Origin of the sequence: Chroococcidiopsis sp. [FACHB-1243] (assembly GCF_014696895.1) — a bacterium.
Taxonomy (GTDB): domain Bacteria; phylum Cyanobacteriota; class Cyanobacteriia; order Cyanobacteriales; family Chroococcidiopsidaceae; genus Chroococcidiopsis.
In genome coordinates, this window is sequence record NZ_JACJQX010000045.1 from 1 (window position 1) to 50,325 (window position 50,325).

The 50,325-nt window shown below is 46.2% G+C and carries 46 protein-coding genes and 8 pseudogenes; 18 read left to right on the forward strand and 36 right to left on the reverse strand.

All coding sequences use genetic code 11. The features are described from left to right. Positions 1-702: hypothetical protein (locus tag H6G17_RS26215; protein ID WP_192161514.1), on the forward strand; the 702-nt coding region annotated here is incomplete at its 5' end. 250 nt (positions 703-952) lie between these two features. On the opposite strand, the gene H6G17_RS26220 is transcribed toward H6G17_RS26215, so the two are convergent. After that, positions 953-1,456: an isoprenylcysteine carboxylmethyltransferase family protein gene (locus tag H6G17_RS26220; protein ID WP_192161515.1), complete on the reverse strand. Its 504-nt coding sequence runs from the start codon at positions 1,454-1,456 to the stop codon at positions 953-955. A 105-nt stretch (positions 1,457-1,561) separates the two neighbouring features. Beyond that, the gene (locus H6G17_RS26225; protein WP_192161516.1) at positions 1,562-2,140 is read right to left on the reverse strand and encodes a Uma2 family endonuclease; all 579 of its coding nucleotides are present in this window, start codon (positions 2,138-2,140) and stop codon (positions 1,562-1,564) included. Between the two features lie 440 nt (positions 2,141-2,580). Between H6G17_RS26225 and H6G17_RS26230 the strand changes: the two genes are divergently transcribed. From H6G17_RS26230 to H6G17_RS26245, 4 genes are all read left to right on the forward strand, one after another. Then, positions 2,581-2,757, forward strand: a complete 177-nt coding sequence (locus H6G17_RS26230) for a hypothetical protein (RefSeq protein ID WP_192161517.1) — start codon at positions 2,581-2,583, stop codon at positions 2,755-2,757. Between the two features lie 90 nt (positions 2,758-2,847). Next, positions 2,848-3,474: a siphovirus Gp157 family protein gene (locus H6G17_RS26235; protein ID WP_192161518.1), complete on the forward strand. Its 627-nt coding sequence runs from the start codon at positions 2,848-2,850 to the stop codon at positions 3,472-3,474. Positions 3,475-3,674: 200 nt separating this feature from the next. Continuing rightward, a complete protein-coding gene (locus tag H6G17_RS26240) occupies positions 3,675-5,345 on the forward strand; it encodes an ATP-binding protein (RefSeq protein ID WP_192161519.1) in 1,671 nt (556 codons plus the stop codon). 95 nt (positions 5,346-5,440) lie between these two features. Continuing rightward, the gene (locus H6G17_RS26245) at positions 5,441-5,992 is read left to right on the forward strand and encodes a DUF192 domain-containing protein (protein ID WP_192161520.1); all 552 of its coding nucleotides are present in this window, start codon (positions 5,441-5,443) and stop codon (positions 5,990-5,992) included. A 2-nt stretch (positions 5,993-5,994) separates the two neighbouring features. Here the strand turns inward: H6G17_RS26245 and H6G17_RS34275 are convergent, their stop codons facing one another. From H6G17_RS34275 to H6G17_RS26250, 3 genes and pseudogenes are all read right to left on the reverse strand, one after another. Continuing rightward, entirely contained in the window at positions 5,995-6,123 is a 129-nt protein-coding gene (locus tag H6G17_RS34275) for a hypothetical protein (protein ID WP_277876087.1), read from the reverse strand. A 249-nt stretch (positions 6,124-6,372) separates the two neighbouring features. After that, positions 6,373-6,617: pseudogene (locus H6G17_RS34825) on the reverse strand (DUF6653 family protein); the annotation flags it as partial. A gap of 55 nt (positions 6,618-6,672) precedes the next feature. Beyond that, the gene (locus H6G17_RS26250; protein ID WP_192161521.1) at positions 6,673-6,831 is read right to left on the reverse strand and encodes a hypothetical protein; all 159 of its coding nucleotides are present in this window, start codon (positions 6,829-6,831) and stop codon (positions 6,673-6,675) included. 258 nt (positions 6,832-7,089) lie between these two features. Here H6G17_RS26250 and H6G17_RS26255 point away from each other — a divergent pair, with 258 nt between their 5' ends. Next, complete coding sequence (locus H6G17_RS26255) at positions 7,090-7,608, forward strand: pyridoxamine 5'-phosphate oxidase family protein (RefSeq protein ID WP_192161522.1); 519 nt, start codon at positions 7,090-7,092, stop codon at positions 7,606-7,608. 17 nt (positions 7,609-7,625) lie between these two features. After that, positions 7,626-7,772: a hypothetical protein gene (locus H6G17_RS26260; RefSeq protein WP_192161523.1), complete on the forward strand. Its 147-nt coding sequence runs from the start codon at positions 7,626-7,628 to the stop codon at positions 7,770-7,772. Positions 7,773-7,873: 101 nt separating this feature from the next. Here the strand turns inward: H6G17_RS26260 and H6G17_RS26265 are convergent, their stop codons facing one another. From H6G17_RS26265 to H6G17_RS26280, 4 genes are all read right to left on the reverse strand, one after another. Continuing rightward, positions 7,874-8,713, reverse strand: a complete 840-nt coding sequence (locus tag H6G17_RS26265; protein ID WP_242038605.1) for a methyltransferase domain-containing protein — start codon at positions 8,711-8,713, stop codon at positions 7,874-7,876. Positions 8,714-8,838: 125 nt separating this feature from the next. Beyond that, a complete protein-coding gene (locus H6G17_RS26270) occupies positions 8,839-9,903 on the reverse strand; it encodes an NmrA/HSCARG family protein (protein WP_199317010.1) in 1,065 nt (354 codons plus the stop codon). Then, positions 9,900-10,052, reverse strand: a complete 153-nt coding sequence (locus tag H6G17_RS26275; protein WP_192161524.1) for a hypothetical protein — start codon at positions 10,050-10,052, stop codon at positions 9,900-9,902. Before H6G17_RS26275 ends, H6G17_RS26270 begins: the two co-directional genes overlap by 4 nt. Before the next feature lie 60 nt (positions 10,053-10,112). After that, a complete protein-coding gene (locus H6G17_RS26280) occupies positions 10,113-10,493 on the reverse strand; it encodes a hypothetical protein (protein WP_192161525.1) in 381 nt (126 codons plus the stop codon). On the opposite strand from H6G17_RS26280, the pseudogene H6G17_RS34830 reads away from it, so the two are divergent. Further along, positions 10,400-10,627, forward strand: a pseudogene (locus tag H6G17_RS34830) (alpha/beta hydrolase); the annotation flags it as partial. The gene H6G17_RS26280 and the pseudogene H6G17_RS34830 sit on opposite strands and share 94 nt — an antisense overlap. A gap of 385 nt (positions 10,628-11,012) precedes the next feature. Here H6G17_RS34830 and H6G17_RS32855 read toward each other — a convergent pair. After that, on the reverse strand, positions 11,013-11,159 hold the full coding sequence (locus tag H6G17_RS32855) for a hypothetical protein (RefSeq protein WP_199317011.1): 147 nt from the start codon (positions 11,157-11,159) through the stop codon (positions 11,013-11,015). Between the two features lie 69 nt (positions 11,160-11,228). Next, complete coding sequence (locus H6G17_RS26295; protein WP_192161526.1) at positions 11,229-11,603, reverse strand: four-helix bundle copper-binding protein; 375 nt, start codon at positions 11,601-11,603, stop codon at positions 11,229-11,231. Between the two features lie 401 nt (positions 11,604-12,004). Between H6G17_RS26295 and H6G17_RS26300 the strand changes: the two genes are divergently transcribed. Together H6G17_RS26300 and H6G17_RS34280 are read left to right on the forward strand one after the other, a co-directional pair. Further along, a complete protein-coding gene (locus H6G17_RS26300) occupies positions 12,005-12,310 on the forward strand; it encodes a 2Fe-2S iron-sulfur cluster-binding protein (protein WP_192161527.1) in 306 nt (101 codons plus the stop codon). Positions 12,311-12,343: 33 nt separating this feature from the next. Further along, positions 12,344-12,478, forward strand: coding sequence for a hypothetical protein (locus H6G17_RS34280; RefSeq protein WP_277876088.1), 135 nt, complete (start codon positions 12,344-12,346; stop codon positions 12,476-12,478). 42 nt (positions 12,479-12,520) lie between these two features. Here the strand turns inward: H6G17_RS34280 and H6G17_RS26305 are convergent, their stop codons facing one another. The 4 genes from H6G17_RS26305 to H6G17_RS26320 all read right to left on the reverse strand — a co-directional run bounded on the left by H6G17_RS26305 (position 12,521) and on the right by H6G17_RS26320 (position 19,882). Continuing rightward, complete coding sequence (locus tag H6G17_RS26305; RefSeq protein ID WP_192161528.1) at positions 12,521-12,679, reverse strand: hypothetical protein; 159 nt, start codon at positions 12,677-12,679, stop codon at positions 12,521-12,523. A gap of 122 nt (positions 12,680-12,801) precedes the next feature. Next, the gene (locus H6G17_RS26310; RefSeq protein ID WP_192161529.1) at positions 12,802-16,425 is read right to left on the reverse strand and encodes a PAS domain S-box protein; all 3,624 of its coding nucleotides are present in this window, start codon (positions 16,423-16,425) and stop codon (positions 12,802-12,804) included. Beyond that, complete coding sequence (locus H6G17_RS26315) at positions 16,422-19,520, reverse strand: ATP-binding protein (RefSeq protein ID WP_199317012.1); 3,099 nt, start codon at positions 19,518-19,520, stop codon at positions 16,422-16,424. Before H6G17_RS26315 ends, H6G17_RS26310 begins: the two co-directional genes overlap by 4 nt. A gap of 107 nt (positions 19,521-19,627) precedes the next feature. Continuing rightward, on the reverse strand, positions 19,628-19,882 hold the full coding sequence (locus H6G17_RS26320; protein ID WP_192161530.1) for a helix-turn-helix transcriptional regulator: 255 nt from the start codon (positions 19,880-19,882) through the stop codon (positions 19,628-19,630). Positions 19,883-20,164: 282 nt separating this feature from the next. Here H6G17_RS26320 and H6G17_RS26325 point away from each other — a divergent pair, with 282 nt between their 5' ends. Beyond that, the gene (locus tag H6G17_RS26325; protein WP_192161531.1) at positions 20,165-21,187 is read left to right on the forward strand and encodes a hypothetical protein; all 1,023 of its coding nucleotides are present in this window, start codon (positions 20,165-20,167) and stop codon (positions 21,185-21,187) included. Between the two features lie 125 nt (positions 21,188-21,312). Here the strand turns inward: H6G17_RS26325 and H6G17_RS26330 are convergent, their stop codons facing one another. Continuing rightward, complete coding sequence (locus tag H6G17_RS26330) at positions 21,313-23,025, reverse strand: HAD-IIB family hydrolase (protein ID WP_192161532.1); 1,713 nt, start codon at positions 23,023-23,025, stop codon at positions 21,313-21,315. Positions 23,026-23,413: 388 nt separating this feature from the next. On the opposite strand from H6G17_RS26330, the gene H6G17_RS26335 reads away from it, so the two are divergent. Further along, positions 23,414-23,929 (forward strand): BON domain-containing protein, encoded by a 516-nt coding sequence (locus H6G17_RS26335; protein WP_192161533.1) that lies wholly within the window; start codon positions 23,414-23,416, stop codon positions 23,927-23,929. Positions 23,930-23,944: 15 nt separating this feature from the next. Further along, positions 23,945-24,058, forward strand: a pseudogene (locus tag H6G17_RS34835) (NADH-quinone oxidoreductase subunit B); the annotation flags it as partial. 145 nt (positions 24,059-24,203) lie between these two features. Here the strand turns inward: H6G17_RS34835 and H6G17_RS26340 are convergent. Continuing rightward, positions 24,204-24,446: pseudogene (locus H6G17_RS26340) on the reverse strand (DUF1830 domain-containing protein); the annotation flags it as partial. An 85-nt stretch (positions 24,447-24,531) separates the two neighbouring features. Beyond that, a complete protein-coding gene (locus tag H6G17_RS26345; RefSeq protein WP_192161535.1) occupies positions 24,532-24,900 on the reverse strand; it encodes a hypothetical protein in 369 nt (122 codons plus the stop codon). A gap of 62 nt (positions 24,901-24,962) precedes the next feature. Between H6G17_RS26345 and H6G17_RS26350 the strand changes: the two are divergent. Together H6G17_RS26350 and H6G17_RS33610 are read left to right on the forward strand one after the other, a co-directional pair. Next, positions 24,963-25,870: pseudogene (locus H6G17_RS26350) on the forward strand (IS630 family transposase). After that, a pseudogene (locus tag H6G17_RS33610) lies at positions 25,851-26,659 on the forward strand (IS481 family transposase); the annotation flags it as partial. The pseudogenes H6G17_RS26350 and H6G17_RS33610, both read left to right, overlap by 20 nt. 217 nt (positions 26,660-26,876) lie before the next feature. On the opposite strand, the gene H6G17_RS33185 reads toward H6G17_RS33610, so the two are convergent. The 6 genes and pseudogenes from H6G17_RS33185 to H6G17_RS33615 form a co-directional block, all read right to left on the reverse strand. Then, positions 26,877-27,038, reverse strand: coding sequence for a hypothetical protein (locus H6G17_RS33185; protein ID WP_206757176.1), 162 nt, complete (start codon positions 27,036-27,038; stop codon positions 26,877-26,879). 1 nt (position 27,039) lies between these two features. Beyond that, a complete protein-coding gene (locus H6G17_RS26365) occupies positions 27,040-27,312 on the reverse strand; it encodes a hypothetical protein (protein WP_192161537.1) in 273 nt (90 codons plus the stop codon). 33 nt (positions 27,313-27,345) lie between these two features. Then, positions 27,346-27,630 (reverse strand): hypothetical protein, encoded by a 285-nt coding sequence (locus H6G17_RS26370; RefSeq protein WP_192161538.1) that lies wholly within the window; start codon positions 27,628-27,630, stop codon positions 27,346-27,348. Positions 27,631-28,060: 430 nt separating this feature from the next. After that, positions 28,061-28,282 carry a hypothetical protein gene (locus H6G17_RS26375; protein ID WP_192161539.1) on the reverse strand — a complete coding sequence of 74 codons (222 nt, stop codon included), beginning with the start codon at positions 28,280-28,282 and terminating at the stop codon, positions 28,061-28,063. Positions 28,283-28,434: 152 nt separating this feature from the next. After that, positions 28,435-30,213 carry a mechanosensitive ion channel gene (locus H6G17_RS26380; RefSeq protein ID WP_192161540.1) on the reverse strand — a complete coding sequence of 593 codons (1,779 nt, stop codon included), beginning with the start codon at positions 30,211-30,213 and terminating at the stop codon, positions 28,435-28,437. Between the two features lie 305 nt (positions 30,214-30,518). Continuing rightward, a pseudogene (locus tag H6G17_RS33615) lies at positions 30,519-31,001 on the reverse strand (ATP-binding protein). 57 nt (positions 31,002-31,058) lie between these two features. Between H6G17_RS33615 and H6G17_RS34840 the strand changes: the two are divergent. Then, a pseudogene (locus H6G17_RS34840) lies at positions 31,059-31,723 on the forward strand (response regulator); the annotation flags it as partial. A gap of 31 nt (positions 31,724-31,754) precedes the next feature. Here H6G17_RS34840 and glgP read toward each other — a convergent pair. The 4 genes from glgP to H6G17_RS26410 form a co-directional block, all read right to left on the reverse strand. Next, on the reverse strand, positions 31,755-33,938 hold the full coding sequence (gene glgP, locus H6G17_RS26395) for an alpha-glucan family phosphorylase (protein WP_192161541.1): 2,184 nt from the start codon (positions 33,936-33,938) through the stop codon (positions 31,755-31,757). Positions 33,939-34,573: 635 nt separating this feature from the next. Next, positions 34,574-34,726, reverse strand: a complete 153-nt coding sequence (locus tag H6G17_RS34845) for a CsbD family protein (protein WP_192161556.1) — start codon at positions 34,724-34,726, stop codon at positions 34,574-34,576. A gap of 241 nt (positions 34,727-34,967) precedes the next feature. Further along, a complete protein-coding gene (locus H6G17_RS26405) occupies positions 34,968-35,363 on the reverse strand; it encodes a CAAD domain-containing protein (RefSeq protein WP_192161542.1) in 396 nt (131 codons plus the stop codon). A 317-nt stretch (positions 35,364-35,680) separates the two neighbouring features. Beyond that, positions 35,681-36,160 (reverse strand): hypothetical protein, encoded by a 480-nt coding sequence (locus H6G17_RS26410; RefSeq protein ID WP_192161543.1) that lies wholly within the window; start codon positions 36,158-36,160, stop codon positions 35,681-35,683. A 225-nt stretch (positions 36,161-36,385) separates the two neighbouring features. Here H6G17_RS26410 and H6G17_RS26415 point away from each other — a divergent pair, with 225 nt between their 5' ends. Further along, a complete protein-coding gene (locus H6G17_RS26415; protein ID WP_192161544.1) occupies positions 36,386-36,523 on the forward strand; it encodes a hypothetical protein in 138 nt (45 codons plus the stop codon). 181 nt (positions 36,524-36,704) lie between these two features. Here the strand turns inward: H6G17_RS26415 and H6G17_RS26420 are convergent, their stop codons facing one another. The 6 genes from H6G17_RS26420 to H6G17_RS26445 form a co-directional block, all read right to left on the reverse strand. Beyond that, positions 36,705-37,667, reverse strand: coding sequence for an apolipoprotein A1/A4/E family protein (locus tag H6G17_RS26420; RefSeq protein WP_192161545.1), 963 nt, complete (start codon positions 37,665-37,667; stop codon positions 36,705-36,707). A 71-nt stretch (positions 37,668-37,738) separates the two neighbouring features. Beyond that, positions 37,739-38,632, reverse strand: a complete 894-nt coding sequence (locus H6G17_RS26425) for a DUF2382 domain-containing protein (protein WP_192161546.1) — start codon at positions 38,630-38,632, stop codon at positions 37,739-37,741. A 577-nt stretch (positions 38,633-39,209) separates the two neighbouring features. Beyond that, a complete protein-coding gene (locus tag H6G17_RS26430; protein WP_192161547.1) occupies positions 39,210-39,413 on the reverse strand; it encodes a hypothetical protein in 204 nt (67 codons plus the stop codon). A 214-nt stretch (positions 39,414-39,627) separates the two neighbouring features. After that, positions 39,628-40,341, reverse strand: coding sequence for a response regulator transcription factor RpaB (rpaB, locus tag H6G17_RS26435; protein WP_192161557.1), 714 nt, complete (start codon positions 40,339-40,341; stop codon positions 39,628-39,630). A 156-nt stretch (positions 40,342-40,497) separates the two neighbouring features. Further along, a complete protein-coding gene (locus H6G17_RS26440) occupies positions 40,498-41,400 on the reverse strand; it encodes a hypothetical protein (RefSeq protein ID WP_192161548.1) in 903 nt (300 codons plus the stop codon). Positions 41,401-41,573: 173 nt separating this feature from the next. Further along, positions 41,574-41,852 carry a hypothetical protein gene (locus tag H6G17_RS26445; protein ID WP_192161549.1) on the reverse strand — a complete coding sequence of 93 codons (279 nt, stop codon included), beginning with the start codon at positions 41,850-41,852 and terminating at the stop codon, positions 41,574-41,576. Between the two features lie 650 nt (positions 41,853-42,502). Here H6G17_RS26445 and H6G17_RS26450 point away from each other — a divergent pair. Continuing rightward, positions 42,503-44,857 carry a response regulator gene (locus H6G17_RS26450; RefSeq protein WP_192161550.1) on the forward strand — a complete coding sequence of 785 codons (2,355 nt, stop codon included), beginning with the start codon at positions 42,503-42,505 and terminating at the stop codon, positions 44,855-44,857. A gap of 32 nt (positions 44,858-44,889) precedes the next feature. Here the strand turns inward: H6G17_RS26450 and H6G17_RS26455 are convergent, their stop codons facing one another. Both H6G17_RS26455 and H6G17_RS26460 read right to left on the reverse strand, forming a co-directional pair. After that, a complete protein-coding gene (locus H6G17_RS26455; protein ID WP_192161551.1) occupies positions 44,890-45,918 on the reverse strand; it encodes a chemotaxis protein CheB in 1,029 nt (342 codons plus the stop codon). Between the two features lie 10 nt (positions 45,919-45,928). After that, positions 45,929-50,134, reverse strand: coding sequence for a chemotaxis protein CheB (locus H6G17_RS26460; protein WP_192161552.1), 4,206 nt, complete (start codon positions 50,132-50,134; stop codon positions 45,929-45,931). Positions 50,135-50,325 lie beyond the last annotated feature (191 nt).

The window sequence follows — 50,325 nt, forward strand, 5'->3', positions numbered from 1 at the left end:
CTTAAACAGTTGCGCGATCTCCGTCTGTACCGAAGTACGCACAAGACATTTGAAGAATACGCCAAGGATAGATTTGGATATAATCGCGCTCATGCCTATCGCTTGATTAACGCTGCCGCAGTTTTGGAGAATTTATCTCCCCTTGACCGACAAGAAGAAATGTCTCCAAATTGGAGACAAAAAATGCCTGTCTCGGAAAGTCAGTGCCGAGAATTAGCTAAACTGCCCGCACAACGACAACCGAAAGCATGGGAGCAAGTCCTATCTATCTGTGGAGACAAGGCACCTACAGCTCAAATTGTCAAAACTGTAGTCGAGCGGATGAAAGAAAAACAATTATTTCCAGCCAGGGATTTTTGTGCGGTGGGAGATGTATTTACCTTGACTCGGCTCCAAAGTCGCGAGCGCAAATACAATGGCTATCCTTGTGTTGCACTGGTGCTAAAAGACTTTACCATCGAAGTTGATGTTTATGATGGAACTCTCATAGTGAAACCAGAAAACCTCAAACCCATCGATGACCCTGATGTTTGTCGCCAGCTTCCTACTATTCTCCAGCGGATTAAGCGAGTGCGGGATACAGACTTGCTCGATCGGGGTGCTTACTATGTTTTAGACGGCTTGGGACGGCAGACCTATTTGACTGACTTTGAGGAAAAGTTATTAAGCTTGTTGGAGCAAGAACATGGGATCGATTCTTAAGGGTAGCCATTTTTAGTATGTGTGTACTAATTCAGTTTCAATTGTAATGAAACGTAACAGTCATTAGATCCAGTTTCCAAGTCCTCTCAGTTGCCATACTGCTAATGACCGAAGCTGAGTTGAGGAAAACTAAAAACACAACGATTGACTCGTTAGTAGACTGTTAAAAATAAAAATGCGATCGCGTACAAGTACAGCAGCGATGAGATGTGCGCTCCTGCGCGTCAGCTCCATGTCCTTGTTCGGCTGCCTACAGCCAGCGACGAACAGAAGCCTTATAGGGCAAGTAGTCCGACGGGAAACGGCTCTCCAGGTAGTGTTCCTCTCGCGGGATGACCACGAACGACATCAGCGCCACCGCTGGTATGAGGGTAACTAGTAGCCAGAGACTGTTGACCCAGAATGCGACACCGAGCTGGAGCAGTGAGAAAGACAGATAGATGGGATTGCGGCTGTATCGATAGGGACCCGTGTGTACGATCGTGGTGGTGGGACGATTGCCCGGAACGGGCGTGCCAGCGGTCCGAAACGTGCTCACAGCCCAGAGGAACAGCACGACAGCGACCAGCACTGTAGTGCCCCCGAGTGGTCCGTTCACGGCAAGAGACACTAGCGGCACTGACCAGACGAAATGCAGCAACAGACCAAGGGCGATCGCGCCCAGGTAGACAAAAGGCGGTCGCACGATCCCAGAGTTAGCGACTTCCGGCATCATGCTTGTCTCCACCTTATCGCTGCGATCGTCGCTTGCCATATGAAGCTCCTCCAAGTCCAAGAACGTTCACCTTGAGCTGCCGCTCAGCCGCGAATGCCATACAAAATGGAACTAACCCTTGCGCTTATCTGAAGATGTCGTGGATTAGATGAGAGGATCTGCTACAGGATTGCAGCCGCCGAACAATAATTGTACTGAAATTACAACGTTAGGAAATGCTATTGGACTAATCTCTCCCTCTATGAAAGTTTCTTCTAACGTGTAGTCACCCTCGCAAGGTGTGCGAAACACTTTGAGCTGTCGATGCTTCAAGTCCACAATCCAGTATTCTTGAATCTCTGCTGTAGCGTAAGTTTTTCGCTTGGCATCTAAATCTTTGTTGAGGCTAGTGTTAGCATACTCAATCAGCCAAAAAATATCTTCAGCGTAGGGATGATGTTGTCGGTAAGTTTGCCCAAGGGGTCTAACAATAGCAAGATCTGGTTCGGGTTCTGAGTCGTTGGGCAATGTAACGGGATGACCTTCGCGCACTTGAGCGCGATCGCCTAAAAGATCCCTTAAATATTTGCCGACTTCATCCCCAAGATAGGTGTGTTCTGAACCCTCTGGAGACATTTCAACGATCTCTCCGTTCAATAACTCAACGTGACGACCTTCTAAAAGACCGACTTCGATCATGCAATGATAGTCTTCTAGCGTCCATTTAGCAGTAGTCACAGTCATATCACGTCTTTCCAAGCCAAAGAATTATTATGGCATTGCTACTTAAGTAACTAATATTTTCTATCCCTGATTCTTAGTTTAACTGGAAAGGCTCTTTAAAGCAGGGTGAGACATACTGCAATATGTCAAGCGGTTGCCTCTTGCATCTGCCCGCTTGCATTAAGGAGAGCTTGTTTAGCGGTCACGGCAGTTGCTTCTAGCACAAATTTGAGTGCTATCTGTGCTTAAAAGCTTCGCCCTTCTGCACCAAGTATCTCGAAAATGGTAAGTTGCAAGTTCTTAATTTTAACTAACTCACAAACAGACATTTATAAATAAGGCGTGACAAAATTATGCTCCTAAATTTGTTAATATCTCCTCAACTACTACCAACACTTCAGAAACAACGTACAAGTGCTTTGCACCTGTTGCACTGATGTTAATTTTCGTGCAGTGCGACTATGACAACACAGCCATCCATTTCTGAGGAAACACACAAAACTCAGACGGTGACTAATTCACCAGCAGAACAAGAAACACAAACTACATCCACTGAAGAAACCGTTCGCTTGGAAATAGAAGCGAAACAGGCGCTAGAGCGGCACGATTACTATCACCTTGCCTACAGCCAATACTAAAAGTTTGTCCATCAGCATCTACAAAGATTTCCGATAAGCGTCACCGCATATTCGTTACGGACAAAGCAATAAAACTAGTTGAGAAAAACTGTGCAAGATAAGACAATTAATTCAGACTTAGTAAACACAAAACTAAAAGATATTACCGCGCGATCGCTGCGAGAGCTATCTCTAGAAGCAGCTTTGTTGTGGAACCAGATAGAAGACGCTTCAGAGTCAGGAGCTGAAAACGTCGAAAACTTAGTCAAACAACTGTGGCAAGTCCAAGAAGCAACTGAGTCTAAGATTGACAGCATTGCTTGGATAGTAGATTATCTAAAAATTGAAATTGATACTGCCAAAAAACGCCTGGATGCAGTTATAGAACTGCACGAACAATTCATTGCTAAGAAGGAAGCCCAGTTAGCAGGTATCAAGCAGGGATTGCTATGGTTGCACGCTCAAGGATTAATTCCAAAACGCAATATCGGTAAAGAAAGAGAAATTGAAATTAGAGATAACAATCCTAAAGTTATACCTAAAGTAGCCGCCGATTGTCCAGAACTACCAGATGAATTTCGAGTGCAAGAATTAAAATCTAGGTTAGACCTTCAAGCTATTCTTGATGCTCATAAATCTGGTAGAGATATCAGCAGCTTTGCTGACATTCAAATTGGGAAACAAGTACGGTTTAAGTTTCAATCCTCTCGCGCTAAAGTCAAACACTCTCAAAGTTAGAGATCTAAAACTTCCCCTCACAGTTAGGGGAAGTTATACTTTATGTAACCAGAATAGGTAGTGTTGCTATGGCATTGACTTTTTCTATAGCATTCTTCTGATGTAAGTGTAGCAAAAAGATCGGAAACTTGTTAGATGCCTATATTGCACTAGGTAATTTAGGATTTTAATAAAATTACAATAATTAATCTTGACCTTATATGCAATCGAATATATTCCACGCCCTCGAAAAGCATATCCTCAACAATAATCCAATTGTTGCTTGCGAATCACCATTTCAGGAACGGCTACGCTTTTTCTTGGGTGTCGCTCAAATTTGTCACAAACTAGGTAAAAGCTGCTATTTGTGGAATTTGGGAGAAAGTGCAATTAAGAAAGTTAGTATTGCTGTTGAAGGAAATCTAGCTTTTCAAGATTTTGATACTTCTAAGCCTATTATGACTGGGCAAAACAGAGAAGCATATGCAAATGTTTTTTATTTTTGGCAAACGCAGTTAGAAAATGGAATATTAATCGTTGAAAACATTTATCCTTGGCTGCGATCGGAGAATGAGGCGAAACAGACAGAATTTTTATTGATGTCAGAATGGCTCAAATCTTCTTTATTAAACCTAAAGCTTTACAACGATAGAGCAAAGAAAACTCTATTACTGTTAGGAGATTCCGCTAGCCTTTCTAAAGACATGGTAGGAGAAATTCCCCTAATTTCTCATGAGTTACCTGAGATAGGCGAGATGATCGGCGTACTGAGGCATAGCCAAATACTTCCAGTCGGTTTAGAAGATAAAGACTGGTCAGAGATTGCTAGAGCAGGTATAGGATTGTACGCATCAGATATAATACGTGGTTTAGCATCTTTAAAGAAAGAATTCAACGTAGAGTTGGCTGCAAGTGCTGGAGAACAAATTGTCAAACAAGCAACTAAACAACTACTCGAATATAAAATAGATTTATTTAACAAACTTTATAATGTCGAGTTCGTACCACCTCCAAAAGTCAAGCTTGGAGGATTGGAACTGATGCAAGAAGCATTTCAAAAGTTCAAGGTCTTGCTATCGCCAGCAGCTAAACAGTATAACTTGAGAGTGCCAAAGGGTGTGATGTTTGTCGGTCCGCCAGGAACTGGTAAATCTCATGCAGCAAAAGTTTGCGCTCAAATTATGGGAGTACCGCTAGTCCTAGTTGATTGGGGAAATTTTAGAAGTGAGGGCGATCGCGCCGAAGCTAAGTTGCAAAAGTTATTGAAGCTTGCCGATCGCCTCAACCAAATCGTTGTCTATTTTGACGACCTAGATAAGGGATTTGCTGGAGACGACGACCTATCGAGACGGCTGGCAGGTCAACTGTTGACTTGGATGCAAGAGCGCACGAGTGATGTGGTAGTCATTGCCAGCGTCAACCGCATGGAATGGTTGCCCCCAGAACTCACCCGCGCTGGCAGATTTGACTACATCTACAAAGTAGACTTGCCCAACAACGGCGAACGCCACGCTATTTTCAAACTGCACGCTGCCCGATTCGATTACCGCTTCCACAATGGTGGCGATCCCTTTACTGAAGCCGAGTGGCGACGACTGCTCAAAGCTACAAATAGATGCGTGGGTGCAGAGATCCAGACGATTGTAGAAAGAGCGGCAGCCACGACTTTCTACGAAATGCTAGCTGGTGGCGAAATCGATCGGAATTGTCAACCTCAACTGAAGCTTACGGTTGAAGCACTGTTGAACGAGCGCAAGCAGATGAATCCTTTGGCGATTAGGGAAGCAGACAGAGTAGAGTCTATGCGTAACAAAGCAGATATCCAAGGACTTCCTTCTTCTCCCATTGACGACAGTATTTATGCCAATGGCAATGTTGAGATTTTTGGATAGAACCCATTCCTCAGCACTTATTCTCCATGCATTGCTAGTAGCCGTAGGAATGCTACAGGGCGCGATCGTGATTTGCTTCTCAATCTTTAAACGCTATGAAAGAAAACTCTGCTGCTAGCCAAAGCTCCAGCCAGGTACGCAAATGCAGCACCGATGAAATTTACCTGAAAATTCTCAACTGTATTGGATCAGTTGCAGGTATTCTCGTTGCTGTCGTTCCCGTTGCCCTTGCCTTGATTCCTCCCCCAGCACAACAACTACCCATCGAAGCTCACCTGGCGATGCCAGCGCGAAAGATCGAACTTGAAGTGGCACGAACGCCAGAACAAGTGGCGGCTGGTTTGAGGTCTCGCTCTTCCCTGCCGCTAGATCGCGGAATGCTTTTTGTGGTGAATAAACCCAAAATAGTCAAACTGTGGATGAAAGATGTATTAGTACCACTGGATATCATCTTCATTCGGAATGATATAGTTGCGTCCTTAGTCAAAAATGCCCCTCCCTGCCCGCGATGGAAGAGTTGTCCTATTTACGATTCAGTTAAACCAGTCAGCTATGTCCTAGAGTTACCAGCAGGCAGTGCTAGTAGACTTGGTATACAACCAGGTAGAAAACTGGATGTTGAGTTTACCAAAGTGATTTTGTCATGATGCTAGGCAGAGGTGCTGGGGGAAGATTCGGATTGGATTTCCCTTGCTCCCTCTCCCTCCGAAGCGCGATCGCCGCACTGTCGATGCTCGCCCCTGTAGACGCTGCTAGCTCCAGCTTCGGCAAAGCGCATGAGAGTCAACCCCTACTGGTATCTAATCCATCAAAGGGCAGAGCATATTATTTCAATGGGTGACTAGATATTCGATTGCAGCAAATTATTTATTGAGTTAACAATTGACGTAAAACTTCCATGCAATAGGGAACGGAGTGCTTTAGATGCAGACGGGCGATCGCTCCTCGTTCCAAACCCATTCCGTCTAGAACCACACCATTCAGTACTGTTATGCATCGGATCGTAAAACAAGGGTTAACAGGTTGCAGCTTTTGAAGCCCAGTTATTAGTTGAGGCGGGTTTGGGAAAAATGCGTGGGTTCAACCATGTCCAAAGAATGATTACAGCAACCGAGATGAGTGCCCACCAACCCAGCCAGACGCGACTCCAGACTGCTAGAATCAGGAGCGGCAAGACTGTGACCGCGTCCACACACTCCAGGGATTAGCATAACGTGCCCAAGTGGAGTCACTCATACTAAATGCTTCTGCTATCTTCTGCTCAAACGTCATTGAAAAACTCCGACTTGAATGTGTCACGCCGCATCAGGAAAGCAATTATAGGCTTTTACCTTCTAAGTTTAGCGATCGCAAATCCAATCGCTGTCTCGATTGCTAAACCAACTCCCACCCATAAAATTAGATCGTCCAATATCACTCTAAGAGCCGCTCCGATTGACATTTCAAGAGCAACACCCACACCAAGATCGCGTTGTGAACTTCTCATAAGTTGCGAAAAACTACCCAATAACGCCTGAATTCAACTTCTGGTTAGTTGTGCAATAGACTTTCTGCGTGAATACTTTATCTGTCACGTTGAGCGAAGCGAAATATCTCCTCGATTCCTCACTACACTGCGTAACGTTTACGAATGACATACAGATTTTTTGATTTGTATAGGAGGTCTATTAAACCTAACTGTAGATAGAATTCACTCAGTGCATGGCATGTTAATTATGGTCGTGTAGCTTAAAACGATAAAGTAATGACAGACAGTCAAGATCGCAACGTCAAAAAACTGCGAGAATTACTGAGAGATATTAAATTTGCCATGCTGACAACAGTTGAAGACGATGGCAGCTTACGCAGTCGTCCCATGGCGACTCAGGAACAAGATTTTGATGGCAACCTTTGGTTTTTTAGTAACTCCAACGCACCCAAAGTTCAAGAAGTCGAACACCATCAACGAGTAAACTTGAGCTACGCTCAACCAGACAAACAAAAGTATATTTCCGTATCAGGTACGGCTCAACTCGTGCGCGATCGCCAGAAGATCGAGGAACTTTGGAATCCTACATACAAATCTTGGTTTCCTCAAGGATTAGACGATCCTAACCTGGCACTGCTCAAAGTCAGCGTCGATAAAGCCGAGTATTGGGATTCTCCTTCCAGTCAAGTTGTGCGTCTTGTTGGCTTTTTGAAGTCAGTAGTTACGGGAGAACCAATCGGTAATTTAGGCACGAATGAGAAGGTTGAAGCTCCATTGACTCAGCCAAAAAGTTGAGAATTTAAGGATTAGATATGGTGACAGCTAACCCCAAACCAGAGCCAACAACTGTACCCGAACCAGATCCAGAACCAATTCCCTCGCCGGAGTCCACCCCAGAAGAACCAGATTCTGAACCGGATGTCATACCAGAACTCGATCCCGTACCTGCTCCCTCCTAACAGCATGAGTTAGCACGGCATATTCCTTGCAGTAGCGAAATACTGTAGAGATGTTGCAGGCAACGTCTCTACAGTGGTTATGTAATACAGTTTGACTTAATTCAGCAGTAACTATTTTTCCGAGCTGTGACAAAAAAGGCAATAATATCGTTCCATAACCCTTTGTCTGTAGATAAAGAATTTATTTCTGCGATGTATTCTGCTTTGAGTTGCGCTGATTTTTCTGGTGGAAGTTGGAAGACTTGACAGCCAAAAGCACTATTGGCATTTGCATTCCATGCTAGTTCTGCATCGTTAAGATAAAAGCCAAGCTGTTTTGTCACGACTTGAATATCTTTAAAACCAGCCGTTTGTAGTAAATATTTGCACTTCTTTGGAGTCCCTAGAGGCTGGTTGGGGTTAGTAATAGAGATACCATATGCCTTTGCTTTGTCGCGAAATAAGACAGATGCAGTGTGTGCCATTTCAGCAAAACAGGAAAATCCTACTAGTCCACCTGGTTTAAGGAAGTGGTACCATTGGTAAAAGCAAGCAGGCACGGTAAGATATGCGATCGCCGACGAACACAAGACAGCATCAAAACTGTTATCGCTAAAGTCTAAATCGTCTGCATCTGCTTCTATCAGTTCGACATTTTGCAACTTTTCGGCGACGCTCTTTTGCCGTGCTTGCGCCAACATGCCTGTGGAGAAGTCTACTCCTACCACAGCACCATCATTACCAACGATTTTAGCAGCAGCGGTCGCGACTATTCCCGTGCCAGTTGCTACATCTAAAATCTTCTGTCTCGGTTGTAGTTGAGCTAACTCTACTAGAGGGAGAGCAAAACGATAGCGCCAGTCATTATCGTAATTATTTCTGGAATTGAAGTCGGCAATGACTCGCTGTTTGTATTCGTTCATCACTGCTTTGGCATTGACTCGATCGGTAGAAGTTTTCAAAATCCGAAATTCCCACAATGATGAATAGATAGCAATCGCGTTATGGATAGTGGAGTTTGAGCATTTTGAAAAAGGCGATCGCACCCGTTTTTACCAAAAGCCGACAAGAATTTATCGTTGTCATTTCACACTTTTGACTCTACATCGGATGCGCTTTTGGCTGGTTTTGCCCAACCGCGATCGCGCAAATAGGATTCAAAGTCGGTCGGTGCAGAAAAATCGCGTTTCAACTGAGCCAAATCCGCTGCGTATCCGACGTTCTCAAACCAGTGATACATGATGGTCATTTCTTCTCCGGCTTGCTGCTCAAACGCTTCAAACGGAATTTGTTGGTATTGAACGGTTTTTCCCAAAACGCGGCTGAACGCAGCAGCGATTTCCGTCATGGTCATGTCCACACTGGCAACTTCAATTTCGCGGTTCGAGAAATCTGCGCTCCGCGAGAACACCTCGGCAACCATTTCCCCGTAGTCTTCTTCAGAAAGTTGCTGCAATTTTGTTTCGGAACCCAGCGGCTGGGGAAGCGTTCCCTTCTCGATCGTCGGGCGCATCGCGTTGTAATTGTAAAAGAAGAAAACCGGACGCAGGATCGTGTAGGGCAAGCCGCTGGCGCGAATGTATTCTTCAATTTGAAACTTACTATCAAAATGCGGAACGCCAGTGTTGCGTTCTGCACTCCCCACCGAACTATAGACGAAATGCTGAATAGCTGCCACTTTCGCCGCGTCTGCGATAGCCTTGCCTTCACGGATTTCAGCGTCCAATCCATCTTGGAAGGTTTGCACCGAAAAAACGCCCCTAGCACCTTGCAGCGCCCGATCGAGGGAAGCGCGATCGCTGAGATCTCCTTGTACGAGTTCTGCACCCGCTTGTTTAAGTGCTTGAGCGGCAGGCTTATTTGGATCGCGCACCAAGGCACGAACCTTAAAATTTCCGCGCTGTAACAGATGATGCGCTACCGCACCGCCTTGGTTGCCAGTCGCACCAGTGACGAGAATTGTTTGATTTGAATTTTCCATTTTTATCTTCCTTGTAACGCTCAACTTCCACAGGCGCATTGCATCGTCCACGTCTGTAACCATTGGGTCTTTTTGAAACTGGAATTGCCACAACGATCCAGCAATTATCAGCATTCTCAGCTTAGTTTCGCTACAATATTTGTACTTCTGTCCAGAGAGACAAATTGTCATTTCAATAAGTGTGTCGTGCCTCCAATCCCAGCGAACATCACCCAAAATCCATTCATTAAGCTATCGGACAAGCGTTTAAGTTGAGGCGATCGCGTTTTTAGCTGTATAATGGCAAAGGTCAGCCGCAAGCAGCTTTTCGGACTCAACATCCAATTTTTACGAGTGGTGTGCAACGGGATTGTTATCTTGCTGTTGCTTCACTTTCATGACTACTCGAAGTCTGTCACAACACCAACATACTCTTCTGGAAGTGGAAGATTAAAGTATTGCTGCAATAGTCGAACGTTATGAATGTCTTTTGCTTGGGGCTTGTATCCTGTGTAACATAGCATCTGAGCTTCAGGTGTGATGCAAGAAATCACATTACCGTCGATTGTACCCTGTCCAGCCAAGCTATTTTGTGGATAGTGAAAAGGCGTACCATCTTGCAGGGCTTGAATGAACTGCCCGCTACTATCCTGTTGTACGGTGTGAAAGTCAACACTACGACAGTCCCAAATACCAAGCCTATCTGCGCGAACACCAGCCGCCGACACTGATTGTCTGGGGTCATCAGGATGGCTATATGCCTGAAGGCGCGGCGCGAGCATATCTCAGAGATCTACCTGACGCTGAACTTCATATCTTGAACGGTGGACACTGGTTGCTGGAGACACACTTAACAGAAGTTATTGCTCTTGTTCGAGACTTTCTAAGTCGTATCGACAAATGTAAAAATTCCTAAGCGCAGAAAGCTGCCGCACGACTTATTTTTAGACTGAAAGTTTCTATCTAAAGTCCCTGATTCGGGCAATTAGACAGAAATTAATCTGCTTAAAATCCCAAACATAGATGATTAGGCTGAAATAGGTCTGTCTAAGATCCCAAAACCAGCGATTAGACAGACGCAATTGGGCATAATACTCTCGCACAGTGTGGCTAGGCTGATAGCTAATCAACGGTATTTACTACACGTATCGCCTTCCATGCGATCGTCAACCCCTCTTCGATAGGAATCACATCAGCGTGCAGGCGAGAATCATCGTGCTAACGCGTCCCTCGCAATTAGTCGTCCGTTGGTTGCGATCGCGATCCAACATCAACCCACACTACTTTAAGCCTTAGCAAACTTACTCTCGCACAAATGGTGTATTCTCCCCAATGCCACCGCCAAATACAATAGTACAAGCGTGCCGAGAATCGTTCGCCGTTACTCTATCTAACGCCGCCAGGTAAGCCCCGATGTACTTGCGAATGCGATAGCAAAAAACTTCCATCGCCAGCCGCACCCGCTCAAAAGACCCAGCAATCCTGACTTCTTGTTAAGCCATTCCTCAACCTGTTGATTACACCTCTGCTGTTGCCATAGACATCTCCCGACACGATTCTGCACAACGACGGCAGGCTTCCGCACAGGCTTGCATCTGAGCATCATTAGCGAAACGCTGGCAATCCATCGCACACATATTGCATACTTCTGCACAGACACCACACGTCCGCATATGCAATGCAGAGTTCCGCAGCATGAAATTGGCGCTAGTCTGGCAAATCTCAGCGCAATCCAACATCAGTGCAATATGAGCGACTTCTGCGTGTTGTCCACCTTGCTGAAGACAGTAAGTCACAGTATTCAGACAAACGCTATGACAGTCCGAACAGTTCTGGATACACTGTTGCATATCTTGGCTAATCTGGTGTAGATGCATATTATCATCAGCCATAATTTTTATCTCCTTGCGTCACTGCCTCATTGCTAAAGAAATAGTTGACTTTTCACCTCTAGCTAAGGTTAGGTTTTAGAGATCGCTTACTTTTATTAAATGACCGATCAAGTATGAAGGCTAAAAGTTTTTTTGAGTACAAAGCGGACGGTCAACAGGAATTTTTATTCACAACCAGCAATCCTTTTTATGTCTCAGCCATGAGTTATAGAAAAAATCCATCTTAAGAAAGGATTGATCGGTCGGAGCGGCTACTTCCAATCAAAGCTTACTTCAGGTAGAGAAGAAGTTTAAATTATCGAGCTAGCCTTTTCATAGAACGAAAAGTATCTAATAATTTCAACATTGATGGAATATCCAGCAAGGGTTGAATGTTGTTGCTCCACTACGAGGTTTGAGTCATGTCAACTTACAAAATCCGGCTCATGAATGAAGCTGAGGGAATTGACCAGACAGTAGACGTTCCAGAAGATGCCTATATTCTCGAAACAGCTGAAACTGACGGTGGGTTGGAGTTGCCATATTCCTGTCGTCAAGGGGTTTGCTCGACGTGTACCGGAAAGTTGGTCGAGGGTTCGGTTGACCAATCAGAAGGATCTTACCTTGATGACGACAAAATTGCTGAAGGCTATGTCCTGATTTGCATTGCTCACCCAACCTCTGACTGCACGATTACGACTCATAAAGAGGAAGAAGTGGCGGCGTAGTCAGAGTCAATTTTTGGTGGGAGCCATAAATGAATGATGGAAGTTCCAAACGAGCTGATGAATAAAGTTTTGAGTTACTTGCTGCAACAAGCAGATGAAGGTGACACAGAAGCGGAAGAACTGCTCGACGAGTTGAATGAGTTGGTCAACCTTCAGAGGAAACATTGAAGTCTACAAGGTAAATCGTCATGCGTAGCTTTCGATTAGGTTCTATCCATACTCTAAGACAGGATTCACGCGATCGCTGCTAACCAATTCTGCTACCGATGCAACCAATTTTGCTGGTTCTACAGGTGCCGCCAGGACTTGCTGTTGGTTGAAGTCTCCAGCAGCGTAGGCAGTAAGCGCGACCGCGCTTAATTTGCCCACCCCGATCGGGTGGTAGAGTTCTTATTTGCTGCACTAGCATGTAGCCGTCCGTGTCTGGCATCCCAATTAAGTGCCGAGCGATCGCAAGCCCTAACCTCTTGCCTTAACCGAAAAGTATTGAGTCATGCGTCTGTTTCCCGCCCACACAAACGAGCAACGGTTGTCACAATTTCTGCTGGCTCAACAGGCTTTGCCAGGTGGGATTGAAATCCAACTTGCAATGCTGAGGCGCGATCGAATTCTCCCGCATAGGCAGTTAGAGCAATGGCTGGAACTTGACTCGCTGGCGATCTCGTCCGAATTTGTTGCATCAACATATAGCCATCCATCTGAGGCATGCCAATATCGCTGACGATTAGGTGGGGAATAGACCGCTCGATCGCTTGCAGCGCTTCAATTCCCGATGAAGTACTGGTGACGATCGCACCTGCCTGTTCTAGAACAAAAGCAATAAAATCTCTTGAGTCTGGTTCATCATCTACTACTAGAATAGGGATGCCACTCAAATCGCCTGTCGTAGTAGCGGATTGTTCTAAAGCAGGCAGTTCGCTCGTTCGCGGTGCCAGCGGAATTTGCACGATAAACGTCGCTCCTTGTCCTTTGCCCTGGCTCTCGACGGCGACCGTTCCACCATGCAACTCAACAATTTGACGAGCGATCGCCAATCCTAATCCCAGTCCACCAAACTTGCGCGTGGTGGTTCCATCCTCCTGACGGAAATGTTCAAACACATAGGGCAGAAAGTCAGGTTTAATGCCAATGCCTGTATCAATGACTTGAATTTGAGCATTCGTTCCAGATTGAGCTAGGACAACTGTAATTTGCCCACCATGAGGCGTAAACTTCACGGCGTTGGATAATAGATTCCAAATCACTTGTTGCAAGCGTCCAGCATCCCCGATCGCTGCGCCAATATCTGGGGATAATGTGGTCTGAATTTGCAGCGACTTAGCTTGGGCGGCCAAACGAACGGTTTCTAAGGCAGATGAAATCACCATCCTTAAATCGACGGGTATCTGATTCAAGCTCAACTTACCGCGCAGAATGCGGGAGATATCGAGCAGGTCTTCAATCAGTTGTGACTGTAATTGGGCATTGCGCTCGATCGTGGCAAGCGCGTTCGCGGTTTTTGCCGCGTCTAGTTTTCCTTTTTGTAACAGTTTCGACCAGCCGAGAATGGGATTAAGCGGCGATCGCAACTCGTGCGACAGGACGGCTAAAAACTCATCCTTAATTCGATTTGCTGACTCTGCTGATTCCCGTGCGGCTTGTTCGCGGGCAAGGAGTTGTTCTCGCTCTTGCTCAGTTCGTTTGCGATCGGTGATATCTTTAAATACAATGGCAACTTTTCGGTCTTCCGGCTCTCCGGTACGACACGCATACACATCAAACCAACGATTCAGGACACTAGAGCCATTTTCAAATCGCACGGGTTTACCCGTTACAGCAACTCGACCGTAAATCTCAATCCAGTGATCTTCAAGATTCAACTGACGCGCTGTTTTACCGACGGCTTGTCGAATTCCAGTTTGTTGCTCAAAGACTGGGTTGATTTCTAAAAGGCGGTAGTCAATTGGTGTATCGGACTCGTCACACAACACTTCAACAATGCAAAAACCTTCATCGATCGACTCAAACAGTGTGCGATAGCGTTCTTCTGATTGACGTAGAGTAGCCTCAGCGCGGATATGATCGATGAAGTCCGCAGCCTGGCGCACGTACAGATCGAGACGGCGCAGGTCTTGCTCGCTCGGTCGATGCACCGCTCGCCAATGCGTCGAGAGCATCCCCAGTGGTGCGCCGTCTCGACCGACGAGCGGCGTAGATTGCACGGCGCGGTAACCAGCCGCACGAGCCACTGGACGGAGCGGGGCGTAGGGCACATCGGCCTCAACATCTTCGATGATGGTTCGCTTGCCAAAGCGCAGCGTCCTACCGCAGGCTGAGTCATCCGCCGTCGATACCTCGCGGAAGAAGTTGAGGAAGTCCTGTTGGAAACCGTGCTGGGCTGCGATGCGGAGTACACCCCGATCGGCATCCAGGAGCTGGATATTGCCCATATCTGCGCCGAGCAGTTCGATAGTGGCGACCAATATCTCATTGAGTCCCTCACTCAGGCTCAACCTGCGCCACAATCGCGAGCTTGCTTCATTCAGCCTGACGAGCGCGCTGGCTTCGGCTGCTAACCGAGCTTCGCTCTGGCGCACTGCCTCTTCAGCCCGTTTGCGATCGTGGATGTCAATCACGGAGCCGATGTAGCCCTTAAATTCACCGTCTGCCAAAACCCAGGGTTTTGCCGCATCAATGCACGTCCGATAGTATCCGTCTCGGTGGCGCAGGCGGTATTCCAGTTGAAAGGCTCGGGCGCGATCGTTGGCGGCAAGAAAAATGGCTTCGGAGGCGGCGCGATCGCCTGGATGGGTTGCATCAAGCCAACCAACCCCTAATCCGGTTGCCTCGGTCTGCCCTGTAAAGTCATACCAGCTTCGACTTAGATAAGTACAGTGCCCCGTGGCATCCGTCACCCAAACCATCATCGGAGCATTGTCTGCCATGTTGCGGAATCGCTCTTCACTTGCCTGGAGTTCGGCTTCTGCCGCTTTAATGTCGGTGACATCTACAGAACACCCAACGAAGCCGACAAAGGTGTTGTCGAGTCCAAAGTGCGGCTCTCCGACGTTCTGAAGCCACCGATACTCGCCGTCGTGTCGCAAAAATCGGCACTGGAATTCGTATCTCTCTTGTCGTGCAAACGCCACTCGGTAAGCTCCTACATAGGCGGCAGCATCATTTGGGTGCAAGAAGTTTGCCCAGCCCATGCCCTTTACACCGTCCAACGTCTGGGCAAAAAACTCTAGGTAGTGGCGGTTCACATACATAACACCCGTCTCGTCGGTCTGCCAGATCAGCACTGGGGAACTATCAGCCATATTGCGAAATCGGGCATTCGCATCCCGTGTGGCTGCTTCGGCTCGTTTACGATCGGTGATATTGGTAAACAGAACGGCAAACTTGTGTTCTTGCGGCTTACCAATGCGGAAGGCTTTGATATCGAACCACCGATTCATCGCTGCCGATTGATTTTCAATCCGCACGGGTTCGCTCGTCAGCACGACTTTACCGCAAACCTCAACCCAAAAATCTTCGAGAATCGGCACCAGTTCTCGCATCGTTCTACCCACTACTTGCTTGAGTCCCGTCATCTGTTCAAATGCTGGATTGATTTCGAGGAAACGGGAATCCATTGGTTTACCATTCTCGTCAAACAGCATTTCGCAGATGCAGAAGCCTTCGTCAATTGTCTCGAACAACGTGCGATACCGATACTCGCTTTCGCGTAGGGCAGCTTCTGACCGTTTGAGTTGGTGGCGTTCTTGGGCTTCTCGCCATGCCCGCTGCACCGATGGTACTAACCGCCCTAACCGTTGCTTCAGCACGTAGTCTGTGGCTCCACTTTTGAGCGTTTCGATCGCCAATTCCTCACCTAAACTGGCGGTGACAAAAATAAATGGAATGTCAGGACGCAGATTAAGGGTAATTTCCAGCGCCGAGATGCCATCAAAACTGGGCAATGCGTAATCTGCCAGAATCAGGTCAAACTCATCAGTTTCCAAGGCTGAAATAAACTCAGTACGAGTTTCCACCCTCAGCAGTTCGCAGTCAATGCCGCCATCCGTCAGCGTGACTTGAATGACATCTGCATCCAGTGGATTGTCTTCAAGCAAGAGAAACCGGAGTGCTATCATCGTTCTCCCTGCTGAAATTTAGGTAACGAAAAGTAGAACGTCGCGCCGCAATCGACTGCTCCCTCTGCCCAGGTGCGACCGCCATGACGATGAATAATTCGCCGGACATTGGCTAGCCCTACCCCTGTCCCTTCAAACTGCTCCTGGGAATGCAAGCGCTGGAAAATGCCGAACAATTTATTGAGGTATTTCATGTCAAACCCTGCGCCATTGTCCCGCACAAAGAAGACGACTTCACGATCGCCGTCAATACTGCCGATAATAATATCAGCTTCAGCGCGATCGCGAGTGTATTTAATCGCATTAGAGAGCAAGTTTTGCAGCACCAGTTGTAACATGGCAGGATCGCCTTGTACCTCCGGTAATGACGAAATCTGCCAGCGAACGATCCGTCCGAGCAGGTCGGGTTGAAGTTGCTGTTGCGCTTGTTGCACCAGTCGATCCATCTGGACGATTGTGAAGCGTATTTCAGCCCGTCCCATCCGCGAGAACTCCAGCAGGTCGTCAACCATTTTTCCGGTCTGTACGGCGGATTGGGCGATAATGTTTAAATATCGCAGACTGGTATCGTCCAGCGTTATTGGAGCGAGCTTTCTTTGCAGCAATTCGGCAAAACTGTTGATGTAGCGCAACGGCGTTCGCAAGTCATGGGACACCGAGTAGGAAAACGCCTCTAGTTCTTGGTTGAGTGTCTCAAGTTGCGCCGTGCGCTCTTTGACCCGGCGTTCCAGGCTTTCGTTAAGTTTTTGCACCTCTTGCATCACCTGTTCGCGGTAGGCTGCCTCTCGACGCATCTGCGCTAGTTTCAAGTTGGCATCCACCCGTGCTAACAGTTCGCGAGCCGAAAAGGGTTTGATCAGGTAGTCATCCGCCCCAGCTTCTAACCCCTCCACTCGCGATTCTTCTCCCGCACGGGCAGACAGCAGAACGATCGGGATATCTCTGGTTTTTGCATCGGCTCGCAACGATCGCAGCAACTCAAACCCATCCATTCCTGGCATCATCACATCCGTCAGCACTAGATCGGGTGTCCGTTCAGCGATCGCGTTCAGTGCTGCTAACCCGTCGTTTACAGCTTCCACTTCATAGTGCTGGTTCAACAGTCGCCTGAGATAGTCGCGCATGTCGGCGTTGTCATCGACCAGGAGGATACGAGCAGTTCTAGGCAGAGGGGCAGAGGGGCAGAGGGGCAGAGGAGAAATTAGGCTCTCTTGTTCCCCTGCTCCCCTGCTCCCCTGCTCCCCTGCTTCTTCAGGTAGCCAACGTAAGGCTTCTTCAACGTAGGAATTTGCCCCAATCGCCGTGGATGTTTGTATGGAAGGAACGCCAATGCGATCGAGGGGTAAATGAGCTACCCCTGTGGGAATGGTCACGGTAAACGCGGTACCTTTGTCAACCTGGCTCGTGACGGCGATCTTACCACCGTGCAGCTTGACGAGTTCTTGCACCAAGGACAAACCTATGCCCGATCCTTCAATGCTGCGTCCCCGCGCCCCTTTGACCCGATAAAATCGTTCAAACAGGTGAGGTAATGCTTCGGTTGGAATACCCGTGCCCGTGTCTCGTACCACTAATTCAACCGCGTTTTCTTTCGGTCTAATCGAAACAGCAATCTCACCCTCAAACGTAAATTTGAAGGCATTGGAGAGCAGATTGAGGACGATCTTTTCCCACATCTCTCGGTCTACGTAGACGGGTTCGGGCAGTGGTGGACGATCGACAATTAACTGCAAGCCTGCACTCTCGATCGCGGAACGAAATACACTTGCCAATTGAGCAGTGAAGGTTGATAAGTCAGTCGGCTCGTAATCCGCTTGAATGCGTCCAGCTTCAATCCGAGAAAAATCAAGTAGGGTATTGACTAGCTTCAGCAATCGCCGAGCATTCCGATATACGACCTTTATTCGTTCTTGCTGTTGATGTGGCAATGGCACGTTTGTATCTGCCAATGCCTCTTCGGTTGGACCCAGCATTAAAGTCAGAGGAGTCCGAAATTCATGACTGACATTGCTAAAGAAGGCGGTTTTGGCGCGATCGAGTTCTGCCAGTGCTGCACTTCGTGCCGCTTCGCTAACAGCTCGCTTGCGTTCGTCTTCGTAGGCGTGAGCGTTGCGAATTGAAATTGATATTTGACCGACAAACAGTTCGTAGAACGATCGATAGCCTTCGTCTAACGCTCGGTTCGGATTCACCCCAGCGACCAGCACGCCGAGTGTTGCCGCTTGCCCAGAGGAGGCGATTGGCATCACTAACGCCGAGCGAACTGGCTCATTCCACGGTCCACCCGTCAAGCTCTGATGGCGATCGATCGCTTCCACTAAAATAGTTTCGCCCGCTGCAACCCGTTCCAGAGACCAGATTTCGGGCGATCGAGCGGTCAAATCAATTGAGTGGGAGCAAATCGGTTCGCCAACCTCCAGCCCGACTGCCCCTTGTAGCGTTAGCGTGTTGCTTGCCGAGTCGCGAAGGTAAAGAAGCGCAAACGGAACATCCAACGGATGCGCTGCGATCGCCGCCATCAAATCCCGACAGGTTGACTCAACACTTCGCGTCTCGCCTGCCTTAGAAGCTAAGTCGCGCAGTAGCCGTAACCGTCGTTCGCCCAAAACTTGCTGAGTCACTTCGCTACAAACGGCGAGCATTCCCACGCTCTGCCCGAGATCGTCCTCGGCTGGCGCATGAGAAACACTGAAGTAAGACTCTTCGCGGTAGCCCGCTCGTTCCAAAACCAGCAAGAGCGCGGGTGTCCAGTTGGCGACACCCGTTTCCATGACGCGGTGAATCATGGGCCCTAGTGTGTCCCATGCCTCTGCCAGCGTGACTCGGATATCGATTCCCAAAGCGGCTGGATGTTTGTCGCCAATTAACTGAGCGTAGGCATCGTTGTAGAACTGCGTGAAGTCTTTTCCCCAGGTCAACACCATTGGGTAACTGGAGGCGAGCAGCATCTTGACTAGCGCCTTGAGGCTCTGCGACCAGTTGTGAGTCGCTCCCAATGGCGTTTGCGACCAATCGAAGGCGCGAATGCGATCGCCCATCTCACCACCGCCTGACAGCCAATCGGTGGCTGGGTTTGCATTGAATCGCTCAGCCATCACTGCCTCCTGAGTGCCGCTTTGCCGAACGCATCACTGCCCCCATCTCGCTACCACCAGCCAGCACATCTTTAGCAACTGCTGTCTTGACATCAGGGGGCACAATCTCAGCTCCCCTCAGACGGAAAGTATTTGGCGAGTAGGTCTTCACCGCGATCGCCCTCATAGTGCAGTATTGCTTCAATTTGTTTCAAGTCCAGCGGTAAGGGTTTTGTCCGCCCATTCTCCCATCGATTAACGCTTTGGAACGAAACCCCTATTTTGGTGGCAAATTTTGTTGTAAACTTGACCTGTGAGAGATCGAGACGCGCTTTTGTCTCTCGAACCAACTGGGCTAGTTTTGGCTGCTCTGTCACAGGCATAGAGTGTGGATACCTTCGATTTCTAGTATTGAGCAGACTACACCGCCTGCGATTATAACTATTGGAATATACCATGCGAGGTAGTTCTTTTGACCTCTATCCAAAGATACAAAAGTGGCTGCATTAAATTGTCGATGGATCGTCTAGTCTTCTTCACTGGAGAAAAGGTATAAGAGCGTGAGAGTGCATCGAGAAAATTGATTTGCAAAGTTCTCCTATACTCTATAACGTTATACTCTCTAATGAATTCTTTCTGCACTACAATGAAACGAAACAGACTTCGTGCGAAATATGCCAAGGGGAAAAAAGACAACGCAGCAGCCTTCCAGCGAATTGGCAGTTGTTGAAAACAAAAGCAGTGAAGCTCATCTGCTTTCACCAAATGCACAAGTACCAGAACCTCAAGAGGCTAACGCCCAAAGTGCCCCTTCTCCTGAGTTGGTGCAGATTGTCTCGGTTGAATCCGAGCTTGTCTCACATGAAGGATCTTCAGTCCCGCTTTCGGATGAAGAACGTACCCTGCTCGACGCGCTCGAACGGGAAGTGGAAGAGTCATTTTACATCGCAGCAAAAGCACTGTGGACGATTAACAAAAAAAGACTCTACCGAGAAACGCATCAAACTTTTGAAGACTACTGCCGCGATCGCTTCCAATTTACCCCCCGCCACCTTTACTATCAGATCAAAGCTGCCGAAGTGATCGAAAATCTCCAACAATCTGAACGGCTCGTTCAGATTTTGCCCTCCTCTGAATACCAGGTACGTCCCCTCTCCCGTCTAAAGGAACCAGAGCAGCAAATCGAAGCTTGGAAAAAGTCAGTAGAGAAAGCAGGAGGTCAAGCGCCCTCGCATGAAATAGTCAAACAAGCAGTGACCGAGCTATATGCCGTAGCGCCGTCAAAAAAAGCAGAACGAGCGCCTCATATTCTTTCAGGTGATGTCTGCCTGATTAAACGTAGCGACGACGAGCGGCTAGCAGGTCGTGTCGGTTATTGGGCTATGGTGCAAGAAGTCACCAATTCGAGCTGTACTATACAGCTCTACGACAGAACGGTAAGTGACGTGAGTGCCAACGCGCTCAGCCCTTGCGGGTATACGAAGAAAGATACTGAAGCTATGCAGAAGCTGGGCGAACGACTGAAGACTATTTACAATGCCCTAGATGACCTTGAGGAAATGGCATCTACAACCCTTGAATACTTTGGAAAACTCAAACGCCCAGCACTCAGCAGCCTAGAAAAGAAAATGCTCGCTACCCTTGAAAGGGAAGCGAGCAAACAGTTACCACACGAGCTAGCAGACTAGAAAGAAAGGGGGACGACAAGCAGCTAGTACCACTCGCGAAGACGACTCAGCTCTGAAAATGCGGGGCTGGTGCTGCAACAAACTCGGTCGCGAAACCCGCCCTACCCTTCGGGGTTGCGCTCTGTTTATGCGGGTAGAGTGTAACGTTGCTCGATTGCTGCTTTGATGCGATCGCGGCTTTCCTTAGCTGACAGCGATGGAATTGTTTCGATCTCGGCTGCTGACTCCGCCAAGGTTTCATCCTTAATTGCTTCCTGAAACCAGCGCGAGTAATCTTGCTGGTGCAGGTGGTACAGCCAGGTTTCATCGTCCACTCCCTCTGCTAACTGCACGAAAGTGATGAGATTTCGCACCCGCAAGTTTAGCTTTGCCTCCGCTCCTCGGAAGTAGAAGCTGTTATCGGCAACGAGTTCGCCTTCAGCGTAGTTTCGCTTGTGCCGACGATGCTCCATCTGGGGAGGTGCGATCCGAAAGCGGAAGGGTGTTTCCTCAGTTCCCCGACACCAAGCAACGGCTTCCCCCGCTTCCAGGTTCGATGGAATCGGCTGTGGCGGACGGCATCCTACCGTCTTGCAGAACGATGTAATGGTTTGTGTTGGCGACTGCCCGATCGCAATAATGGTATCCACTAGAGACAGAGCTGGAACCGCGACCCGATCTGGATGCACCGTAATCAACATCATGCCGTCTAGCGCCTGGGGCAGTGTCAGGGAAGCTGGGTTCCAGGAGGAAGGCAACATATGGTGTGCTTCATCCACCACCAGCCAGTGGGGGCGACCCGTCCGCGCTCGCATTTCAAGTAAGGAAGGCAACAGTCCGGCAAAGAACGAGGGACGTTCCTCCAACTTCACTCCCAGCAAATTGACGATCGAATTTTGGTTGGGCTGCTCTAGTAAGTCTAGTATCTGTGTCACGCTGGGTTCATGATGGCTATCTCCCAGTACGACTGCTCCGGCAAAACTTTCGTAGTCGCCTTCAGGATCGATAATGCAGAACTGGTAATCCTTTTGAGCCAATCGTTCCATTACGCCAATTGCCAAAGTCGATTTGCCACCACCAGAAATGCCAGCCAAGAGAATATTTTCGCCATAGGGTGCGAGATGCACTTCCCGATCGTTTTCCTGTATACCAAGCAGAATGTTGTGGCGTTCGAGTGGGGCAGCAATCTCCTGAAGATCGGAGGCAATCAGTTTGTCAATCAATTCGATGACTCCATCCCCCCGATTGCCCTGAGTCACCCAGTCCGCCCGCTCCTTGACCATTGGTAGCGCATTCGCTACGGCAACTGAGAACTCACAGAAATTGAGGAAGGCGCGATCGTTCTCGGCATCTCCCACCGCCACGACATTGTGGGGAGACAAGCCCATCCGGTTTAAGGCAGCTTCAACCCCAGTAGCCTTATTTACTCCCGAAGGTAAAACCATAACGGCACCTTTATTGAAGATAACCTGTAACTCCAACCCCAGCTCCCGAATGACTTCCAAGACACTTGTTTCGTGGGGTTCCCAAGTAGAAACGATCGCTCGCCCCACTCCCAGAGGAGTGACGTTGCGCTCTTGCAGTGCTTGGATGAAGGCTTCTGGAGGGCGATCGCCTAACAACTGCTCCTCTCGCGTGGCAGGGTAGTAGAGCAACACCCCATTCTCGGCTACGATGCAATCAAACCAGTCTACCTGGGAAAAGACATTGCAGAGGTCGTCAAGATGCCGCCCCGTAACTAGTAACAGTTTCCGCCCAGATTCCCGCAGCCGCTTCAATCCTGCCAAGGTAGCTTCGTTGACTTTACCATCCTTTGCCAAAGTGCCATCGTAGTCAGAGGCAAGTGCTAAATAGCGCATAGTGTTAAACGATTGCAATTCGTTGTAACTCGACTCAAAAGCCCAATCTGTAATATTTCACGATGACTTCAGATCGAGAATAAATCTTCAACCTAGAGACCGAGATCCAGTGAGAAGTGATTTGGGTCTCTGCCTGGAAAAATGTGTCTAATGATGCCTGAAGGTTCTTTGATTACTACATCGGCACGATCGTGCCATCCAGTTTTGCTCTAGTAAAGTCCTGCCTATCCAAATCTTAAACTGTTACATAATAAACTTATAGTAGTTAAATATTTCTAGCTATAGAAGGAAAGCAGTCTCTCACCTGCGAATGAACCAAATTTGCTTCTGAACTCATTAGCCTATAAGTGACAGTTTGGCTAACAGTGGAATTTAGGAGGTAAGGATTATGGCTCTAACTGAGATATTTATCTTGTCGTTTGTAACTGGGACGATCGCGATCGTCGGTCTGTTTCTAACCAAGCGCAACCGACTGTCCGCACCAGTAGTGCTGTTGCTAGCAATTGGAGTTTTTATTTGCACCAGTAGTCGTCCTGTATTAGCTGCTCCGCATTTTGCAGCACTCGGTGCAGATGACAACGCTCTGACTAAGGAGCAAAAAGCACTCGATGAAAACTTAAGGTCAAACCCAGAGGGGACACAATACACTGGGTTGGAGTCTGTGCCAAAAGACAGTTCCGGTAAGCAGTTAAATGATGTAGCAATCAAGGAGTTTATCCTATCTAATGTACGGGGCGATCTAGCTGTGGACGTTACAAATGGTTCGGTCATGCTGACTGGTCGAGTTGAGGATAAAAAAACTGCACGAGCTATTGTCGAGCAGATTAAACAGATTCCTAGCGTTCAAGAAATTTCTTTCAGTTTGGGACTGGAAAAGCCTACTGTAAAGCTGATGGCTGATTAGGATAAATATTGGAAGTTGCAGTCACCCACTCGTCAAGCACTACCGCAGGAATTGACAGAAGCGATCGCCATGCCAATGCTACCTGCTTTACAATCGGTGGCTCAGAAAGAGGAAGTAAATCGTGGCTGAAGAAGAATATAAACCTGTTCTTGCCTTTGAGTTCGCTTCGCCGCGATCGCTCTTTGCAGTAAATATTAGAGTTATGTTGGCAGCACGAACTAGCTTTATCGTTCTGATTGACGAGAAGAGTTACTGCTTTCTTTTCTTTTTAAACAACTCGAAGTTGAATACAAGGAATTTTATCGGACAGAGTGGAACTGATGGGTAAACCCGTATGAATCTCTAACCGAGCCTCTGGTTTAGCCTCAAACATAAAGCGTTGTCCTGGAAATACAACTCGCTCAAACCAGTTGCTAGCATCAGCGATTCTCAAAATTTGGCTCTGACTGGTCGCATTCATGTAGAAGCACAAAATCTTGGAGGATTGGGAGGTTTGAGAAGCTAATGTTCCGCTCATGAATAGCAAAGGGTTTTTGCAGTAAGGTAGCAGTATTCTTTTGCACCTTACCTCCTCCTGAGTGAGTAGAACTCGATCGGTAATACTAGTGATATTGACTACATTCGAGAGAAATTCCAGTAGTTAAAAAATCCAATCGATAGGCATAACGCAAAACTGACAACGGTGCGATCGCTCGATCAAATCGACTACCGTAGCCTTTGCAAGATCGGAATGCGTAGAATCGGGCAGCAAATGTTATAGCCGTCACTACCAAGGGAATCGCTAGCGGTACTTTCAGCAGCAGTAGAATGATGTTGTATTGCGTCTGTATTTGCAGAATGACGCTCGCATCTTCCAGTAAAAACTGTTCCTTTGGTAGATAGTTAAAACAAATAGTAGCAGTTAGGATTGCAGCTACTTTAGGGAGTGCTTTACTATTGCCTTGCTGTGGCTGAGAATGACGCAACGGCAAGCACTCGAAGTATAGTTTAGGACATAATGATAGAGGAGTGAACCAGTGAACCGGAGTAAATAATGCCTACCCCTTACAGCTATGACTTGAGAAAAAAAGTGATTGAGGCAATAGATGGAGGAATGGGAAAAACACGAGCTAGTAGAATTTTCGCGCATTAGTCGTAATACAATCAATTTGTGGCTGCACAAAAGAGAAGAAACAGGAGACTACCGAGCAGAAGATGGATATCAACGAGGTTATGGAGCAAAAATCTCCAATTTAGAAGAATTTAAGCAGTTTGCTCGAAAACATGGCAGTCAAACTCACGCATGAAATGGCTCAAGCATGGCAAGGAGAAATTAGTGACAAAACTATCGGCAAAGCTCGTGCATAAAATTGGATTTACTAGAAAAAAAAACTTACGGCTATCAAGAAAGAGACGAACACAAAAGACAAGAGTTTCTAACGAAAATTAGTCAAAAAAGCCGAGAAGAGCGAGTCTATATAGATGAATCAGGAATAGATAATCGTGACGACTATGGCTACGGCTGGAATGAGAGAGGACAGAGGTTTTTCGATTTAAAATCGGGAAAAAGAAGTATTAGAGTCAGTATTATTAGTGGTCTATGTCAAGGAAAACTGCTAGCTCCATTCAACGAGTGAAGGGTCTTGTAACCGTTCAGTTTTTGAGCAGTGGCTATCCGAAAAATTACTACCTACGTTAAAACCAGGACAAACTGTGATTTTGGATAATGCAACTTTTCATAAATCTGAAAAAATCCGAGAGTTAATCGCATCGGCAAACTGTGAACTGGAATACTTACCACCTTACTCGCCAGATTTAAATGAGATTGAGCATTACTGGTTCCCAATTAAAAACCGAGTGAGAAAGTCTCAAGGGTCGATTGAAGACTTTCGCTCGTCGAGTAGATACCTCTGTTCGTTTAGCGTCCTAAACTATATTTCGATTGCTATACAGCGTTGTTGATGACCGTAGTGGGATGTGCTATTAGGAATACCACTGCGTCTACGGCGAGAATGTTAAAGCCGCACTGCGGTTTCTCTTCAATGCGATGACAGCTAAGAGCAACACCAACTCACCATTTCAAGGCATCCCAGCCACAATCTATGCAGATAATGGTCCGATTTCCAAAAGCCAGGTCTTTCAAAATGTCTTGTCATGCTTAGGGATCGAATTGATGACTCATATGCCTAAAGGCAGTGATGGTCGGCGAGTGACCGCCCGTGCCAAAGGCAAAGTAGAAAGACCCTTTCGGACAGTCAAAGAAGCGCACGAAACGCTTTACCACTTCCACCAACCAGAAACAGAAGCTGAAGCGTTCCCTGTGGCTGCATCAATATTTGCTGAACTATAACGACCAGCCACATCGGTCAGAATCCCACTCACGACTAGAAGACTGGCTACAAAATATTCCCAAGGGTGGACTGCGTGCCACGTGCAGTTGGGAGCGGTTCTGTACCTTTGCCCGCGAACCCCAGCGCCGGAAAGTGGGCGGGGATGCCAGAGTCTCAGTTCTGGGAGTGGCTTATGAAGTAGATCCAGATTTGGCGGGTGAAACAGTAATTCTAGGCGTGGGGATTGTTTGATAACGAACTGTATGTAGAACGGGACGAGCAACGCTATGGACCATTCTATCCAGTTGATGGATCAATTCCCTTACACCGATATCGAAAGTTTAAGAAAAGCCGCACCCAGGAACGAGCCGACCGCATTGCGACTTTGGCTAGTCTACTAGATTTACCTCGGTCAGCCCTGGCGGGAAATAAGGACTTGCAGTTTGTCATAGACGAGCCACTCACTCCAACCTTGACGTTAACTCCTGACTTGTATTCTCATTTAATCTGGTCTGAAATTTATGATTTCGGTCTGGTGTCATTTAATCTGGTTTTATTCTCACTTAATCTGGTCTCAATCACCCACTTATTCTCATTTAATCTGGTCTCAAAAACGCGATGATTTCAGGTCGGAGCGATTATGATTTCGGGTCGCTACAGGTACTAGCCCCAATCAAGGTTCCAGCGAGTGGCACGTTTCGCAAAAAGCCCAGTCCGGCTTTAACTGCGTTGCTGCCTCCTAACGCTAATCCAGAAATGGCTAATACTTCACCTTTACGCGCCCGATCGTGCAGATCCAAGCTATAGGCAGCAGCTAATTTCGTAGACGAGTTCTGATTGGAGGGCGGTGGTTGCGGCAAGGTCAATAGCGAGAAGCGCTACGGCTAATCCTGGAATCAAACTACTCATAAAGCCCATTTTTCCAGCATCGAGAGCCTTTCTCGACATCAATCGATGCACAATTTCACTGGGCAATTCATTGGGATATTGTTGTTGAAGTGCTCGAACAGTAGCTTTTGCTTTTTCGACATCGACTTGATTCGTCATGCCGAACAGCCAATCGAGTTTCAGCACACTTGCCACTCGTCGCACGAAAGGATTGTGCAGTCATGGCAGGTTGGACAGGTAGCCGCCGATCGCGTGTCCGGCTCCAGTTGTCGTGCCGCTAATCCAGCGAACAGCTTGTTGAGTGACGCTTTTTGCAATTGAAACTGTAGCACTCAAGATCCCTGTGCTAGTATTTACCGCATTTGCGATCGAACTAGATGGTTTTGAGGATTGGGTAGAATTTGGGGTGTTGTGCCGATCGCGCATCGTCGAGCGAGGTGATTTCATCAGGATACTAAAGAATGCATCGATCGCAACATTACGAGTGCAGCGCAAAATCAGCATCGTGCTTCAGACTGGTATTGAACCATCAAAATAGCTGATTATTTTGGAATAATTGAAATCCCACCACTGCGCTATAGGATGATATATTTAACTCGTTCCATTCGCTTTAGCGAGCTACAACCTAAATCAAACAATTACGGATTACACAGATAATGACGACGCAGCTTTGGTAGCGAACGAGTTTGGTACTAAAGCCGCTCCGAATTAAGTTTTAATAGTTAGGAATTATTTTGTTATCTATCTTTATAGATAGTTTTCTTTGTCCGTCTTGAGTGATGATTTATACAAGTTTAAAAATGATTGCGTAGCATCTTACAATACAACGCCATTGTTCCCAGTTCTGTATAGTGGCGATGATTGTTTACGAGTTTTTTGATAGGAACGATTCTACTAAATGCTCGGCTGATGAATCAGCAGCATTGTATCATCTCTACACGAGCTTACTGCATTCAGTTACGCAAGGTTGTCCATCTTTAACAAGTACCAGTGGAACTCCATCTAATAGATTTTCTGTAGGAGGCGATCGCTTTTTCCACAACGAAAACAAGATATCCATTCCGACCAACGTTGCGATCGCTACAAACAAATTGGTGATTGAATTATCGTCGCCCAGAAGTGCCTTCTGAGTTGCTTTGTTAATAACGATCGACAAAGTTAGATCGAATGTGCGTAGTTTGCATCAGCGGTCGTCGTCCAACAATATGAAACAGAGCTAAATTTGTAGCTCAAATCTTTGGAGACATTGCCTAAATCAAACCCGCTCTACAGAGATTTTCTCTTTTCAATTATTTTTGCAGCATAACCCTAAATACGTCGTCGCCCAAAAGAACCTAACAATTCTCGAATCTGTTCTCCGGCAATTTCGCGTCCGCCTAAGCCAAAAGCTATAGCGCTGGCGACAGCGATCGCACCTAACAACAATCCGAATGCCAAGTTGACAATATCTTGAGCAATCCCAATTTGTTGCAGTGACATCGCTGAAACTAAGCCAATAATGGCAATCCGCGCTACCTGTCCTAAAATTTGAGCTTGGAGATTACCAGAACTAGTAATGATGTTATAAGCCAAGTTTGCTAAGAACAAACCAATGCCAAAAACGACTAACCCTGCTAAGATCCGCCCGAAAATCACAGTAATACCACTAATTAACGCTGTTAGTGCGGGAATGCCTAAAACATTAACTGCTGCAACCGTAGCAAACAACATAATCCCGACCAAGACGATGACACCAACAATGTCGGAGGGAGTACGAGTTCCTAATTGTGGTTTTGGGGTTGTGTCAGGCTGAATAAAAGTTGGTTGTCCGGTTGAGGGTACATCTACTGCGGGGTCTGCATATCTCGGTGGTGTAGTTGAGCGTCTTCTAGCACCTGTAGGTAAACCGAGAATAGAGAAAATGTTGTTAAAGCCGATGCTAGCGAGAATATTAGCAACGAGATCGCCCACAAAGCGTCCGAGGAAATAAGCCAAAATTAAAATTAATGCGGCGGTAAAGATGGCAGGTATCGCATTAAGTACTTGTTGCAACATGGCGATCGCTGGCTCTGAGATCGCCCGAATTTGGAGTTGTTGCAGTGCGGCGATCGCTACGGGAATCAAAATTAAGACATAGACAATCGTGCCAATAATTCCAGATACCGATTGTCCTACGGAAGTACTTCGCAGTCCAAATTGAGTTCCAGCACGATCGATCCCCGTAGAAGCCAATAAGTTTGTTACGATCCGTCTGACAACTGTAGCTAATAACCAGCCAGCAGCAGCAATCAGAATTGCCGCTAAGATATTTGGTAATGCCGAGAGAACTTGACTGACAAGATTTTCAATTGGCTGTAATGCTCCCCGCAGATCCAGAGTATCTAGGATCGGGATCAGAAACAGTAAAAATATAAACCAGTACAAGGCATTGGCGATCGTGTCGGTAATCGATACCTGGTTTGTTGCTTGGGTGTTTGGTGGTGGGGTTGTACCTGGCGTGCGCGGACGCCGATCTAGGCGCTCGTCTAATCTGGCGGCGTGCAGTCCCCGCGTGACGAGCAACTTCACCACCGTTGCGACTACCCAAGCAACCCCCAGCAATATTGCTGCGCCTAATATCCTGGGAATGTAGCTCAGGATAGTGTTGAGAAATCCTCCCAACGGACGCGAGACAGCTTCTAGCTGTAGTGCCTGTAAGACCGCGATCGCGGTAAATAGGACTACAATCCAAAAAACTACATTGGCAATCAGATTCTCTACCTTGGGTAATTCGCCCGTACTCGATCGCCCCATGAGTGCGCCAGCAATCTTATTATCTATGTCTGTGCGATTGAGGATCGCCCGCACGACTGACTTGGCGATCGCGGCAATAATCAAACCTAGCGCCAAAATCAAGACTGCTGCAAGTAGATTCGGGATAAACGCAATTAAACTGCGCCCCAGATCTTGCATATAATCCACACCAGACTCAACAGCCGCGCCAGTACGAGCTAATGGATCGCCTGTTGGGGGTGGTGCTGTTTGCGCTAGTAGTGCAAATAATTGTTGACTGTCAAGCAACTCCTTAGCACTTATTAACAAGGTTGTAACCTGTAAAGTCCCATTCATTATTTCTTGAGTCAACCGTTAGAGATTGGTGAGAATATTACGCAAAATTCCCTTTTCTCACCTCTACTACTAGGAGGAGTTTTCATACTAGGGTATGTATTAGTTTTTACATATTCGCTCCTCTTAAATCTTTTAGTTGAGGAGAATTATAGAGATCGTTTGTTGTATGTATTCAGCACAATTGTATAAAAATATAAGGGATGAGCTGCTTGCCCATCCCTCAGTCTGCAATCTAATTTGTACTAAACGACGCGATCGGATAATTCTGGCGATCGCTTGAAGTTCTTTGCAACCATGCCTCTAAGCTAGAGAGTTAATGGTGCTAAATTTTCATCCTGAGTCCTGATTTCTGTGGGTAGAATTATTGTAAAAGTGGAACCCTCTGCTAGTTTGGAGCTAAGGCTAATGTTGCCTTGCAAGAGCTTTACCAGTCGCGACACGATCGCCAGTCCTAGCCCCGTGCTGTCAGCAGGATGTTATTTGTTATCGTGATGAGCGCGAGCAAAGGGAGCGAAGATCTGCTGTCGGTCTTCAGGAGGAATGCCAATTCCCGTATCGCTGACTGCAAGCTGCCAAGGATCTTCAGAGATCGATCTGCACTCAATCGTAACGCTACCTGCCTCGGTATAGCAAATTGCATTACTGACAAGGTTTGTCGAAATTTGTTGCAATTGCAAGCAGTCTGTGTCAAGTTCACCCCACCAGGCGGAGAGATAGAGATCTCGCTCATGCAAGTAGAAGCATGACAAGGGGACAAGGAGGACAAGGAAGCAATCATCAATTACCAATCACCCATTACCCATTACTCATTACCCATTACCTATTACCTATTACCCATTACCAACTACGCCCAAATCCAAGTCAGTGACACCGGAAAAGGAATTAACCCAGAATTCCTACCATACGTATTTGAATACTTCCGTCAGGAGGATGGGACAACGACGCGAAAATTTGGTGGGCTGGGATTATGAGGAGCGATCGTGCGCCACATCACCGAGTTACATGGGGGTACGGTCAAAGCCGAAAGTCTTGGAGAAGGGCAAGGAACAACCTTCACCGTAAATTTGCCTCTGCTTCAGGATGAAAGTGGAGAAATGAGTGATGAGGAGATTGTTTCATCCTTCACTCCCCACCCTTTACAAGGTATTCGCATATTAGTGGTAGACGATGAAGCCGATATGCTGGAATTAGCTCAATTCACCTTAGAACAATATGGGGCAGAAGTCACCGTTGCTGCATCGGCAGCAGAAGCAATGCTTATCCTCGATCGCTTTGCGCCTAACGTTTTGATTAGCGATATTGGGATGCCGGATGTCGATGGCTATATGTTCGTGCAGTCAGGCAGCGATCGCCGCAGGCAGGTGGGCAAATTCCGGCAATTGCCCTGACTGCTTATGCTAAAAAGATCGATCGCCAACTTGCCCTGCAAGCCGGATTTCAGTCTCATCTGCCGAATCCCGTGGAACCAGAGGAGTTGGTGCAGGCGATCGCTGTTCTGTTCGACCAATAGGATCGGATCTTAAAGCAGGCATTTCAAATGATTAGACAGGAGCAGCATTATTTGCTGTCAATACGTACATTTGATTTACGTACTCGCTCACCATCCGGTCAGTGTTAAACATCGGTGCGACTGTTTTAATCGAAGCCTTCATCATCTCTATCCAACGGCAGGGTAGCTTTTGCGTGTCAAGTTCGTAAAACAAAGGCACGATTTCTTCTGCTAATAAATAATACAAAGCTTCAACATCCTTTTGCGCTTGCGCCTCTGGGTCATCGAGAGAACAATCTTCGCCAATTGCCCAACCATTGACACCTTTACCATCCGCTCCCTGCTGATACGCTTCGCGCCACCAACCATCTAAAATACTGCAATTAATGCCCCCATTAAAACAAACTTTTTGTCCGCTAGTTCCCGAAGCTTCTTGTGGTCTTTGAGGCGTATTCACCCATAAATCTACTCCTTGAACTAACTTTTTCGCTATCAGCATATTGTAATCTTCTAAAAATACAATTCGCTGTTGTAATTCGGGGCGACGAGTCCACTCAATTAAATGTTGAATGATGTGCTTGCTTTTCTCGTCAGCAGGATGAGCTTTTCCTGCGAAAATTATCTGTACGGGTTTAGCTGAATCGCTCAAGATTTGCAAAGCGCGTTGCGGATCGCGAAAAATTAAATCTCCGCGTTTATAAGAACTGAAGCGACGAGCAATCCCAATTGTTAAGGCATTTGGATCGAGTAGGCGATCGCATTGTTCTACCAATTTACAATCTTCTCCTCGTCTGAGCCTAGTTTGTTTTACCCACGTTCTGACATGAGCAATTAAATCTTGCTTCAGATATTGATGACACTGCCAAATTTCTGCGTCGGGAATATTATCTACCTTTTCCCATAGAAGGCGATCGCTTTCTCGTTTCGTCCAGTTCTCATCTAAATATTTTGCATACAGTTCTGACATTAAAGGTGCAGTCCAGGTTGGAGCATGAACGCCATTTGTAATCGCACCAATCGGCGCTGGTTCTATTTCTGATGGGTAGAGTTGCGCCCACATTTGCCGATTCACTTCACCGTTGAGCTGACTCACGCCATTTGCTGCTTTTGACAGCCGCAAAGCTAGCGCTGTCATGCTAAATTTCCCCGCTTTCTGTTCTAATGCTCCCAGTTGCAAAAATTGCTCTTTTGTGAGTCCCAAATGCTGCCAGTAATTTGCAAAATACTCAGTCATGAGATCTATTGGAAAAGTTTGATGTCCAGCCATCACAGGCGTATGAGTGGTAAAAACGCATCGCTGCTGCACGGCGGTTTTGACTCGATCGAAAGATTTACCCAACTGTTTTCCTAACTGATGCGCTACTTCCAATAGTGTAAAAGCGGCATTACTTTCATTTAGATGATAAATTTTCGGGTCAAGTCCTAAATGCTGCAACAGCCTGACTCCACCAATACCCAAAACCATTTCTTGAGCAATGCGAACTTTGTCATCTGCTTGGTAGAGACGATTGGTAATTTGGCGATCGCTATGCTGATTTTCCTCCAATTGGGTATCTAGCAAATAGAGGTTCGCTCTGCCAACCCAGACACGCCAAGCTTGTATTTTACAAGCGCGATCGCCAAGTTCGATTTCTATTTTTAACGGTTTCCCATTTGGCTCTCTCACCAACTCCAAGGGTAATGTTTCTAAATCTTGTTCTGGATAAGTCTCTTCTTGCCAACCAGAGTCATTGAGCTGTTGTTGAAAGTAGCCTTGATGATATAGCAATCCTATGGCTACTATTGGTAGACCTAAATCGGAAGCCGATTTGAGGTGGTCGCCTGCTAAAATTCCCAAACCGCCAGCATAGATATGTAAAGTTTGATGCAAACCAAATTCCACTGAGAAATACGCTACTGGTCGTTGAGGAGTAATGTCGGGAGCAGTCTGCTTTGCCCATGCGGAATGAGGAGATTGCATATAGCTGTTAAATTTGGCAGCTACAGACTCAAGCCGTCGTATGTAAGTTGGTTGTGAAGATAGCTGGGCGAGTTTTTCTGATGATACAGATGAGAGAAATTGTACGGGATTATGCTGGCACTGCTCCCAAGCTTCTGCGTCAATGTCTCTAAATATCGCTATTCCTTCTGGTATCCAACTCCACCAAAAATTCAGTGCTAATTGGCTAAGTGAAGATAGATTTGAGGGAAGTTTAGTAGCAAAACTTGATGCTGGAGATTGTAGGGTATAAGCCATTATAAATGAAGCGAAGTTAGCAAATTTACTACTAGTGTATGAGAAAGCACTTGTATTTCATCATCCAACCAGAGAGGGAACTAAAACTTACTTATTTGTGTATGTTTGTCTATATAAATTAGAATGTGCTGATATGTCTATCTATTAAATGTATTTTGGTAAACTCTATACAGAATATATTGCTCAATATCTGTATCTATCATGTTATTTAGGCAAAATTGCCGCTCTAACTTAGTTCAGTTCAAAGTTCTCGAATAATTTATCCCTGACTGTAGAAATGTGGTAAAAAATATTGCCATCGTTTTTTTATTTCTAGCGTAGAACATAAGACTTATAATAGAGGTGCATTCGATCAAACCTACATCAAAATAAGTGTAAGAGTTAAATATATTAATGTACAAAATAAAGCTAAAAAATCATGTTAAGTTTACTGAAAAAAGCAAAAATTGTGGTAAAGATTAAATCTATTTAATAAATACGTATATCTTTCCATAGTAAATCACAGTGTTCATAGCTAGAAACTGCTCTTTTTCTTATCTCAAAGAAGGATAAGAGCAGTTTTTTCTTTATTCAAAATAACGTATTGTAGAAAAAGCTAAGACAAATTAACATTTGCTCAGCCTACTTTTAAATTACTATACGTTACGGTCGAAACCCCTCTTGACATCATCTTTGATGTCTTCTTTGGTATTACGGACATCTGATTCTACCTGCTTAGCTTTTCCTTCAGCTTTATCTTCAGGATCGCCATTATTTTTACCAACAGCTTCTTGAATATCAACATTTATAACTGAAACAAATCATTCAAATATTTTTTCAAAGAATTACTGATATGTATATATGTTTTAGCTTTGCTAACTTTAGAACACCAAAACAAAATAAGCGATCGCACTAATTTATTAGTAGATCGCTTGTCTACTTGTTTGTAACTTGAGTTGAGCTTCGAGGTAGATATTCATAAATCTACTCGTATTAGTCAAACTAAAAGTTCTAAATTTAAGCTCTTAAAGGTTATTTCTAGCCAATAACTTATCGAGTAAGCGACTGGAGTTTTTCAATCAATTCCTCTCGATTTGGCTTTCTCAGTAGATATCGGTTGATAAACCATACTGAGTAGAAGATACCGATAAGCTGAAAGGTTGGTGCTAATAGTGGAATGCTATTGAAAGCAGCCAGTACTGCAAAAAGTACTCTCAATGCAATAAATGCAGCTAATACGAGCAGAATATTTGTAATTGGTTGCTTGTATTTTTGAAAGAATCTGCTAATGTTTTCAGGTAGTTCAGTAAAAAATACAGTAATGTTATTACCGATCTGCTGTCCTTGAACTTTAAGTTGTTTAGCGGTCGATTGCGTTGTGAGAGCTAGAGATTCTGATGTTTCTCTCACTTCTGGATTAGCGTTGATGTATTCTGTTTGTTGCATTTCGATCTCCTTATGAGAAAATAAAAAGGTTTTTTGCTGTTTCCTTGGCTGTTATCTCTTTGCAGTTAGCAGTTAACGAAAAACTTGCTCTGTGCTTGAAGCTTTCTGCTTTCTGCTTTTCCCTAACAATAAATATTTACGTTTGCCTATTTATGTCTAGTTATGAGGAATCAGTGAAACGAACAAACGAGACAGAAACAGGCTCGCCAGTAAAAGCAAACTCGATACTGATAACAGAATATTGCTAATCTGGCGAGTCAGAAGGGGCTGAAGTCAGTATTTAATTGTTATTGATATCAATACTCCCGATCGAGCCTCTACTTATTACCAACGCGATCGGGACCTACACGAGCAGGTCCGACCTTTTCGGGACCTACAACTTCAGGACCTACAACTTCAGGACCAACTGGGGAAGGAGACGCAGTATTTGGAGCAGGAGAGACAGGAGGGGTCGTAACTACAGGGCTTGCAGGAACCGTAAGGACTGGCACTGTTTGAGTTACTGTGCGAGTAACGACTCGCTCCCCACGAATCAGGTATCCTAAAATACCAGCAAGTGGGATACAACAAGCGATCGCTGCCAAAATTGGCAGACTAGGACCATAATCTTGTTTAGATTTTTTAGATTTATCTGAATCTGAGTGCGATGTTGAATTTGTAGTTGTAACTGTTTCCCTTCTAACAGGAACTTCTTCTACAACTCCAACTCTCTTTTGTTCAGTAGAAGTGCGATCCACAGTAGGAATAGTCTCTGGATGCACCTTACCATCAGCATCGGATTCTAAGCGATTGTTCATTTATTATTCTTTTAATCAAATGAGTAATACTTTTTAATTTAATCAGTTTAATATTTTCTTTTTTACCCCCTTTAGAAGTAGTACTAAATATCTTAAGATAGACATATAGATCGCTAGTGAATCTTCTTAAATTGGTGCTGAGTTTAAAATGATTCAGATTTTGATTTTGATGATTTCAAAACCAAAAATAGTGTTGAGGATTGAAATAAACCAAGTTGATGAGTTATGACTGCGATCGCCACAGGTATTCAATACTATGTGCCTGTATTTGTGTTACGTTCACAGAAAAATTACTGGAGCGTTCCGGCACTCAATATTTTGAACACCGAAATCAACTATTTAAAGGCGATCGCTCAAATCTAAATACTCGTATTTTAATCCTAGTGTTTTATTTCTATTACAATCGCGCTCTTAGAAGTCCGCGAACGCTAACTAAGAGCAGTATGAGCAATATAGCAAAAAGGAGAGATCGACAATGACCTCTCCTTTAAAAAAGATTACGGTTGCCAACTCTAAACAGCCAGTAAGCGTGCGATCGAACTTACTACAGTGTGTTGTCTCTGTTATCTTGAATGATAACGTTAGGGTCTTGAGGATCGAAGTCTAACTTTTCCCTGGAAGTGGGTGTTTCAGTTGGAAGAGGAAAAAGAGTAACTTCGTCTTTCGCTTCAACTGGCTTTCCAGTGCTGACCCCCTGCGTCTTGAATTGCTTATCGTCTACAACCTGGAGCTTTTTGTCTGGCTTAAAACCCTGAGTACTAGATGGCTTGGCATCTTTAGCACTACTCTTGACTGAATCTTTTACATTTGTTGCAGTTGCTTTGATGCTTTGCGATGTACTCTTTGCTGCGTCTACCACAGCTGGCTTGGTATCATCAACAGTACTTTTCACTGAGTCCGCTACACCTTTTGTAGATGGCTTGACCTCCTCAACTGCACTTTTAGCTGAGTTAGTTGCACTCTGTACAACTGGCTCAAGCCCCTCAACAGTACCTTTTACAGAGTCCGCTACGCTTCTTACAGCTGGCTTAGCTTCCTCAGATGCATTCTTAACTGCTTCTACTACAGAGGGCTTAGTCTCTTGGACTGTATCCTTAACTGCATCTACTGTGGCGACTACAGAGGGCTTAGTCTCTTGGACTGTATCCTTAACTGCATCTACTGCACCGATTACAGAGGGCTTGACATCCTCACCTATATGCTTTACGTTATCCCCGACATCTTCTACAGTGTGGTTAACAGTCTCAGCTACACTCTTTGCTGCGTCCACTACACCTTCTACAGTGTGTTCGACTGCTTCAGACGTACCCTTACCAGCCAAAGCACCCGCTACTGCGCCTGCTACTGCACCAACGACTCCTCCGGCTCGTCCACCGAGTATACCACCTACAGCTGCTCCAGCTATCCCAGCACCTATACCTGAGCCTCCTGAGTGAGCATCGGGTTGCCCCCGATCGGGGTCAGTACTTTCATCAGGCTTATCTAAAGGTTGCTTGCTCTCGGTCATAATCATCGTCTCCTTTGTACTAAATTGGCTTAACAGTCAACTTATTCAACAGAATCTTTTCAGGCGACTGCTCAAATACGGTTTTTCGGTGATTTCTTCCCAGTTTTGTTCTCAGTTATCCGACCCTCTGTATCAACATCTATCTCTTCACGACGAATCGTTTCTTGCGCTTCAACTGTTTCGCGATCCACGACTTTGTTAACTCTGACTTCCTCACGTACAAAGGCTTCTTTGTGAATGTCAGGAGTTTCTTCGTAGATGTCCATGTGTGCCACTTCGCCTTCACGGAAGTTAGCTTCCCCAGGAGCAACGGGTCTTCCAGCGTCTGCTGGCGTGACTCGCTCAACTACTACTCGCTCTCTCTCAACTGGCACTGAAACTCTTTCTGTCTCAGTTTCAACGTGCTTGCCGATTGCTACTTCACCTGTTTTGACACGTTTTTTGCTGGCGATTAGCCGTTCTTGGTACAGTTTGACATCCTGATGATCGCGATCGTTCATCTCGTACAAGGACGGCTCTTGCTTATAGTGATAGGTATCGCGGTTGTAAGTTGGCGAGCTTTGCGCGACTGCGGCTGCACCTGTTGTAGCAGCACCAGTAGATGATGAAGTGCGATAAACTCCTCGCACTTGCTCTTCATGGTCGTAATCAAGCTGTTTGAGATCGTCCGGCATTTTAGGTAAATCTTCCGCTTGCTGTTTGGTCATCCCGACAGCATAAATGCGCTCTGCTTTATAATCGATCCGAGAACGACCAACGGGCATCAAAACTTTTTTGCCGAAGATCCAGGAGCCTAAATCAACGACAAAATACCGAAAATTACCTTCTTCATCTACTAAAGCATCGCTAACTTTGCCAATCTTCTCATTTCCTCGATCTAGATATACACTCATGCCCTTGATGTCTTTACCATCAAAATGGTCGCGATAGTTTGGCTCGAAGTCTTCAATTTTTACGAGAGTCATCAGATTTTTATCCTAAATTTTTCCAACAGTTTATTTCAGCGTGGCTCTAACTCTAAAGCATTAATTAGTCTCATTTATCTTGCTAAAGAGAGAGTTATTTTGCTAGTAGAGATAATGCTTAACTTTATTCATTAATTAGTTTTATCTTGCTAAAGAGAGTATTGTTTTTGTGTTGAGCATGACACTTTTTTCTGTCTTATAAAAAATTTTCTAGAGATTGAGGAATAAAATGTAATCTTGTAGGGCGACGAGTGACAGTATCATATTTCATCAGTAACGCAATTTATTTCACTAGAGAGCCGATGACAAACGAACACAAATCTTAATAGCGTTATTTGTAATGACACGAGCTTTTCGGTAATAACGTACTAAAAATTAGGTATGCTATTCAGCAAATTAATTAAATACATAAGGCTAGCAATGCTACCTAGAAATTTACAACAACATAACTGCAAAGCCAAGCTGCACCATCCGTATAGGAACGAGGAGTAAGAAATTAAAATTGAGAATTGAAACTCCTCGTTCCCACGGCTCCATCCGCTAAATTCAGCAGAACCAATCGTAAACCGAGAGGCAATTACATCCCTGGAATACCGCCACCCAAACGACCGATTAGATCTTGCAGGTTAATGCCAAACTTCTGTAGCAACTGCTGATGCTGTGGGTTGTCGGTATCAACCTGCTGGGGTAGCTCCTGCTCAGCTTGGTCAGCCTGACCCCGACCGCCTGACTGAAGCTGGGACTTAAGCATACTCAAGATCTGCTGCTTGTCGATCTGCATATTTTTCTCCTTAATTGTTGCCTTTGTTCGATCGTAAGGAAAAGAAGTGGAGTTTTCGTGGAGAAGTTAGGAGATAATCTCAAAAAGCTCGATAACCTTCCTAAAGATAGAGCTTTAATGTAATAGATACAACCAATTAGCCACAGATAGAATTCTGTTGGTAAAAGATGAGAGTACGGCTGAAATGTTGAGAACTGCTCTCATTTGTAACCGCTCAAAAAAAGCCTTGGAATGAATAGCCCGTTCCTCTGGCTGTCAGAATTAATTCTGGGTGGCTCGGTTCGGTTTCTAAGTTAGCCCGCAGGCGAGAAATGTGAACGTCAACAATCCGCAGATCGGCTCTTGCTTCTAAGGTATAACCCCAAACTTCTTTGAGAATTTTAGAGCGGGAAACAGTTTTTCCACGGTAACCGATCAACATCTCTAGTAAACTAAATTCTTTACCTGTGAGTCGAATTCGCTCATTCCCCTTGTAGACCTTACGTTTATTAGTGTCAATTTGCAGCGTGCCAACACGAACAACTCCAGAATTAAGCATAACGGAGATGTGTGTTTTTTCGACTCGTCGCAGCAACGAATGAATTCTCGCTTCGAGTTCCCTAGGTGAAAAGGGTTTACTCAAATAGTCATCTGCCCCTAGTTCCAGTCCCATCAGCCGATCTGCCACATCTCCCAAGGCAGTCAGCATAATAATCGGAATATCAGAATGTTTGCGTAGTTCTTGACAAACTCCGTAGCCATCAAGCTTGGGCAGCATGACATCTAAAACAACAAGGTCGAAAACTCGATCGCGGAAAATATTCACTGCCTCTATACCATCAGCAGCAGTTACAACTTCGTATCCAAACATTGATAGGCGAGTTTCCAAAAGCCGACGAATACTAATTTCGTCATCTACGACTAAAATTTTTGATTTTTGATTTTTCAACACGATCGACTTCTTGATGCAGTCGCATCTATTTAAAATAATTTTGCTGTCGATAAATTATGTTTGAAAAACACCTTTACTCAGGCTGGCGATCGCCCAAGGCAACAGTTTCTCGCTCGTTGTCATTTTAGTTAAAGCGATCGCGTACAGATTTATTTAGTCAGCACTCACTAGCACTCTGCGCGTCAACTTCTCAGTTGTTGAATAGTTCTCTTGAATACTAGCTGCTAATAAACGCCATTTTTTAATTGCAGATCGCACGGGTCTAGCAGCAGTTTGATTAACTCTATCTACTACAGTACGGAACATTAGTAAGCGATGTTTATTACATTCAAATCCAGCATCTAGGCTACTGGCTCGAAACAGGTGAACGTCTTTACCATCAAAATAACGACATTCGTACTGCGGACTGCTTGCTTCAAATTCAGATGCTGACGACCACCTGATGCACTGACACGATTTATCAATTTGACCGACAGTCAATCTAAATAATTTAGGAGTTACACCGGAGGCATAGTCACTATCCTCAATTGCCGCGAGCTTAATCTGGTTCCAGGCATTGCAGTTTGATGCAGGTAGTTGAAGCAGAAGTGCCAAGCGAAAACCTGAAGCTAACATCAAGGCTCCCACGCCGACAATATCTAAACTTTTCAATTGTTGAATGACAAAACTAGACTCGTGTATCAAGTGATTAAGTAGTAGCGTATTTGTTTGAGGATGTTTTAGGTATTTATCCATTAGATTTTTTAATGAATCGAGCTGAGCGTCGATTTCTCTAATCGCATTTGGCTCGACTGGTTGCCTAACGAGATAACATAGATCGTTTACAGCATTATGATTGAGTTGAATATAATCTAGATGGCAAAATAATAGCTTGAGAACTTCAACAGAGTTTCCAGCAATTAAAGCTTCGCTAATTTTTACTAAAACTTGCTGCCAACTTAGTGTTAAAGCCACAGGTAGATTTTCATTTAAAGTTAAAGCTAGCTGCGAGTTTGATACTTGAATAACTTTCGGCAACGGCATTCTTTTGACTTTTGATTCAAAATCTTCTAACACGATCGTTTTCTCGTACTATTACAGTTTTTCTAGTTACAGTATCGCTAGGTTTTGATTGTCAAACCTATGTATGTTCACTACAATTGTTCTGATTTGATCGGAGAGCTATATAAACCGCTCTTAAAATTTAGCTGAAATATTCTCGCTCGACTTTTCACTCACTAAAAATATTTTTATCCCGTTCGGGAGGTATCCCTACGATTTTGTTGTAATGCAATGCATAACTCACAATTTGTCTGGAGCAATTCATGTTTTGTACCTATTAATTGTTGGACAATCTCTTGTGTTTTTTGATTTTGCTGATGCATTAATAGCCTGAAGCTCTCAACTTTTTCGCGTAAGATTTTTATTTCTTTTTCAAGTTTCAACAGTTCATTGGGAGCGAGTAATTTCAGCTTCTGAAATTCTTTTGTCAAACTATCGTCATAAAAAGCAGCTATTTTATTAGACATTTTTACCTTAATGAATAATTGCTGTAATTGCTAAAACAATCAATTTTGAATTATTTGAGCATAATGAAGTAGCCAAAGTAGAATATTTGGTAATAATAAATATATTTTTGAAAGCAGAAAATTTTGAAGACTAGGTAGTTAGGTTATGTTTTTTTACCTCACAGGCTAGCCAAGAAAATTTCAGCTTGTCATCTTGTCGATTTTTTTAGAGCAGCGAGTAACTGGCTTCTAACTTGGACAGCCCAGGCATCAAAATCAAAATACACGTTTTTGCTACTAACTGATGTTTCAGGCAGCCTGGTATGTGTATCAATTTTCATTTTGGTGTTTCTCATCACTCTTACCAAATAGTTACGTTTCTAAGATGGCACTAGCCGATCTGGAGAACAATTCATTTTGCTATCTCCTGTCAGCAACTCTTAGTAGACTCAGTTGAAGTCAGTTCGGTTGGCTAAAATTTTTCAATTATGCCCGAAGTCAATTTCAGTAAGTAGCTCAGCCCTAAATTTTGCTAATTTTGATTGTAAGTAAAATAAGTGGAGATTTTGTGGAGAAGTTAGGAGATAATATAAAAAGCTCCATAATCTTTCTAATAATCTTCCTAAAGATAGAGCCTTAAAGTAGCAAATATAACCAAGAAGTAGCCGCCGATGAAAATTCTGCTGGTAGAAGACGATGAGGGTACGGCTGAAATATTGAAAACCACCCTGATCGAGCAACATTACTTGGTCGATTTGGCGATGGACGGTCAGGCTGGGCTAGAAATGGCAGAGGCGTTTATTTATGACTTAATTTTATTGGATGTCATGCTGCCCAAGCTGGATGGACTGGATTTTTGTCGGCAGCTACGCGATCGCAAAGACCGCACTCCGGTTTTGCTGTTGACAGTCTTGGAGAGTAACACCAGTAAAATTATGGGGTTAGAAGCTGGAGCTGATGATTATGTGGTCAAGCCTTTCGATCTCCATGAGTTATTAGCTCGGATACGTGCTTTACTCCGTCGAGGTAGTTCGGCGCTCTCCTCCATCATCGAGGCGGGAAAGATCGCGCTTGACTCCAGTAGCTGTAGGGTAACTTGCGATGGGCAATTGTTACACTTAACTGCTAAGGAATATGCTTTACTAGAGCTGCTTTTACGTAACAGTCACCGAATATTTAGCCAACAAGCCCTGCTAGAGCATCTCTGGTTGTTTGAAGAAATCCCTTCAGAAAATACTCTGAGGACGCATATTAAGACTTTACGACGAAAACTCAGGCAAGCTGGGGCAGACGCGATCGAGACAGTTCACGGGCTAGGGTATCGGCTCAAACTAGGGGAAGATGAAGTTAAGAATCAGGCAGCGGTAACGGCTCACTCCCCAAGTGCGGCGATCGCGACTGTAACTACAGTAAACCAGCCCAAGCAACAAATTGCGCCAGCACGGGCTGCCATTTGGGAGCGATACAAGCACAATTATAGCGATCGCATTGCGACTCTAGAACAAGCGATCGCCACCCTGGATCGGGGTGAACTAACTCCAGAACTAGGACAACAGGCGCGAGCGGAAGCCCACTTGCTAATTGGAGCGTTAGCTAGCTTTGAGTTTATTGAAGCTAGCCAAATCTGTCGCCAGATCGAGCAGATTTTTCGGGCTGGAGTCGAGTCAAGCCTAGAAGCTAGACTCGCTCAACTAGTTGTAACATTGCGGCAAGAACTAGAACTACCAGCCGCAACTGGGGAATTACACGAGCGATCGCTCGCTACCGTCAAGCAGCAACCCCGACTGTTAATTATAGATAATGATGCCCAACTGGGCGAGCAGTTGATTTCGGAAGCGACAATCTGGGGCATTCAAGCAGAATTGGTTACGGACTTAACCGCAGCTAGAAAGGCGATCGCCCAAAATTGCCCAGATGTGGTGTTGCTCGATCTATGTGACAACTCAGCCGAGAGCGGTTTCAATCTGTTGGCAGAGTTAAAAACCAACAATCGGCACTTACCCGTACTCGTGTTAGCAGCGCCGGATGATTTTACTAATCGGATAAAAGTAGCTCGTTTAGGGGGACGGGTGTTTTTGCCTAAGCCTGCGTTTCCTGCTTCAGTCCTGACAGCAATTAATCGGGTGCTGAGCCAATCTGACACTATTGCCGCGAAAATTTTAGTTGTAGACGACGATCCCCAGACGTTAGACATTCTCCGCACTGTACTAGAACCTTGGGGATTCAAGCTAGCCCTGATAGATAACCCTCGGCATTTTTGGGACAAGTTGGAGCAGTACGATCCCGATCTATTAATTCTGGATGTGGAAATGCCAGAATTAAGCGGCATTGACTTATGCCAGGTGGTGCGAAGCGATTCCCACTGGTGTGAATTGCCCGTGCTGTTTCTCTCGGTTCACACGGACACAGAAACTATAAATCGGGTGTTCACAGCAGGTGCAGACGATTACGTGTATAAGCCAATTCGGTCACCGGAATTAATTGCCCGCGTACTAAATCGGCTGGAACGGACGCAGACTTTGCATAAATTAGCAGACACCGATCTTTTGACGGGTATTGCCAATCGGCGCAAATCTATTCAGGAATTGAATCGGTTGTTGCGTTTAGCCAAGCGCCAAAGTCAACCTTTATGTTTTGTCATCTTAGATTTGGATCGGTTTAAGCTCGTCAACGATCGCCACGGTCATGCAGCTGGCGATCGCGTGTTAAGACGATTTGGGGCATTATTGCAGCAGACTTTTCGTAGTGAAGATGCGATCGCTCGTTGGGGTGGCGAGGAATTTGTTATCGGTTTATACGCCGCGACTCGCCAGCAGGCTATGGCTCGGCTGACAGAGTTACTAGAGATCGTGCAGCAGCAAGAGTTTACTGGTGTTAGTGGCGAGAAATTTCAGGTGAGTTTTAGTGGAGGCATAGCCCAGTACCCAGAGGATGGTACAGATTTATCAGCACTTTATCGCAATGCTGATGCTGCACTTTACGTAGCCAAGGCAGGAGGGCGAGGTCAGGTATCAAGTTGGTCTTGAAGCAGGCGAGCGTTGCAGAACAGCTACTCTAACTATTCCTCTGCTGCGGTAATAGCTCGGTGCGTGGCAAAACCATTGAGAATGATGCCTCGAATTAGCGACACCTCTTTATCTAAATTCATGGCATAATCTTCATGTTTTGCTGCCGCACTTTCTAGATTGTAATTTCTCATCCGCTCAGCCATTTGACGCGAGAACGTGACCTTTTCCTCCATCGCCCGCACAGCCGACCACAAAGCATTTTCGAGATTCTGAGTTTGCTCTGATAAAAACACATCAGCCGTAAAAGAGTGCCCCGTGTGACAGCGAAACCGCAGCGGCTCGTCTTTGCCAATTTGCCAAATACTGCCGTTGCATTCAGGGCAGGTGTAAGTCGTTCGAGTGCCGATCGCTTCTACATTCTGTAAAAGCTCCTGGGTATTCATTTGCTGTTCGGCAATTTTGGATTCAATTTCAATCTCTTCGGTCACGGGGTATGCCTCCTCCTGGGCAGCAGGTTCCTTGGACAAATGTACTAGCAGGTCTGGGATTTCTGCTAGCGGCAGACAGCGATCAACTTTCACATAGCGCAAGGCACTTTTTGCCATGCTGGAGTATTCTGCTTCGTTTGGGTCTTGAACGATCGCCACGCCGCCCCGTTTCTTGACCGCCTGCAACCCCACAGTGCCATCATCCAGATAACCAGTCAGCACTACACCCACCACCCTGGGACCGTAAGTACGAGCGGCTGAACGAAATAATGCATCGATCGCTGGTCGAAATCTATTTTCTTGAGGTCCGCGCACCACGCGCAGCGAGCCTTGATTGACCAACAAGTGATAATCGGGCGGTGCAACATAGATTCGCCCTGTTTGAATTAGCTCTCCGTCCGACGGGTGGGATGCTGGGAGAGAGCCTACATCTGCTAAAATTTGGGGCAGAATGCTGGGCGTATCGGCTGCCATGTGCTGAACGATGAAAAGGGTAGCATTGATGTCAGCAGGTAGAACACTGACGATCACGCCTAATGCTTTGATTCCGCCCGCCGAAGCGCCAATGACGATGATATCGTGTCCAGGCATAGATTTCTTCTCACTCCGTCACTCGTCCAGTCAAGTTTGCTACCACTCGAATCAGTTGAGTTTGGTCTACAGGTTTAGTCATGTGAATTTGGAACCCAGCATCAATCGACATTTGGCGCTCTCGATCGCTGACATAAGCAGTGATTGCCACTGCCGGAATCCGTCCCCCAGCTTCAGCATCCATCGCTCTCACCTGACGAATCAACGCCAGACCATCTTCGTCTGGCATCCCAATATCGGCTAGAAGTGCGTCGTATCTACCAGGAGATGCAATCAAAGCCGCGATCGCCTCCCTCACCGAAGTCACCGCCACAACTGCCGCCCCCGCGTCTGTCAACATCCACTCTATCAGGGCGAGGCTACCTAAATCGTCATCGACCGCTAGTACGTGTAAACCTTCTAGAGAGAAAACCGCTTGACTGGCGCTATCTGGCGGCTCCTGGGCGGCAAATTCTAAATTACTCGGTGTCATTTCTAGCGGCATCGATCGCAGAGGCAACTGCAAGATAATTGTGGTTCCTTGCCCAACGCCAGGACTCTCTGCCCGCACAGAGCCGCCGTGAAGTTCCACAATCTGCCGGACGATCGACAATCCCAACCCCAACCCCCGATCGCTTTTAGTCGTACTAGAATCTCCTTGACGGAAGCGATCGAAAATGTAGGGCAGCAACTCGGCTCGAATGCCTTGTCCGGTATCGCTGACTGAAATCTCAGCATAAGTCTGCACGGCTGCTAAGGCGATCTCGACTCGTCCACCCGCAGGCGTGAACTTGATAGCATTAGACAGGAGATTCCACAGCACTTGCTGCAAGCGATCGGCATCGCCCATAACTGTTGTAGAAGTTAACTGCGAAACGATTTGAATCGATTTTGCTTCAGCGGAGAGCTGGACGGACTCGATCGCCGCACCCACAACTGAAACCAGATCGAGCAGCCGCGCGTTGAGGTGCAGCTTGCCGCTGGTAATCCGAGAAATATCTAGCATATCCTCGATCAGTTGAGATTGTGCTTTGGCACTCCGCTCCACCATTTCTATTGCACGAGCGACGGCTGCGGAGTCTAGCTGGCGGCTGCGGAGAATTTGCGCCCAGCCCAGCATGGTATTCAGCGGGTTGCGGAGTTCGTGGGACAGGTTTGACAGAAATTCATCTTTAGCTCGGTTGGCAGCCTCTGCCTGTTGCCGAGCTGACTGTTCCTGGATCAGGAGTTGAGCGCGATCGGTTTCAAACTGCTGGCGATCGGTAATGTCTTCGATCGACAGCAAAATCCTTTGATTCTCCCCCTCTGGAATAATCTTGCAGGCATTTAGCAGCATAGTTTTCCGCCCAATCCGCTCGAATTGATGCTCGACCTCAAAGTTTTGCAGGGGAATATCGCTGGCAAAAACATCTTCCAGCAGCGATCGCAGTTGGGGTATGTTCCACTGCCCGTTGCCCAAATCAAAGATCGGTGATTGCGCGGTTTTGGGTGGCGAAACTTGAAACGTTTCATAGAACGAGCGGTTGGCTTTATTCACCCGAAAATCGGACTCCAGCACCAGCAGCGGTACTTGCACGGTTTCCACGATCGCTTCCGCATAGTTGCGGGCTGCTTCTAGCGTGGCAACAGTGCGTTTGAGGGTATCAATATCGAGCAACACCAACACTACACCATCAATTTGATTTTCTGTCGTGCGATAAGGGCGGATGCGTAGGGTATACCACTGCCCTGCTTGAGTTTGCACTTCTAGTTCCTTAAGGGTGAGCGTTTCCAACACTTCTAAAATCAGCGTTTCTAAGTCTGGAATGATCAGATTGGCTCTGATGTCGCTAAAGGGTCGTCCGGCATCAGTGGGAATAAAGTTGAATAGCCGCTGTGCCATCGGTGTGAACCGTCGAATTCGTAAGTCATTGGTCAACATCAAAATCGGGACGTTGATGCTGCCAAGCAAATTAGTCAAATCGTTATTGAGCTGGTGCAACTCCGAATTGCGGCTGCGGAGTTCTTCGTTGGTGGTGTTGAGTTCTTCATTGGTTGCCTGAATTTCTTCTTTGGCAGTTTCTAACTCCTCATTGGTGCTTTGCAGCTCTTCATTGCTCGACAAAATTTCTTCATTCGCAACTTTGAGGTCTTGATTGCTGTGTTCCTGCTCTTGAATAATTGCCTGCAAATACTCCTGAGTTGCCGCTCGTTCCTGAATGGCGACGGCAAGTTCCTGCTTTAGCCGCGCGTTCTCCTGCTCTAAATCTCCCTGGGGGCTTGCGGGAGCGACGGAACTAGAGCTACTAACGGCGGGTGGAGCGTCTTCAAACAGCACTAAAAAGCGGCATTCTTCGGTCGGCGGAACCTTAAATGGAATCACCTGAAGATTGACAACTCTGGAGCGATCGCCTTCTTCGATGCGGAGTCCGTTCTTGATCGCGGGCATCTCCTGTCGTCGCGCTTGATGAATCGCAGCACGTAGCTCGACCATCAAGCCCTGTCTCACCAAGTTGAATAAGTTGAGATTAGCAACTCCCGATACCAGTTTCAGGTAGCGATCGACTTCTCCCCGCAGTTGCAGCACTTGCATCTTATCGTCAATGACGATACCGATAGGCGCGTAGCGATCGGCGATCAGTCGATCGACCTTTCTCTGTAAGTCAAATTCTTCGGCAGGAACTGGCGTTGGAGCAGGGCGATCGCTCGCCTTCACAGTTGGGTAGCTGCTGGAGGCAAACGAAATTGTCGGACGAGTCGCGGTTAGCTTCTTGGCATAAATTCTGTGCTTTTTCTCGATCAAAGTAAACAGGTTTGCAGATTGACCCGTGCTTTCTGACGTGCCGAGTAGCAGAAAGCCGGTCGGGGTGAGGCTGTAATGGAAGATGGGCAAGATCCGCTTTTGCAGCGATTCTCCCAAATAAATCAACACATTGCGGCAGCTAATCAGATCGACATTAGAAAAAGGCGGATCGCTGCCCAAATTTTGGCGGGCAAACACGCAGAGTTCGCGCACTGTCTTATTGATTTGGTAGCCGCCCCCCTCAATCGCATGAAAAAATCGGCGGCGGCACTCTGGCGAAACTTCCACCATCTGATTTTCCAGATAAATGCCCGCTCTGGCTTTGTTGATCGCTAGCTCGCTGATGTCGGTGGCAAAAATCTGGATCGGCGGCTGGGGAGATTTATCTGCCAAAAACTCCAACAAACTGATGGCGATCGAGTAAACCTCCTCGCCCGTCGAGCAGCCTGCTACCCAAATCCGAATTGGAAATTCTGCCGACTTGTGCTGCACAATCGTGGGGAAGACTCGCTCTTTGAGCAGTTCAAAGGCTTCCGGATCGCGGAAAAAGCTGGTGACGTGGATTAAGATTTCTTCAAACAGCGCTTCGACTTCAGCCGGATGTGCTTGTAGATACTGGGCGTAGTCTTGTAACTGTTCCAGCTTATACAACAACATTCGGCGTTGAATGCGGCGATCGAGCGTGTTGGGCTTGTAGCGGCTAAAGTCAACCCCCGTGTTCGATCGCAGCAAGGCAAAAATCGTCGCTAGGGCATCTGCGGGTTCGGGTAATTCTCCCGTCACGATCGGCGGTAGAGGGCGAACCAACATTGGATTGCGGCTGAGATTGACTATTTCTTCGGCAATTTTGGCGGGTGGCAGCACAAAATCAACATTCCCCGTAGCAACGGCGGTGCTGGGCATATCGTCGAATCGTGCCGTGGTTGTACACTCAGCAAACGTCACGCCCCCCGCTGCCTTGACTGCCTTTATTCCCTGCGAACCGTCTCCATCTAGTCCTGACAGAACGACGGCGATCGCTTTGTGTCCGCGATCGGCTGCCAAGGAGGTAAAGAAGGCATCTCCTGGCATATACTTGCCAGCCACCTTGGTGCGGGGCGACAGTTGCAACGTGTCGTCAAAGAGCGTCATCTGAGTGTTGGGCGGAATCACGTACACCTGGTTCGGCTCCACCTTCATACCGTTGTGCACCTCGCGTACTGGCAGTGGTGTCGCTCTAGCGAGAATCTCGCTCAATAAGCTCTCATGATTCGGCGATAAATGCTGAATTAGCACAAATGCCATGCCCGTATCGGTGGACAGATGGCCCAGTAACTGTGTAAAAGCTTCCAACCCTCCGGCAGAAGCGGCAATACCCACAATCGGAAAGGACGCTTCTACCTGGTTTTGCTGCGCCGCGTCGAGTGCGTCCCCACTATTAGAGAGCGGTTGCTGAGAGGATGGATTAGAAGTCATCGGATAAGCTTGGCACTGCAAAAAATTAGCAGCAAAGTTTCTATTATAAGATACCTATTGGATCTTTCTATGATTTATCATAGTTTGAATCTCTCAAGAAACACATTCCGTAGCGCCGGAAATAGGAATAAGTTCCAAACCAAAAGCTTGAGCTTTTTTCTTGAGGTTTTTTAGCATCCGGTCTTGATACT

Excerpts from the sequence above, each read along its gene's own strand:
- H6G17_RS26220 (WP_192161515.1), bottom strand. The coding sequence starts at position 1,456 with ATGGCAAGCGACGATCGCAGCGATAAGGTGGAGACAAGCATGATGCCG.
- H6G17_RS26225 (WP_192161516.1), bottom strand. The coding sequence starts at position 2,140 with ATGACTGTGACTACTGCTAAATGGACGCTAGAAGACTATCATTGCATG.
- H6G17_RS26230 (WP_192161517.1), top strand. The coding sequence starts at position 2,581 with ATGACAACACAGCCATCCATTTCTGAGGAAACACACAAAACTCAGACG.
- H6G17_RS26240 (WP_192161519.1), top strand. The coding sequence starts at position 3,675 with ATGCAATCGAATATATTCCACGCCCTCGAAAAGCATATCCTCAACAAT.
- H6G17_RS26245 (WP_192161520.1), top strand. The coding sequence starts at position 5,441 with ATGAAAGAAAACTCTGCTGCTAGCCAAAGCTCCAGCCAGGTACGCAAA.
- H6G17_RS34275 (WP_277876087.1), bottom strand. The coding sequence starts at position 6,123 with ATGCGCTTTGCCGAAGCTGGAGCTAGCAGCGTCTACAGGGGCGAGCAT.
- H6G17_RS26250 (WP_192161521.1), bottom strand. The coding sequence starts at position 6,831 with ATGAGAAGTTCACAACGCGATCTTGGTGTGGGTGTTGCTCTTGAAATG.
- H6G17_RS26255 (WP_192161522.1), top strand. The coding sequence starts at position 7,090 with ATGACAGACAGTCAAGATCGCAACGTCAAAAAACTGCGAGAATTACTG.
- H6G17_RS26260 (WP_192161523.1), top strand. The coding sequence starts at position 7,626 with ATGGTGACAGCTAACCCCAAACCAGAGCCAACAACTGTACCCGAACCA.
- H6G17_RS26270 (WP_199317010.1), bottom strand. The coding sequence starts at position 9,903 with ATGACAATTTGTCTCTCTGGACAGAAGTACAAATATTGTAGCGAAACT.
- H6G17_RS26275 (WP_192161524.1), bottom strand. The coding sequence starts at position 10,052 with ATGTTGAGTCCGAAAAGCTGCTTGCGGCTGACCTTTGCCATTATACAG.
- H6G17_RS26280 (WP_192161525.1), bottom strand. The coding sequence starts at position 10,493 with ATGCTCGCGCCGCGCCTTCAGGCATATAGCCATCCTGATGACCCCAGA.
- H6G17_RS32855 (WP_199317011.1), bottom strand. The coding sequence starts at position 11,159 with ATGGAAGTTTTTTGCTATCGCATTCGCAAGTACATCGGGGCTTACCTG.
- H6G17_RS26295 (WP_192161526.1), bottom strand. The coding sequence starts at position 11,603 with ATGGCTGATGATAATATGCATCTACACCAGATTAGCCAAGATATGCAA.
- H6G17_RS26300 (WP_192161527.1), top strand. The coding sequence starts at position 12,005 with ATGTCAACTTACAAAATCCGGCTCATGAATGAAGCTGAGGGAATTGAC.
- H6G17_RS34280 (WP_277876088.1), top strand. The coding sequence starts at position 12,344 with ATGATGGAAGTTCCAAACGAGCTGATGAATAAAGTTTTGAGTTACTTG.
- H6G17_RS26310 (WP_192161529.1), bottom strand. The coding sequence starts at position 16,425 with ATGATAGCACTCCGGTTTCTCTTGCTTGAAGACAATCCACTGGATGCA.
- H6G17_RS26315 (WP_199317012.1), bottom strand. The coding sequence starts at position 19,520 with ATGGCTGAGCGATTCAATGCAAACCCAGCCACCGATTGGCTGTCAGGC.
- H6G17_RS26320 (WP_192161530.1), bottom strand. The coding sequence starts at position 19,882 with ATGCCTGTGACAGAGCAGCCAAAACTAGCCCAGTTGGTTCGAGAGACA.
- H6G17_RS26330 (WP_192161532.1), bottom strand. The coding sequence starts at position 23,025 with ATGCGCTATTTAGCACTTGCCTCTGACTACGATGGCACTTTGGCAAAG.
- H6G17_RS26335 (WP_192161533.1), top strand. The coding sequence starts at position 23,414 with ATGGCTCTAACTGAGATATTTATCTTGTCGTTTGTAACTGGGACGATC.
- H6G17_RS26370 (WP_192161538.1), bottom strand. The coding sequence starts at position 27,630 with ATGCTGATTTTGCGCTGCACTCGTAATGTTGCGATCGATGCATTCTTT.
- H6G17_RS26380 (WP_192161540.1), bottom strand. The coding sequence starts at position 30,213 with ATGAATGGGACTTTACAGGTTACAACCTTGTTAATAAGTGCTAAGGAG.
- glgP (WP_192161541.1), bottom strand. The coding sequence starts at position 33,938 with ATGGCTTATACCCTACAATCTCCAGCATCAAGTTTTGCTACTAAACTT.
- H6G17_RS26405 (WP_192161542.1), bottom strand. The coding sequence starts at position 35,363 with ATGCAACAAACAGAATACATCAACGCTAATCCAGAAGTGAGAGAAACA.
- H6G17_RS26410 (WP_192161543.1), bottom strand. The coding sequence starts at position 36,160 with ATGAACAATCGCTTAGAATCCGATGCTGATGGTAAGGTGCATCCAGAG.
- H6G17_RS26415 (WP_192161544.1), top strand. The coding sequence starts at position 36,386 with ATGACTGCGATCGCCACAGGTATTCAATACTATGTGCCTGTATTTGTG.
- H6G17_RS26420 (WP_192161545.1), bottom strand. The coding sequence starts at position 37,667 with ATGACCGAGAGCAAGCAACCTTTAGATAAGCCTGATGAAAGTACTGAC.
- H6G17_RS26425 (WP_192161546.1), bottom strand. The coding sequence starts at position 38,632 with ATGACTCTCGTAAAAATTGAAGACTTCGAGCCAAACTATCGCGACCAT.
- H6G17_RS26430 (WP_192161547.1), bottom strand. The coding sequence starts at position 39,413 with ATGCAGATCGACAAGCAGCAGATCTTGAGTATGCTTAAGTCCCAGCTT.
- H6G17_RS26445 (WP_192161549.1), bottom strand. The coding sequence starts at position 41,852 with ATGTCTAATAAAATAGCTGCTTTTTATGACGATAGTTTGACAAAAGAA.
- H6G17_RS26450 (WP_192161550.1), top strand. The coding sequence starts at position 42,503 with ATGAAAATTCTGCTGGTAGAAGACGATGAGGGTACGGCTGAAATATTG.
- H6G17_RS26455 (WP_192161551.1), bottom strand. The coding sequence starts at position 45,918 with ATGCCTGGACACGATATCATCGTCATTGGCGCTTCGGCGGGCGGAATC.
- H6G17_RS26460 (WP_192161552.1), bottom strand. The coding sequence starts at position 50,134 with ATGACTTCTAATCCATCCTCTCAGCAACCGCTCTCTAATAGTGGGGAC.